Genomic DNA, 57,671 nt, shown 5'->3' with positions numbered 1-57,671 from the left:
AAACCATGTAGCATAATAAGGAGACATGATGTGACAATTCACACACGCTGCCGGATCATCGCCCAGATACGTATGTGCCCGAAGCATATACATAAATAAAGCTCCTCCGCCTACAATAATACCGCCAATGATAACGGCTACTATCCTTGATCTGTACGAAGGAAAAATTCGGTTTATAAATGGTAACTTCATCATAGTGAAAAAGTATTTTTCACAAAAGTAAAGCTTTGAAAACACAAAAGGTGTAATAACTATTACACCTTTTAAAGAAAATTATACGAACACTGATTAATAAGAGAAAAAAGATACTCCATCCCGCCCCCCGTTTTGCATGGCAGGCAGGCTCTTTCAGTTATTCATCGTGATGATGATCGTCCTCTTCGGCGGTAGTGCTCAGTACAATATTGCGCGCAATGTAGGTTTCGTTTCCTGCGGCATCCGTGCAATAAACCATCAGATGATAATCGCCCGGAGTAGCATTGGCCGGAATTATAATATCGTGATGATGGATGTGCGCCGTTTTCTTTCCGGAGATATCATAAGACCTGTTGAAACTGAAATCGACAGTGGCTTCGTCCGTAGCGGCAGCCCTGCTCTTTCCATGCGAATGGTGGTCGAAATTACTATGTATTTCAATCATATAAGACTTTAACATGACGTCGTCGGACAGATCCATTTCAAAATGTACTCCGTGCTCGTCGCCAATTTTCAGTTCTTGCCCTTCTTCCGGTTCGCTCAGTTCAATCACCGGTTTGGTGGTATCGCTATCCGAATCGTCACAAGAAATAAATGCAAATACAGACATCGCCAGAAGGCTAATTATCGGGAGGTAAAGTTTTGTTTTCATTACAGTAATTTTTTAAATGGGATTTTGATTAATAATTGGAAGTTTCGTCCCGGTTCCGGAATTTCTACTTTCCTGTAAAAACTAAGATGATTGTAATATCTGGTATTGAAGATATTACGGGCGGTCAGGGTGATTTCTATCTCGTTAGTCCTGCCAACCGGAATATTCAGCGAGCCACCCAAATGAAACAGGTTGACCCCCGGTGTACGGTCCTCATTACGGTCTACACGGTTCTGACGGGCAATCAGTTGCCACTCCGCATAAAGCATACAGTGTTTTCTTTGCCATGTCAACGTATTCCGCATACCGAACGGCGGAGAAAAACTTAACGGAATATGCTCGTCACAGTTGTAGGTGTAGACGTATTCTCCGGAGATACGGTAATTGAAATGACGCAGAAAGTTAATGTCTATCGTAGCTTCCGTTCCGGCAAACAGTGCTTCGGCTCCCGTGTAGCGGTAAATCTGTCCGGCATGCGGCAGAACCGACCATTCGCCCGTGGGACGCAGAAAGATGTAGTTACTGAACCAACTGACAAAAGGAGACACGGAAACGGAAAGTCCGTGATATCGCAGGTTGTAGGAAGCATCCATCTGCCATCCTTGCTCGGATTTCAGAGAAGCATCTCCCTGCTCGTGACGGAAAGTGCCGTGATGTACGCCGTTAGCAGCCAGTTCATTGGCTCCGGGGAGGCGGAAGCTACGTCCGATGTTCACTTTCACCATGTGCTGAACGGAGGGTGTCCATACCAGTCCCAAAGAAAAGGAATAGTCACCGAAATGCTTTCGGACGGCATGACTGTTCCATTTATAGGACTCTACTTGTTCATCATCATATCCTTGCCTCCGAAGGTAATCCGCCAGATAAACGTCCTCATGCGGAGAGATGCCAATATAACCATAATCATATCGCACGCCTCCACTGACAGAGAGAATGTTATTAGGCTTATACGTCGTAAGCCAAAGCAATCCGGTAGTAGAACGATGGTACTCCGGCAACAAGAATGAATAGCCGGAAATGTTGTTCTGCTGATGTTGCCCATCCCACCCTAACGTATGCTCCCATGAAGAAGAGCCAATAAAGCGGGCTTTTACCGAAGCACTGTATGTGTTCAGATCGAAAGCCAGTTCTTTGTCCGGGTCCTTCTCCGGCGCAGGCTGGAAGCCGTAATGAGTATGAAAAGCACTCCATTCCTCCCGATGGTTATTCTGAAATCCCAAATCACCGGACAGGATCAGTCTCTCCCAAGCATATTGCTGATGTGTGGTTACTTTCAGATGATTTACCTTGCTGTAAGGCAACTCGATATTCCGGCTGTCTCCGTCATCTTCTACGCGCGATGCGTCGGGGACACCGTGTGCGCCCGGAAAGAAGCCCGTCTTCTGATAGACATTACTGATGGAATAGTCTGCTTTATAGCCTTTTCGCTGATATTGGGTGAAAAGGCCGATATTGCGTTCCACTCCTGCCGTATTTTTCAGTTTACGCCCATAGACAGGCATTTTCTGAGTCAGGTAGACAATGGTATCCGTAGGGATGCGGTAATCACCGAAGTGCTGTTCGGAATAACGGATTTGCGCATACCAGGCATTCTTTTTAAGTCCCAGCATCAGCGAACCTGCCAGTGTTCCGTTGACGGATTTACCCAATAGGGTGACATCGCCGAAGAGCATATTCGCAGAAGGTATGGGAGGAGAGGCTATATCAATCACTCCACCCATGGCATCACTGCCGTAAAGCAGTGAGGAAGGACCTTTCAATACATTGACTGCCTCGATATTAAAGGCATCCAGTTCCAGTCCGTGGTCGGCTCCCCATTGCTGGCCTTCCTGTTTGATTCCGTTTTCCAGTACGGCTATCCGGTTGAATCCCATCCCCCGAATCATCGGTTTGGAGAAGCCGGAGCCTATATCCATAGCTTGTACTCCGGGAATGTTCTCCATTGCCTGCATGAAGTTTCCCGTAAAATGTTTGCGCAGAAAATCCTGTTCTATCACTTCAACCGTAAGTGCAGACTTCTTGGCTTGACGCTGTTGGTATGACTCGGTCACAACAACATCAGGTAAAAGCATACTCTTGATTGAATCGGACTTCTGTGCGTGGACGGATAAGGTTACAAACAACCCTATTACGCCCGAAATAATTCCGATACGCATCAATTACAATCTTTTATATAATGTGTAAAATGAATGTGAGGACAAGTTACAATGAACCTGTCTTCCTAGAAAATATGAATATGTAATTATGCGGCAGGAGGCGCGCGTAGGTGATGCGAATAAGTTCGTTTGCAGACAACCTTATCCTGATAAGTAATCGGCTCGTAAGGAACGAGCGTCAATATACAGTGAAATTCTACCGACTGAGGTTCTGTAAAGAGAGAAAGGGAGTATTTACATATCGCACAATCCTCGGCATGACTCCGGGAATGTTCGGCATGAGAGCATGACGTTTCATCTTCACTTCCATGATAGTGAAAGGTTTTCACTACAAAGAAGGGAATGAATGTCATGAATAACATCCATGCTATGTATGCTCTTATTTTTCTCTTGTGATACATTCTCCCCTATCGTTTAACAGAATAGTGAGGCAAAGATACTCGTATGAAACAGACGGCGCAAATTATCTGACTTAATATGTGTTATTAAAAGAATGGCAAATGCCAAATTTCGATAGCGAGGAACGACGGACGTTTGCCATTTAACTCTCAGGATATATCAACTTTCCCGAAAGCGTGGGGTTTGTTCTCTCAAACAGAGCACAGAGGGAAATTATGATTTCAAGATAAACAGAGTTTCGCATGTTAAATGGTTCAGAAAGAAAATGAACGAATTTAGAGAAGCTATCAGAATACCGAAGTCAAGGATGAACAGAGGTGTAAAACTATAGCTCAAAGAAAAAGCCGTAATTAATCTACCTATATTGATGGATTGTTTCTGCTTTTTGTAATTTTGCGAATGGACTGAGGAAACTTTATCCAAAGTAAATCAATAAACTTCACAACCCGCATTATGAAAAAGGAACAAACGACAGATAAAAACAGTTGGAATTTCCATTTGACAAGGTCAATTGCCGACCTATACGATGTCACTTTGGAAATTCATACAGAGTTTTGGCTCAGCACCCTCCAAATATGGTTTCGCGGCTATCAGACTCCCGAAGGGTATAAAGCAACAATCTGGGGCAAGAAGGTAGATTTGCATATCGCCATCGCCCCTTTGGGCACACCGAGCGAGACATTGCCTGTCATCAAAGAGAATACGACAAGAAGCAAGAATGCGCAACTCCCGTCAGAGCAGCAGATCTATGTCAACGAACTTCAAAAAAAAATAAAATCCCTCAAGAAACACCTGCCGCCCAAGGTGGACGAAGTGTTGGAGCAACGTCGTCTGGATGAGATGAACGCCGACAGAATCAAAACAATCATTCGAGAGTGCGACACGATATGGGGTGATAAAGGGTTGTCTGTCGAAGAAAAGATCAACAGGCTCGTTCCATATAAAATCGAAATATACAATCTTGTGAGTATGCTACAACTGCCAGACGAGTTGGTACGTGCCGACACGAACATCTCCATCCTGATGGCCACTATTCTATACTATGCGCAAAGTGTAGAAAAAAATGCGAGGAAATACAAAATAAGAATACCCAAGCTAGTACGTCAATTGGTGAAATTAGTCGATGGTATTATTACCCGCATGAATGAAACTCAGAACAAGCTAAACGGCGTTGAACGAGATATGACTAAGGAAGAATATAAAACCTATGACGCTTATCTGGATATAAAGATTGGAGCAAAGTCTGCCTTTTGCTCGTTTGAAAAACAATTGGAGTTATACGAGCAACTTTGGGAAATGCCCTCGCTTTCTACCGACACCAAAATAGAATGCTTGAATGAGGCTGTCAAACTCGTTAAGAAGCAATACGGTAAAAAAACGGAATCCCGCTGTCCGCACGCCCCCCTTGTCCGAAAACATCTGCGAGCCATTAGTGGCTATCTGAACGAATTGGAAAAAGAAGGTGAAGCAACTTGGCAATTACGTATGGCAGACGAATTGCTTCCAACAGCAAACGCATGGCGGGAGGACTGTGACTTTCCGGCACTATCCAAAGAGGGATTTGCCTCGCAAATCGAATTACAATCTGTTCATATAAAGACCAAAGAAAAGGAAGAAGGTTCTATCCATTACGAATTGGAACTCTTCTTCCAAGACACGGAAGATACGTTTGCCGGACATTTCCTATATGCCACCATCGAAGATGGCAAGGTGGAAGAAATCACATTGATGGGATAGACACAAGGCATCAGGGGCAATTACTGTCGGAAACATTTTCAATACGGCGAGGAGCTATTTGCTTGTTCGCCGTATTATTTGTTTCCTCCTGCAAGATTTTGTCCAAGGTCTTCAGTCCGTATTGAATGGCTTTTTGCGTCGCTCCTCTGATGGAAAGTTTCTTTGCCGATATATTGAGTATATAATGTTCTTTACCTTCCAATTCAAAATCTGTCCAAAGTTCGATAACCGAATTACCGCTTGCCCGCCTCCCTCCGATGATGGCGCTTTGCCCGAACCGTTCTCTCAATATCTCTTGCAACTTAAACAAGCAGGAATCCAGCTTGGGCAAATTAGTCTTCACTACGGTCTGCGGGGTGATGATGAAATTCTTTGCATCTCTCGCCTGCCCGTAAGAGTATGCCGCCACTAACAGCAGCAACAATACCATCTTGAATTTTCTGAAGATGAAACTCATAATCGCTTTTAGTTAAGATATTGCATCAAGGCATTGCATTGTTCCATGTTTTCTTGTAGCGTATCTGCCATTTGCGGCTTTTCGGGAAGTAACTCGCCGCATATCCGCTTGACATCGGATAGTTCCATCAATCCCGGGAATCTCTTTCGCATCAATTCTTTCTTGGAGGGATATTCGTCCGGAAGATTGACGTACAGCATTTGGTAGTAGCTAAGGGCTAATGCGATTTGCTGCATCTGCCTTGTCTCTCCTTCGGGGTATTGTTCCAGTTTGCCGATGGCTTCCGTAAACAAGGCTTGCTGCATTTCGATGACAGCCGGATAATCGCCCAACAATACAACCGTCTGCAACAGGTAAACACGGCAAGTGGCAAGTTCCTGTTCCGGCAACGGCAGTCCGCTCAGGCGTTCAAACCCCTCTTTGACCTCAAAGAGAGAGAGCAGGCATGACGGAGGCAATGTGCCCGGTTCCTGCGTCTTTAGCCATTGGTGGCAAGCGTAACCAACTACGCAACGTTGAAGCAAACGACTATTTTCATCTGCAATCAAGGAGGCATACCGGTCCGCTTCTTCAAAATTATGACGTTGAATATATTGATACATTACGTTTCTATGGAATGAATCAAGTTCGCCTTCTTGTATCCCTTCATCGTTTTTTCGTTCTTTTAACCATTTGCGATATGGCTGCTCCCAACCGACAAGGAAAGGCATTTCCTCTTCTTCATAATCGACATCCAGCTCATTGCCGTAAGATGCTGCCACTTCAAACGCTTCGGGAACATCCAGCAGCCGTAGCAACGCTTGGATTCTTTCCGGTTCGGGAGCATTAGCATCATCCCACCCCTCTATTGCGCAAAATAGCGGAAAGAACACATACCAATGTCCTAGCGTATCGGCTCCCCGTTTGTCACCTCCGGCAAGAGCCTTGGAAGCCAATGAAACAATCTGTTCAGCCAATTCCAAAGGATCGAGCAGACGGAGTTCCGCTTCGGGCGATGCCGGAATAACACTCATATCAAGGAGCTTTTTCCATAATACGCATCCTGCGGTGACACAGCATTTCCCGGAACGACGATCCACATAAATGCCACCACCTTTCAAGAAACCGCCCTCTGCGGCAAGCTCCATTGCCTCACTACGCTCCGGTTCGGGCAGTTGCTCTGGTGAGAGTAGGGAAAGATAACCGACCTTTTCCAATTCGTCGCGAACCCGCAAGACCGTGTACCCACAGTCTAATTGGTTCTGAAGATGATAAAGACTATGGCAAATACTTTGTGCCAAAGGCGGAACAGGCAAAGCAGTCGCTACGGTTATTACGGAATATTCCACCAAACTCTCTATTGCATGCATTGACATAACTACAATAATTTATTAAGGATTGTCTAATTCAATATGATTTTATATAATAATTCATGGCAATTCGAAAAGATACTGCTTGATTGCGCCTTGTTCTACCAGTGTTTTTACCAATACCAGGCTTTTCCGATAAACGGCATGAAACAAAAGACTGCAATTGTATTCGCTCTTATAAGACGGTTCCAGTATGTAGCCCGAACAAATCATAGACAAGGCTTTATCAATGTCGTTTTCATCTCGTACCAATCGAAAGAGTTCTTCCATTACTTTATTTTATCGTGAAGTGTAGTCCTTGAGGAATCTATACTTCCCAACACTTCCATCCTTTGTTTGCACAAATATATACCACATAAGTCCGTACATGATAGTTAGGGAATTTTCTTTTTGTATCTTCTCCGTATTTCTTGACCTGCACTATATGTTCCGCAAGCGGTTCAGTAAGTGTCAGCATTTTTTCAGCCTCTTTTGCACGATAATACTTAAACTCAACCACACGGTCGTCTGTGTAATAATCTGTACCGGGAATACCTGTCATTTCAAAATCCGAACGTCCTACCGAATTATTCTGCTCTATAGCAAATGTATAACAGCTGCTTAAGTAACGCGACACCAGTTCATAAAAAGAACAGCGAATAAAATTTTCATTCATCTTATCAAATACCTGTGCAGGGAATTGTCCCAAATATTGTTCAAAGTAGTTTTGTACTAGGGGTTCCAAACGGCGGTCGGCATCATAACGTTCATAAGTAGGCACATAGCGTTGTGCATTTCCTTCAATCCGGTTTAATTGGTTATAATAATCCATATAGACACTACGCATAGTCAGATTAGGTAGTACCATACGATAACTATTTTTCAACGTTGTCATTCCCAAATAGAACAAACTAATAGGATAAAATTCCTTATCAAAAAACTTCTTCTTATTGAACTTACTGGAAAGATCAGCTACATTATAAGACAATTCGTCATCAATAACCAATGCATCGAGCATTGCCTTCGCATTATCTAATGAAAGAGTAAGCCGACGAATCCAATTAATATCCGTTCGCAAATTTTCATCCACCAGTTCATCAGGAATACTACCCGCATTGGCTGCAAATTTCTTGAAAAAATAAGTAAGAATGGTAGCATTGAATAACCGGTCTCCATTAGGGCGGAAACGGTATCCGTCATAATTACTCACAATCAGTTGCCAAATTTCATTATAGCGGTCCTGTCCTGTAGAATACTTATCAAGCACGTAGCGCAAATAAACTTCTGTTTCTTCATACGTAAATCCGAGCATATTCATAAAACCCGGTTCCAAAGTAAGTATCTCTGCTATATTGTATCCGCTAGTCAAATCATCCATCGTAACAGGTAACACCCCCGTACAAAAACAAGTACGAATGCTGCCTTCACCGATACCAGCCTTTATTACTTTAAAGAAAGTACGCAAGAAACTATCATTGGTTGTCACTTCCTCATAAAGCGGGTCATTATATGCTGTAAGTAATTGGTTGGTAAAGTTATCGTATTCGTCAATCAATATATAAACTTTAGGAAAGCCATGGGAACGGGCATAATTGAGCACCTCTTCCAGCATTTTGGAAGCATCTCCACGAGTGGTAAACTGAAAATCACCGAATAAATCTCTGTTATGTTCGACCATAAGATCTACCGGACCGCAGTTTAAATCATTGAAGTTCTGCGCCAATCCCTCTATACTATTCGCCATCACCATTTTTGAAAAATCATAGCGAATAATCATATATTGATTATGTTCTTTCGTTGGATGACTACCAATCCAAGTACCTCCAAACAGTTCTTCAAACCGATGTGCTTTGGTACGATCATAATAGCAAGCTAAAGTAGAAACCAACAAACTCTTGCCAAAACGGCGGGGACGAAAAAACACAGGAGCCTTATATTCCTCTAATTTCGAAATATAGTCTGTCTTATCCACATAATAGAACCCACGTTCACGCATTTCTATGAAATCAGCTACTGCATAAGGTATTGTTATTTTTGCCATAATCTCACTATTTTATCTATATACACACAAAGATACAAAATTGTTAGCAAAAAGAAAGATGGTTTTCTGTTATAATATCATTCTTCCTGTTTCCACACATAAAAGACAGTTCTTCCTGCTCCCCTCTTGCGAAGAGTTCCCTCCTTGATGAAAGCATTCAAATCATCAATTGCTTTCAATCGGGGGAGTCCGGTCAGTCTGCTATATTCTATACGCGTGATTCCTCCGTTCTTCTTCAGAAATTCCTGCAACATTTGGAGACGGTCTTCAATGGATATTTTAGTATCGTGAGTTTTTACTTTGGAGTTCTCAACTCGTTCAAGTTCTATCTCCCGCTTTATTTTCTTTTTAAATTCTTTGGAAGTACGTAAATGAACATTGTCAAAACGGATAGACTCGGCACGAATTTCTTTCTTAGTCATCACTTTATGGGTACACTTCAACGAAATGCTGAAATGTCCAAGTTCGCCCAGTTCCACGATGTATCCATCCGCCAAGGCTTCGGCCAGTTCATCAACTACAGCGCCAAGTACTCCTTCAATTATATTGTGCGGGAAAGGTTGGTGACGGGATACGCGTTCTATAAAATCTTTTTTCGAATAAGTTCCACTCGGAACGATGCGGGCATGAAGGGGTTGTTTCTCTCCTGTATTCTGAACATCTGGCGTTTCGTATAAATCATAATATGTACTCATTACTAGCTTTGTTTTATCAGTTTATATATTTATTGCTTGCTTTCCTAATATTTGGCCCTGTATATACTATTCTTTAATGCTTAGCCTGCATATAATTATTCGTCTGACTATAGTTCTCTTTTCGTCTGACTATAGTTAGACGAAAGAGCAACTACAGTCAGACGCAAGTATCACTATAGTCAGACGAATAGTCTATCGCATACAAAGGTACAGTTTTATGTAATGCGAACTTTAATTCTTAGCAAGAAAAAGATAACCCATACTAAGAACTTAATCTCCCAACAGCAACTTACTAATGGAGCATTCCTACCAGTTTGCGTAGTCAATACCTTTGTACACATTTTCGCCTTATCCATATTACTCAATGGCAAAACGCGCCGTCATCTCATACCGCAATTTAATAACGCGATATTGCTCAGTGGCAGCTGTCCCCATACTGACATTACTCTGTGCCTGATAAAGAGAATAAGGACTTACATAGCTCGAAGCCGGTTCGACAATACGAATGACCTCACCCAGTTTTTGTCCCATAGCTTCCACAAGATAAGATGCCTTTTCACGTGCTGCTTTCAATGCTTCTATCTTACCTTGTTTCCGATAGTTCGGCAAATCCTTGTGCTTCAGCTCCCCGATACGCATGGACTCGATACCTTTCGTATCAATCTTCTTAATAACGGCATTTATCTTTTCGAAGTCAGTAAACCGGATGTCCAGTTGCTTACCTATCAGAAATTCTTTTCCTTTCTGACGCCAATAGTCTCCGATTTCCTGTACACGAATAGCCTCATCCGAAATTCCTGCTCTACTTAGCACCCGACGCAAATCTTTTTCAATCCATTCCAACGGAACTTTCGTTTTATAATCTTCCGGCTTGGACTTCGGCACAAATTCCTCTTTCCAATATTCCTTTATTTGAATCAAAAGATGAATCTCATCCGGAACAACTTCTATTTCAGAAGAACCGGTTACCTCAATATATCTTCCCTCACTCTCCTGAGCATCGGCAACGACACTCCATACACATAAAACAATAGCTAATAAGAACAATTTTCTCATATCTCTGAATTTATAATAGTACTTAGTTTCTGAATTCCCTGTTCCATATCAGACAAATGTAGTAATAAAAAATCAATCAATGCCTGTTTTTACCATAAAGCTATCCACAAAGTCCATCATAACAAGCAAATGTTCTTTATCTATCAACAGGATATCTCCGTCCTTTACTTTGTATTTCTGCGGCTCTTTACCGGAAAGAAGCGAAATCACTCCCTGTTCAAACAGACGCCTTAACTGAGTGCTGGAAAGAAGAAAATTCCTTCTTAATAAAGACGACAATTTCAAATTAAATTCAAACTCGCATTTGATTTGAATCTTTATGATTGCATCGGACATACGGATTATATCTTCTTTCGAGAAGTTATCCATAACCTCATATTCTACACTATCATAATCCGTTTTCAAATGATTCCTGCCGGCAAGTTCGGCAGAAAAAGCATATTTCCAGGCTGCTTTCCGATCGTTCATGGAAAAGCTATGAAACAGGACTTTATCTATCAAATCCGGTTTGGTACGTGACAGCAAAGTAATGTTGCAAGTATTATCGCATTTCACACACCGATATATCAGCCAGACATCGATGTTCTTTTTCTGCGCATTCATTCTAAACTTATCACTACAGTAAAACCGGTCACTATCGCAATGACTGCATTTCTTAATTAATAAAGGAGAATTCTTTGCTTTTATCTCCCATGTAAATGTTGTATCCATAAAGCAAAGTTGGATATAAGCCATTTATAAAATTCACAAGATGTCACAAGATGGCGTGAAATTTATCTGTCGAGTTCATCCATCATCTTCTGTATTTTATCCTTCAACTTATCAAGAAATTGTGTCCTGTTCTTCTTCCGATTCCTGATTTCCAAGAAGATACGATAAAAGTCTCCAATCTCGATATTGAAAAGTACCTCGCAACAAAAAGCGATGTCTTTCAGACTGGTATTTCCATTATTAAAGCATTTGCCCGCATAGATCGCATAGATGAATTCAACCAAGGCAACTTTACTATCTGTCCATTGCAGCAATTTACTGTCTACTATGGAGGTGAATTTAAGATGCAGTTTGTCTGACAGCGAATCGATCTCGTCTGATACATATTCTATCAAATGACTATTCGCCAGAATCATTGCAACGCTTGAATCGTGTAAGGTGGTAAAAGAAGGATCCCTGTCCAGCAAATGACAATGAACATCGGAAAGAATATCATAATTCTCACGGATAAAATAGTGGTTATCAAGTTCGGTCTGACCGGCACGATAATAATCATAGAAGCTATTATTCAAAAATGACTTCTGTATATTCTCCAGTTCCATCTTTAAATATTTGCATTGAGCCGACAGGGATTTGCCGACACGGTTCTTTTCAATCTGATATAAACGGATATAAAACATCAGCAAGCCGGAAATCTGCGGTTTCCAGACTTTAAAGAACTGAATTTCTTCTTCAGGGTTCTGAAATTGATATTCGGCAACTGCCCTTTTCAGCAAAGTAAGTGATGTCTGTATGACATCTATTATCTGCTTTATCCGCTCGAGAGGGGCAATCGGCTGTTGCTCAATCCTTTTAATTTCTTTTTCTATGTTCAGCTTACTATTTCTTACGAAATTTTCCATTCATTCTCAATGTACCCGCAGCTTTCGAATCATCATAAGGAGTCTGACTAAAAGCCTGAATACCAAATTGCACTCGTCTTTAAAAAACGATGCAGTGAATAATAAAATTGATAAAATGAAAAACCGGTTCAAGTAGAAGTACTCAAACGAAAGAAATTAGCCTGTGGTTTATGAGGCTAATATTAAGCTATAACAAATTTAAGAATGGTGCCCAAAATAGTTGCTTTTAGAATTCAGATGCAAATATAACCGATTTTTTATGATTATATGAAGTTTATATGAAAATTTGAAAACAGCCTGCGGGAAGCTACAGAAAAATACTATCTTTGCCTTCGGTTCTTCACAAACACAGTGATGAAACCATTCTTTTTAATCACATAAATAATAAAAGAACTATGATCAGATTAAATGTTTTTGTTCGTGTAAACGAAACAAACCGCGAAAAAGCGATTAAGGCAGCAAAAGAACTGACTGCCTGCTCTTTGAAAGAAGAAGGATGCATTGCTTATGATACTTTTGAAAGCAGTACCCGCCGTGATGTTTTCATGATTTGCGAAACATGGCAGAATGCTGAAGTATTGGCAGCACACGAGAAAACCGCTCATTTTGCACAATACGTAGGTATCATTCAGGAATTAGCTGAAATGAAACTGGAAAAGTTTGAATTCTAAATGAATGTCAGATAGACGAAAACCACGTCTTCCAGCCTAAACATAAAAGAGAAAAACAGTCCTTACTTTGGGAATGTCTTTCTCTTTTTTCGTACACAAATGTACCGTTACCTGTCAATTTTATAATCGCTCCAGATCAAGATTAGTCAAGCTTTTTATGAATAAAGGTACCTTCAATCCAGTAGGTTGCGTGATTGGCGGTGAACTTTAGCAATACATAGCCCGGATCTGTAGGACCACCGGGAAAGTGTTCGATAAACCAGTCCTGCCAAAGTTCCTGCTTCAGTTTCTCGTCTGTCACGACTTCCACTTCTCCCATCAATGCCACACTGTCCCCCTTCTCCTGAAAACATAATCCTGCTTTCGGATTCGATAAAAAATCAATAGTCTTTAATGAATCCGCTCCGGTGGACATCCAGATAGTGGAAATTTCTTCTGCTGCAATTTTACTCATTGGCACAGGACGGGGATAGCCTTCCTTGTTCACAGAAGCAAGGGTGACAACTTCGCATTTCTGCAATAACTCCGCCGCTTTCTCTTTCATAGTTTTTGTTGACATAATCTTATTGTATTTATTTTATTTCGCCACAAAGATAACGGCACAGATGTCCGTTCTATTGTAAAAAATCGACTTTTACTAATCCGGTTCTAAGGTTCGATATAAGTCAGCGTTATATCCTCCGGAACTGTGAGCGAAAGAAATGATGTAGGAGTATTGCCCGACAATGTTTTGATTTCTTTTGAGAAATGTGCCAGGTCATAATATCCTGCGTCGATGGCGGTAGTCAGCAGGTTGACAGAGGCCGTGTTTCTCAGTAATTCTACTGCATTCTTGAATTTAACAATGCGGCTATATTCTTTAGGAGTGAATCCGGTGTTATGTTTAAACTTCCGTTCAAAATGACGCTGGCACAGGCATACCTCATCCATCAGACTACGAACAGAACGCTTCCCACCGGACTGATTGATTATATTCACCGCTGCGGCAACTTGGGAATCAACAGGCTGATAGTTATGTGCAAGATACGCCAGGAGATATTCTTCAACGACCTGAATCCGTCCCCGGACATCATTCTGCTCACATACCCTCTCGATAAAGGTACTGTCAAAAACCGCCTGCATTTCATTCGTACTGATTCTGTAATTCGCAAACTCATGCAAAGGCAGCTTTGTAAATCCGGATAACCCACAAGGCAGAAAACGAACGCCGAACTGATGAACGAATTCGGCATAAGTGACAAGCTCCGAATATTTCGTCATCGGACCCACAAAGTAAGAACGATAAGGCTGCATGACCAGCGTTTCTTCTTTTACCTTACTCACTGCTTCTCCCAACGTAAAAATGAAATCGGTACAACCATCCGGCAAAATATGGATACGCATACCATATTCCGGAGTTCCCTTAAATTCCCAATAATTATCAATATAGGGAGCGAGTAGACGAGAGGGCTGATATTCTGTGTACATCGGTCTATTTTATACGCAAATATAAAGAGAATAAATGCCAATTCATGTATTTTGCAAAAAATATCATGTACATTTGTGTTTCAAAAAACAGCAAAACGCATGAAGGACTTTGCAGCTATCGACTTTGAAACAGCCAACGGAAAGCGCACCAGCGTATGCAGCGTAGGGGTTGTCATCGTGAGGAACGGAAAAATCGTTAAGAAAATCTATCGTCTGATCCGTCCTTGCCCCAACTATTATACGCAATGGACAACAGCAGTTCACGGACTGACTTACGCGGATACGGAAGAAGCGGAAGATTTTCCTGATGTATGGGCAGAAATAAAACCGCTTATAGACGGTCTTCCGCTTGTTGCTCACAACAGTCCTTTTGATGAGGGCTGTCTGAAAGCTGTTCACGAGCTATACGAAATGACTTATCCCAATTATAAGTTTTATTGTACTTGCCGCACTTCACGGAAAGTGTTTGGAAAAGAGTTGCCCAATCATCAGCTACATACGGTGGCAGCCCGATGCGGATATGATTTAACCAATCATCACCATGCTCTCGCCGATGCTGAGGCTTGTGCACAAATAGCCTTGCTCATCATCCCCGAGCCTAAAAAGCCAAAAGTTGATTTGCACACCGGAAGCTTATTTTAATACGAAAGCTCCGTAAATGAGCAATATAAAAGACACTACCACTATTATTACTGTCAATAATAGCCGTAGTGTCTTTAAAATAGATTGCTAATTATGAATTCTGCTTATAGAATAGACTTTGCAATACCCATTTCCAAACCGCGAAGTTCTGCCAATCCACGAAGACGGCCTAAGCAGGAATATCCTGGATTTGTTTTCTTCTTCAGATCATCAATCATCTGATGACCATGGTCCGGACGCATAGCGATAGAACATTTACGACGTTGTTGCAGAAGAATCAGGCTCTTCATTACGTTGTACATATCTACATTTCCCTCCAGGTGGTTAGCTTCATAGAAGTTTCCTTCTTCGTCACGCTGTGTACTACGCAAGTGTACAAAGTTGACACGATCGCCAAAACGCTCCATCATACCTGCAAGGTCATTGTCAGCACGTACACCGAAAGAACCTGTACACAAGCAAAGACCGTTTGATTCGTTAGGAACGGCTTCAATCAGTTTTTTAAAGTCTTCTTCCGTACTTAGAATACGCGGTAAACCTAAAATTGTATAAGGAGGGTCGTCCGGATGAATCACCAGCTTCACTCCCACCTCATCAGCCACAGGCGCAATTTCTTTCAGGAAGAAGATCAAGTTAGAACGAAGTTTCTCAGCATCGATATCATTATAACGATCCAATGCTTCCTGAAACTGTTCTACGGTGAAACTTTCTTCCGATCCCGGAAGTCCGGCAATCATATTACGAACCAACAATTTCTTATCGTCTTCACTCATTTGTTCGAAACGGGCTTTTGCTTTGGCTATTTCTTCCGGAGTATAGTCTTTCTCCGCATTCGGACGTTTCAGAATAAAGAGGTCGAAAGCAAGGAAGGCCGCCCTCTCAAAGCGAAGAGCTTTAGAGCCGTCAGGCATTGTATAAGCAAGGTCCGTACGTGTCCAGTCCAATACAGGCATGAAGTTATAGGTAACTACCATTACACCACATTTGGCCAGATTACGGATGCTTTCCTTATAGTTTTCAATATATTTCAAGAAATCACCGGTCTGCGTTTTGATATGTTCGTGCACAGGTACACTTTCCACAACAGACCAAGTCAGGCCCACTTCTTCAATCATTTGCTTACGCTTCATGATTTCTTCTACTGTCCACACTTCGCCGTTCGGAATGTGATGAAGTGCGTTTACTATACCGGTAGCGCCTGCCTGTTTAATATCCCACAAGCTTACTGGGTCATTCGGACCATACCAGCGCCAAGTTTGTTCACATAGATACATAATATGATAAGTATTAAGTAATAAGTAATAGGTATTAAATGGAGAATGCGTCAAAACCTCCGTCGATAACAGCTACTGTACCTGTTACGAAGTTAGAAGCATCACTGATCAGATAATGAATAGTTCCGTAAAGATCTTCCGGTTCACCGAAACGATTGAACGGAGTATGAGCAAGAATTGTCTTGGAACGGTCAGTCAGAGAACCATCAGGATTTGTCAACAGCGCACGGTTCTGGTCAGTCAGGAAGAATCCCGGAGCGATAGCATTGACACGCAGACCGTTACCGAATTTCAAAGCCAGTTCGCCAGCCATATATTTAGTGAAGTTAGCAATAGCAGCTTTTGCAGCTCCGTAACCAACCACACGTGTCAACGGACGAAGAGCCGATTCGGAACAGAAGTTTACGATAGAACCTTTCTTCTGTTCTACCATGATTTCAGCAAATACCATTGTAGGCAATACCGTACCAAACAGATTCAAATCCACCACTTTCTTAAAGGCGTCAATCTGCAAGTCAAAGAAAGTTTTGTCCGGAGCAATTGTTGCGCCCGCCATGTTACCTCCAGCAGCGTTCAGCAATACGTCAATACGGCCATAGGCTTTCATGATCTCCACTTTGTTACCTTCCAGCACTTCTTTGTCCATTACGTCCGTATACAGGAACATAGCTTCATTTCCTTCAGCTTTGATACTTTCTACCAATGCCTTACCTGCTTCTTCGCTTCTATCGAGTACAACAACTTTAGCTCCTTCTTTAGCTAAGTATGCAGCGATACCCTTACCTAAGATTCCGGCTCCACCGGTGATAACAACAACTTTGTCCTTTACGTTAAATAATTCATTCATGGTTCTTTTATTTATATGGTTTATAACTTATTGTTCAGATAATATTTCAGATTTTCTTTTAGAAGAATATCAATCGGCATCAGGTTCACCTTTTCGGGGTTCTGCTTGAACAGCAAATGATTGCACAATGATTTGATACCATCATATCCTTGTCGTTCGGGACGCTGTGCTACTAATGCAGTGATAACGCCATCGGAGAGCAGTTGAGTATTCCTTTCAATAAGATCGTAGCCAACCAATTTTACTTTTTGCATTCCTCTTGCTTTCAGGTAGTTTCCTAAGATGTAGCAAGTTGAATTAAAGATGATGCCTCCTTCTATAGTTGCATTCGCTTCAAAGATTTCGTCCAGCTTGATAAAATTGTAAACCGAATCATTGATTTTCAATTCTACTTCATGCAAATTTCCGGTAAATCCTGTTTCTTTCAGATAATGACAAAAGCCTTCTCTCCGGTTCTTTCCTTGATTTGAGTCGTTTTTTCCACTATGAATAATTCGTGCCATCAGAATATCCGAAGTCGAAGAAATCTTGTCTGTCAATAATCGCGCAGCAATCACTCCGGCATCATAAGACTCCGTTCCGAAATATGCCAACTGATGTTGCCCTTCAATATTGGAGTCAACATAAACATAGGGAATTTCATTCCTGTCAAGCTCTTGCGAAAGCCGTATAACAGAGTCGGTAAACAGTGTTGCAATCAATACCCCATCTACTTTTTCATCCAACAGGTTGCGGACAATATCATCAAATGTCTTGTTATTGTATTGATCGAAAAAGAGTTTAGTGATCGTTATATTATAAGATTCCATCTCTGAAGCCGCCTTATCGATACCCTCAGAAATAGCTTCCCAATATTCTCCGTGCGTAAAAGAAGGAGTAATTGCCACAAAATGATATTGTTTTTTAGATGCCAACGAACGAGCCATCAGATTCGGCTGATAATGAACCATCTCCAGAATAGTCTGGACTTTCTTCCTGTTCTCTTCAGATACCCGTCCACGATTATGAATCACCCGGTCTACCGTACCGACAGAGACTCCCGCCATCTTGGCGATGTCTACAATACGAATATTTGAGAATTCTTTGTCCATATACTGATAAGTATCTTGTTTTTCGACGACAAATGTAAAATGAATTATTGAATTAAGCAAAAGTGTGTGCGCACACACATTCTATTATAGAAATGCTATAAATATGATATTCAGATATTTAACAAAGAAAGACAAGTAATACGTATGTTGTTAAACATAAGAAAAAGAGTGGAAAAAGCCATCAAATATTCGTTTGGGAGGTAATAAACACCATGACAGAAAAGCTTTTTATCTGTGAAAAGAACAAAAAAAAGGGATGTAAAAGGTAAAATGTGTACGGACACACACTGATTATTCTATGCAAAAGCAGATATGAAGGATAGTGACAGTATCCGGTTAAGGTAGATTTTCAAGAAGGAAGCTATAAGTACAAAAGAAAAGTGATAACCAGTTATTTTAAACCTGATTACCACTTTCAAGGATGATTATTTCTCCCATTTTTCTTTTGCTTTTCCAACTGCTTTATCAGCCTCTTCAGCTACTTTATCTGCGACCTTAGCTCCTGTTTCAACAGCTTTTAAGCCAAGATTCATTGCTTTTCTTTCAGCTTCGGCTGCTGCTATTTCAGCATCACGACCGATACGGTGAATAGCGTTATAAATATCACTCTCCAACTGTCTGGCTTTTGCTGTACGTGAAAGACGATAAGCTACTGCACCAAGGATTGAACCAATTCCAAGTCCAATCCAGAAATTTCCATGTCTACATTCCATAATTAAGTTCTGTTTTTAGATTAAAAATAAATTATATAAAATCTTTATTTAGATTTCGAGAATAAAGAAGCAATCCATAATACCAGAATAGCTCCTACGGTAGAAGTTATCAAACTTCCAATCAATCCCGAAGCCGCAAGTCCGAAAAGGGCAAATACCCAACCGCCCAGCACTCCTCCGAGAATACCAAGTAACAAATTTATAATAAGGCCAAAACCTCCGCCACGCATTATCTTACCTGCAAGAAAGCCGGCTATAATACCAATAATAATATACCAAATAAAGCCCATTTTATCCTCCTTTTTTATTTAACAACATCAGGTACCACGAATAGTTCAGTAAGTCAAAAATGAATTAACGACAATTTACACTACAAACGCCATTATAAATTCACTAAAGAGATAATTTGGGCAACAGTCCGGCAAATGTTTTTCTTAGCAACTTCCGGCTTCATGGCTGTTTCCAAAGACATGGGCGAAGGAATGATAGAAAAGACACCTTGAAAACCTGCCTGATTCAGAATTTCCGTATCCTCTATACTGCCTGCCACAACAATGACCGGTATCCCTTGTCGTTTCGCCTCTTCTAATATTCCGGAGGGTACTTTTCCCATTAAAGATTGACGGTCTGTTCTCCCCTCACCGGTTATGATCAGATCAGCACCTTTTATTTTCTCACTAAATTTCAATGTTTGGAGCAGTAAATCAATGCCGGGCTTTAGTTCAGCATTCAGAAAAGCAAGAAAGGCACCTCCCAAGCCTCCGGCAGCTCCTGCTCCGGGAACGTGAGTAATTTCTCTTCCGGTAGTTGAATGGATCAACCGGGAAAAAGACTGCATACCCACATCTAATTTCTCTATCATTGTATCATCCGCCCCCTTCTGTCGGGCAAAAACATGCGCAGCACCTTCCGGGCCACAAAAGGGATTGCGCACATCACAGGCTATCGTGAAACGAGTATCTTTAAGTGCAGGATGAACGGAAGAAAAATCAATAGCGGCAATTCGATGCAGAATTTCGCCTCCTTTTCCCAAGACTGCTCCATCCTTATCGAGAAATCGGGCTCCTAATGCTTGTAACAGACCTACTCCGGCATCATTCGTAGCACTTCCTCCGATACCTATGACAAATTCCCGATATCCCTGTTCAATAGCGTGCAATATCAATTCACCGGTTCCATAAGTAGTGGTCAGCATCGGATTTCGTTCCGTTTCTGATAATAGCGGCAGACCATTCACGGTGGCCATCTCAATAAAAGCAATGCATTTGTCGCCCGAAACTCCATAAGTGGTTTCTATCGGACGCATCAAAGGATCATTCGCTATGATCTTCTGATAAGTGCCTCGTGTTGCTTCTACCAAGACAGTCAATATTCCCTCACCTCCGTCGGCTATCGGAAAACGAATGACTTCACAATCCGGACAAACCAGCTTTATGCCTTCTTCCGCCGCCTTTTCCGCCTCTGATGAGGAAAGACACCCTTTGAAAGAATCCATCGCTAATACTACTTTCTTCATTACTTATAGATTTAATTGTGACAAATATATTGAGAAACGGGAAGTTTACGTACCTTTGCAGTCATTTTTTCAGGAACATTTCAAAAGAATAGGTATTATGGTACAGAATCAGGAACAACCCGTAGGAAGAATTACATTTTCTATCCTCATCGCACTAAGCCTTTCGCATTGTCTCAATGATCTTTTGCAGTCCGTTATATCGGCAGCCTATCCATTATTCAAAGACGATTTGGGACTCAACTTTGGACAGATCGGCCTTATCACACTGGTTTATCAACTCTCGGCTTCGGTATTCCAGCCAATCACCGGAATCATCTTCGATAAACATCCCGTTGCCTGGTCACTACCTATCGGAATAAGCTTTACAATGATAGGAATGATCAATCTGGCATTCTCCAACAATCTTTACTGGATGCTGGTCTCTGTTTTTCTGATCGGAATCGGTTCTTCCGTCTTGCATCCGGAGGCATCACGTATCACTTTTCTTGCCTCGGGTGGAAAACGGGGACTGGCACAATCGTTATTTCAGGTAGGAGGCAATTTAGGAGGTTCACTAGGTCCTTTATTGGTGGCTTTGCTGGTGGCTCCTTATGGCAGAGAGCATCTAGCCGTTTTTACACTTTTTGCTTTGGCTGCTATCGGAGTCATGTCTCCGATCTGCAAATGGTACAAATCTTATCTCAACCGAATGAAAGAGCAAAAGGCTACAGTGAAAAAGGCTGTACATTTGCCTTTACCGATGGATAAGACTGCTTTATCTATCGGAATCCTACTGATATTAATCTTCTCAAAGTATATCTATATGGCAAGCCTTACCAGTTATTATACATTCTATTTGATTCATAAATTCAATGTAACTGTACAGGAATCTCAATTATACTTATTTATTTTTCTGGTAGCTACTGCTATCGGAACATTACTCGGTGGTCCTATCGGTGACCGTGTAGGACGTAAATATGTGATTTGGGCTTCTATTTTAGGGGCTGCACCTTTTAGTTTACTGATGCCGCATGCCACTTTAGCATGGACCATCATCTTAAGTTTTTGTGTAGGACTAATGCTTTCGTCTGCTTTTCCGGCTATCCTGCTTTATGCGCAAGAGCTACTCCCTACCAAGCTAGGATTGATTTCCGGTCTTTTCTTTGGTTTTGCCTTCGGAGTAGCAGGTATCGCTTCGGCTGTACTTGGCAATATGGCTGATAAATTTGGAATTGAGTCGGTTTATAACGTTTGCGCTTATATGCCGTTATTGGGATTAGTCACGTTCTTTTTACCCAATTTAAAGAAACAGAAGATACAGGTATAAAAAAACGACCGGTATGCATCGTCACGACGTATACCGGTCTACAAGTTAAGGTCAAAGTCAAAAAATTAAGAGAGCTATTTATTTATAAGTTAGGGTTTGCATTAATCTCTTTTTCAGGGATAGCATACAGATAATAAGAACTGTTTGCTGAGAACGCTTTACCATCCGGGAAATTAAGGAACCAATGTCCTAACGGATTTCTTTTCGCAAAACTGCCGCCTTCCTGCCAGCAATCCACTTCCGTTTTCTGCATATCCTCAGATAGAGCCATACGTTCTACCGCCTTCTGATTACGGAGTATATCCGTTATACCGAATCCTTCTCCCCACAGCTCGCGCCGGCGTTCCATCAGAATTTCGTCGATCACTTGCTCTTTCGTTTTCCCTGTCACATCGTAATTACCTGCGCCACGGGCAGTACGTAATGTATTCAATGGGGCAACAGCCTGATCCAGTGCTACTCCATCCCTGGCCTTAGCTTCCGCTTCTATCAGATACATTTCTGCCGAACGCATCAGTACCAGATCTGCAGTATCATCCGAACGCATATGGAATTTCTTATAACCCAGATATCCTTCACGCATCCATTGGAAAAGAGGCAGACGGATGTCATCTTTAGCAAAAGTATCCATCAAGTGCGGATCGACCATAAAGCTACTGTAAGCTCCGACATATGTTGCATCCAGATAGTAGAAATTATAACTTGCATCCGATTGCGAGAGTGTTTGAGGAGATCCCCAAATCCATTCTTTATTGGAAATATTATTAAAACCTTCGTATTCGGCAGTGGTAGTCATTAATGAATATCCTTTGCGTGCAGCTTCGGCAGCTTTGGCGGCTTCTCCCCATTGTCCTGTCAATAAGTAAGCACGTGCCAGAAGACCGTTGACAACATCCGTATTCGGTTTGAATTTCTGCCCGTCTCCCTTGCGGACGTAATTTATCAGATAATCCTGTGCAAGATTCAAATCATCAAAGATCTGCTGATAAACTTGCGCCACTGTCGATTTGCCTTTCGGCTCGGTACTGCTTGTAGTCGGTTCCGTATATATAGGCACACAAGGAGCATCTTTATCTTTCAAATATGTAAACTGATAATGCTGTACCAAATGTAGATAGCAAAAGGCACGCAAAGCCAATGCCTGTCCCTGTGCCTGCCGAAGTTCCTCGGAGTCACCTTTAATCGAAATGGCAGTGTTGCAATTATCAATTGTCTTATAGATCAGATACCAGGCAAACGAAGTTCTTCCATCGGAAGAAATCGCCACGTCATTGAACTGATAGGAAGAATTGAACCCATATTTCGGACGGGAGACAACATCGCTCGCCATCATATCATCCTGACATTGAAGTGCCCGATAACCAATATTGGCATACGTCGTTCCGTATTCAAACAGGTTATACCAAGCTCCGTTGAAGAGACGTTCTGCATTTCCAGCTACTGCTACCTGATCGGAGCTTACCGCATCCGTCGGTTCCGTATCCAGAAAGCTACTGCTACAACTCGTTGCCAGAAACAGTCCGGCAACAGCAGTAAGTATAGATTGAATTTTTATCTTTTTCATATATCGTGTAATTTTAGAAAGATAGATTGATACCTCCGGAAATAGTTCGCATAGCCGGATAACGGTAATAAGTGATACCCGTGATTCCCTGTTCAGGGTCAAGTCCCTGATTCCGGTGAATAGTAAACAGGTTATCTCCCTGCACAAACACCTGGACACTGCTCAATGCCAGTTTGCTGATCCACTGTTTCGGCAGATCGTAAGATAGCGTCAGGTTTTTCAGTCTCATATATGAATTGTTCTGCAAGAAACGGGTGGAAGCTGAGTTCCAGTTATTGGAAGTAGTGCTCAAAGCCGGCACGTCTGTATAACGGTTTTCCGGTGTCCATCTCTTCAATATTTCCGTAGACCAGTCACGGCCTTCCAAACTTCCGTTGTGCAAAATCATGGTAATATCACGATTGTAGATATATCCTCCGATACTATAAGCAAAGATGGCGGACAGATCGAACCCTTTCCATGAAAGCGATGTATTAAAACCGCCATAAACTTTCGGGAGGGAAGATTTATTGACGTAATAATAACTTGCCGAAGCATAATCGCTTGTTGTGACACGTTTTCCGGTCAAATTATCATTGGCATCTTTCTCATCCATATACCACAGTGGATTACCGTTGTCAGGGTCTACTCCCGCCCATTCTTTCATATAGAAGTCATAGACTGACCGCCCTACCTGCAATTTATTCACGCCACTTTGCGGCATATCCTTCAGCGGAAGTTCCGTTACCTTATTCTTATAATGTGTCAGGTTCATTCCGAGTTTCCATACCCATCCATTCTGATTGATAATGGTTCCGTTCAGCACCATCTCAATACCTGTATTCTTCAGTGCACCTACATTCTCATCAATAGACCCATATCCTAAGGAAGGAGCGATCGGACGGGAATAAAGTAAGTCTTTGGAACGACGCGTAAAGAAGTCGAACGAACCGGAAAAACGGTTGTTAAACAGTGAGAAATCAACGCCGACGTTAAAGTTTAGGTTCGTCTCCCATTTCAGGTTCGGAGTAGCCATACGGTCGGAAACCAAGGCATTCTCTCCGAGATTGGAAACAATGGCATAAAGTCCCTTGCTTGCATAATAAGTACCCAGATTATCATTTCCCTGTGCACCGTAGCTCATCTTTAATGTCAGAGCAGAAAGCCAGTTGGCAGTGGAAGCCATAAAACTTTCACGGTCGATACGCCATGAAGTTCCCAAAGACCAGAAGTTACCCCAGCGAGTCTCCGGTGCAAAACGGGAAGAACCGTCACGACGAAAGGAAGCGGAGAAAAAGTATTTATTCTGATAGTCATAAAGCGCCTGGGTTAGATATCCCACCAAAGCATAATCGATACGATAACCGGAACCGCCTGTCAACTGTGAGCCGACTACCAGTTCGGGCATATCAGGCTGTGCCATCTTCGTACGTGAAGCAGTCAGTTCATCATAGCGGTACGAATAGGCTTCCATTCCGGCAAGCACATTAAAGTGATGATCACCGATGGTTTTATCATACGACGCGATATTGTTCCATGTCCATGAAAAAGTACGTGAGTTCAAGCGGCTGGAACCACCTCCGTTTTCCAGAGCCGGACCGATTTTCGGGTTCGTATAATCCAGCGTATTATAGTTGATCAGGTCGAAGTTGAAACTTGTCTTGAATTTCAGCCCTTCGATGATCGTAGCTTCGAGATAAGTACGACCGGAAAATTCATCTTTCATCCGTTCCGATTTATCCAAAGGCAAGGTAGCCGGCAAGTTCCAGTTAGCCATAGAACCGGAAGGACGGTATGAACCGAAATCGTAGATACGATCCCCATTGTCATCCAGCTTGTAGCTGCCGTCCGTATTCATTTCATAAATAGGATAAAATCCGGGCATAGTACGTCCTGCAGTAATCACGTTGCTTGTTTTGGAATCCGAAGAAACCGGATAATTCTGCATGGAATGGGCGAAACTCAGGTTGATGCTTCCTTTCAGCCAGGAAGTCATTTCACTGGTCACGTTCGAACGAAGGTTGAAACGTTGGTAGCCGGATTCGAGTGCAATACCTTTATCGTTCAAGTAGCCGGCAGAAAAGAAGTATTGATTAGCCCTTCCACCACCGGAAACACTCAGATTCAGTTCGGTACGAAGCGCTTGCTGCTCCATCGCGTCACTCCAGTCGGAGTTCCATAACGGACGAGCACCTGCTGCCAGCTTTCCGTCTGTCCCCACAGGTTGCGGATATTGTGTACCGTAAGGATTCGGACCGCCTCCCATCAATTTTGTAACCAAGTCTTTGGAAGCCTGAGCAGCTGCGGTGGCAGGGGTATAATCGGAGCTCTTGGCATACTGGTTGCGAAGCGCTTCCCAGTAAAGTTCGAAATACTGATTGGTATTGACGCGGTCATAATCACGTACCGCACGACTGGAACCACCCAGTGTAGCTTTCACCTTGACAGTAGCTTTCGAGTCCTGCTGTCCCTGCTTTGTGGTAATGATAATCACACCGTTCGCACCACGCGAACCGTACAGAGCTGCAGATGCAGCATCTTTCAGCACAGTCATGGAAGCGATGTCATCAGGATTGATCGAGTTGACGCTGCCATCAAAAGGTACGCCATCTACCACATACAACGGGGCACTGGAAGCATTTATCGAACCGATACCACGAATACGGATTTCGGCATCCGTACCGGGCTGACCGCTGGAAGCACTGGCTTGCACACCGGATACCGTACCTTCAAGTACACGGGAGACGCTGGAAGTCTGTAACTTCTCAATCTCTCCCGCCTTCATTGTCGAGGCAGCTCCGGTAAAACTATATTTTTTGGCGGTAGCATAAGCTACAACCATCACTTCTTCCAGTTCTTTGCTCTCCGATTCCATGGTGACATTGATCACATTCCGGTTGTTCACCGCTTGTTCCACTGTCCGCAATCCTACAAAGCGGAAAACGATAGTCCCATTGGCAGGGGCTTCAATTGAATAGTTTCCATCGATATCGGTAATGGTGCCGGAGGAGGCCCCTTTCACTTGTACGGAAACACCGGGTAAAGGCTCTCCTTCAGAAGTCACAGTACCCGTTACGCGTTTCTCTTGTTGTGCTTCTGCATACACTACATTGCCGGCAGAAAGCAATAGAAACGCCACTAATAAACGTAAATAGATTCTCATAATTTTGTGGCTTAGGATTTATTTGCTTGTTCTAACTAACAGAATACATATCTCATTTGTTTAGGAAACGAAACATTTTTTTAGACGATTATTAGTATAAATCAACGAAAGGTAGTACATTCGTGAAACGAACAGCATCAATCATAGCAACGAAAAATCACAGGATGAAGCAAATTGTTCTATCTCTTTTTCTGTTTCTGTCACTCTCCTTACAGGCCCAAACTGAAAGGAGAGATACCCTTATGAGCGATAGTCTGCAAACTGATTCTGTGATACCGGCCAAACCAAGCGCTTTCAAGAGAGCGATCAGGAAGTTCATGAATTTCAGTGACTTCGACACCCTTTATATCAGTCACAACCGGTATAATTACGCATTGATGACCACCCATTTCAGCAACTTTGAATATTATTCCGTTACCAGCAATCTGCCCCAACCGCAGAAGCTGAGTTTCTCTCCCAATCCGCATAACAAGATAGGATTATACTTCGGCTGGCGATGGATCTTCCTGGGATGGTCTGTAGACGTGGACGACATTTACCGGAAGACCAACCGAAGGAACAAGGGAACCGAGTTCGATTTAAGTCTATACAGTTCCAAGCTGGGAGTGGACATCTTCTATCGTCGCACAGGTAACAACTATAAGATTCATAAGATCAACGGTTTCCCGGAAGATGTCCCCGCCAATTACTCCGAAAAGTTCAATGGGATAAAAGTAGATATCAAGGGACTGAACCTATACTATATCTTCAACAACCGCAAATTCTCCTACCCTGCCGCTTTCAGCCAGTCAACCAATCAGCGCAGGAATGCAGGTTCGTTTATCGCAGGCTTTTCTATTTCAAAACATAATCTTGAATTCGACTATGCGGAACTTCCGGATTTCATACTGGAAGCGATGAATCCTGCCATGAAAGTCAACAACATCAAATACACCAATGCCAATATCAGTTTCGGTTATGCCTATAACTGGGTATTTGCCCGCAACTGTCTGGCATGCCTGTCTCTCACTCCCGCCATAGCCTACAAAGCCTCCGATGTAGATGCAGAAACCCATGAAGGGAAGACATGGTACGGCAATTTTAACCTGGATTTTCTGATCCGTGCGGGAGTTGTCTACAATAACGGAAAATATTTCGTCGGCACTTCATTTGTCGGAAAGAACTATAATTACCACCGGAATAATTTTTCACTGGACAACGGGTTCGGAACACTTCAGATATACGTCGGATTCAATTTCAATTTACGCAAGGAATATAGAAGAAAGAATACAAGATAAAGGGTGTGTATAAACGATACAAGGTAAGAGTATATATTTGCAGTATATTATTGTATCGCTTGCTTATCCAAAGAATCTTTGTACATTTGCCCCGTTCTTAACTTCAAAAAACAAGAACCTGATGAAGAAACAGCGCCACATACAGACCACCCGTTCCCTTCTTTCCCGCTTCCGCTACTGGGGCAGGAAGAACTATGCCGCTTTTGCGAGTATGGGACGTGAATTTCAGATCGGTCATCTGCATACCAATGTGGTAGATGTGGCTCTTCGCAAGCAGAATGCAAAAGTTACTATCCCATATCATACATTTATGACACTTCAAGAAATCAAAGACCAAGTACTGGCAGGCTTCGACATATCGTCCGCCCAAGCCACTTGGCTGGCCAACATGGCCGACAGCGAGGCGCTTTATGCCGCCGCGCATGAGATTACCGTCACTTGTGCTTCGCACGAGTTCGATATGTGTTCCATCATCAACGCCAAGTCCGGCCGGTGTCCGGAGAACTGCAAATGGTGTGCACAATCCTCTCACTACAAGACTCAAGCCGAGATTTACGATCTCCTGCCCGCTGAAGAATGTCTCCGACAGGCAAAATACAACGAAAGTCAAGACGTCAACCGTTTCTCCCTTGTCACCAGCGGACGAAAACCTTCTCCCAAACAGATCAGTCAACTTTGCGATGCAGCCCGCCTTATGCGGAAACATTCGTCCATCCAACTTTGTGCATCCCTTGGATTACTCAATGAAGAAGAACTCCGCGCCCTGCACACAGCCGGAATCACCCGCTATCACTGCAACCTCGAAACAGCTCCTTCCTATTTCCCCACACTCTGCTCCACACATACACAAGAGCAGAAGCTGGCCACTCTCGACGCCGCCCGCCGGGTAGGAATGGATATCTGCTGCGGTGGCATCATCGGCATGGGAGAAACAATGGAACAACGTATTGAATTTGCTTTCACTTTGGCGGAATTGAATGTACAGTCCATCCCCATCAACCTGCTAAGTCCGATCCCCGGAACTCCACTGGAAAATGAAAAGGCTTTGAGCGAAGAAGAAATCCTGCGAACCATCGCCCTGTTCCGCTTCATCAATCCTACCGCTTTCCTGCGTTTCGCCGGAGGACGTTCGCAGCTCACTCCAGAAGCCATGCGCAAAGCCTTGTTTGTCGGCATCAATTCCGCCATCGTGGGCGATTTGCTGACCACACTCGGTTCCAAGGTTTCCGACGACAAGAAGATGATTCTGGAAGAAGGTTACCACTTCGCCGACTCTCAATTTGACCGCGAGCATTTGTGGCATCCTTATACTTCTACTACCGATCCATTGCCTGTCTACAAAGTAAAGCGGGCGGACGGAGCAACGATCACACTCGAAGACGGGCGGACACTCATCGAGGGAATGTCGTCCTGGTGGTGTGCTGTGCACGGATACAATCATCCGGTATTGAATCAGGCGGCAAAAGACCAGTTAGACAAGATGTCCCATGTCATGTTCGGAGGACTGACTCATGATCCGGCCATCGAGTTAGGCAAACTGCTGTTGCCCTTGGTTCCCCCATCCATGCAAAAGATATTTTATGCGGATTCCGGTTCGGTGGCGGTAGAAGTTGCCTTGAAGATGGCCGTGCAATATTGGTATGCAGCCGGAAAGCCCGACAAAAACAATTTCGTAACCATCCGTTCCGGTTATCACGGTGACACTTGGAATGCCATGTCCGTATGCGATCCCGTTACCGGGATGCACAGTCTTTTCGGTTCATCGCTTCCTGTCCGATATTTCGTTCCGGCCCCCTCTTCGCGATTTGACGGAGAATGGAATCCGGACGACATCATCCCCCTGCGGGAAACGATAGAGAAACACTCTAAAGAACTGGCGGCGCTCATCCTCGAACCCATTGTTCAGGGAGCAGGCGGTATGTGGTTTTATCACCCGCAGTATCTGCGTGAAGCGGAAAAACTCTGCAAAGAACACGATATCCTCCTGATCTTTGACGAAATAGCCACAGGATTCGGACGCACCGGCAAACTCTTTGCCTGGGAACACGCCGGAGTGGAACCGGACATCATGTGCATCGGAAAGGCGCTGACCGGAGGATACATGACACTGTCTGCCGTATTGGCAAGCAATCAGATAGCAGATACCATCTCCAATCATGCCCCAAAGGCTTTTATGCACGGTCCTACCTTTATGGGGAATCCGCTCGCGTGTGCGGTGGCGTGTGCTTCTGTCCGGTTACTGCTCGACTCCGGCTGGGCAGAGAATGTGAAACGAATCGAAGCTCAGTTAAAAGAAGAACTGGCTCCCGCCCGCAAGTTTCCGCAAGTAGCGGATGTACGGATATTAGGAGCCATAGGAGTCATCCAGACAGAACGTTCGGTGAGCATGGCATATATGCAACGCCGCTTCGTAGAAGAAGGTATCTGGGTACGTCCGTTCGGAAAACTGGTCTACCTGATGCCCCCGTTCATCATCTCTCCGGAGCAATTAAGCAAACTGACTTCCGGAGTACTTAAAATAGTCAGAGAGATGTAACTCAACGATCTTCTCAAAAGGTTAGGCACGGATTACACGGATAACACGGTTGCTTTGCGCAATCACAATGCCTAATCCGTGTCATCCGTGCCTAAATTTATTGTATAAATGAATAGATTATGATTTTAGACTCTATCAATCAAGAACTTCTGACTTTAAAAGAGAAGAAGAATTACCGTTCCCTCCCACAGTTGATTCATGATGGAAGAGACGTGACAGTAGACGGACGACGGATGCTGAACTTATCATCCAATGATTATCTGGGGTTAGCCAATGAAGTCTCTTTAAGAGAAGCGTTCTTAAAGACCATCACTCCGGAAACCTTTCTGCCCACTTCCTCTTCCTCCCGCCTGCTGACAGGCAACTTCACTGCCTATCAGGAACTGGAACAGCAACTGGCCACTATGTTCGGAGCAGAAAGTGCCCTTCTGTTCAATAGCGGATACCACGCCAACACCGGGATACTTCCTGCCGTCAGTGATACCCGTACATTGATCCTTGCGGACAAACTCGTACATGCCAGCCTGATAGACGGAATCAGATTATCATCTGCCAAATGTATCCGGTACCGGCACAATGACTTAGCCCAGCTCCGGCGTCTTCTTGAAGAAAACCACGGTATGTATGAGAAGATGATCATCGTTACCGAGAGTATCTTCAGCATGGACGGAGACGAAGCTGACCTGCAAGCGCTGGTACGATTGAAACACGATTACTCCAATCTTCTTCTCTATGTAGACGAAGCCCACGCTTTCGGAGCACGGGGCGAGAAAGGCTTAGGATGTGCCGAAGAACAAAACTGCATCAACGACATCGACTTTCTGGTAGGAACATTCGGGAAGGCGGCAGCATCCGCCGGCGCATATATCGTCTGCCGGCAGACCATCCGGGAATATCTGATCAATAAGATGCGTACCTTTATCTTCACGACAGCCCTTCCTCCTGTCAATATCCAGTGGACCGCATGGGTACTGAAACACTTCGTCGATTTCCGGAGCAAAAGGGAGCATCTGCTGCAAATCAGCCGGAAACTGAAAGAAGCACTAACCGAGAAGGGATACAACTGTCCTTCCGTCAGCCACATCGTGCCGATGGTGGTCGGAGCAAGCGAAGATACCATCAGGAAGGCAGAAGAATTGCAACGCAAGGGATTCTATGCCCTGCCGGTACGCCCGCCTACAGTACCCGAAGGGACTTCCCGTATCCGCTTCTCATTGACAGCGGACATCACAGAAAAAGAAATCGATACACTTATAGAAATCATTAACGGATGAAACAGACTTTTATTATCAGGAACAATGAAAAGCACCTTCTACTATTCTTCGCAGGATGGGGAATGGACGAAACGCCTTTCCGACATATCCATCCGGCGGAATGTGACTGGATGATTTGTTACGATTATCGTTCGTTGGAATTCGATACGACTTTGATACAGGCATATTCCAAGATTACGCTGATCGCATGGTCGATGGGAGTCTGGGCGGCTTCGCAGGTAATGAAGCAATATCCCTCCCTGCCTGTTTCCCAAAGTACCGCCATCAACGGAACACTTTATCCGATACACGAAACGGAAGGAATCACGCCATCCGTTTTTGAAGGCACCCTGCAAGGACTGAACGAACAAACCCTACTGAAATTTCAGCGAAGAATGTGTGGTTCCGCTGCTGATTACAAGGTTTTTCAGACAATGGCTCCCAAACGTCCGGTTGAAGAACTGAAAGAAGAGCTTGCCGCCATCCGGCAGCAATACCTGTCATCCCTCCCTTCGGAGTTTGTCTGGCAGACAGCCATCATCGGAGATAACGACCGGATTTTCCTTCCGGACCATCAAGAGCAGGCATGGAGAAATAAGGCAGACTCCCTCCTGCACGTCGAAGCTGCCCATTATCAGCAGGAGCTTTTTAATGAGGTAATCATGAACATTAAATAATCATTGATCAATGAATAAGACAATTATTGCAGAACGTTTCTCAAAAGCCATCTCCACCTATCCCCGTGAGGCAAATGTACAACGGCAGATAGCAGATAAAATGATCCGCCTGCTTCAGAAGCATATTCCCTCTCCCTGCCCGAAAGTGATCGAGTTCGGATGCGGGACGGGCATTTACTCCCGAATGTTGCTCCGCACCCTTCGTCCGGAAGAGTTGCTTCTGAATGACTTATGTCCGGAGATGAGGTATTGCTGCGAAGATTTATTAAGAGAGAAACAAGTCTCTTTTCTTTCCGGAGATGCGGAGACGATTCCTTTTCCGGATAAAAGTACGTTGATTACTTCCTGTTCCGCTTTGCAATGGTTCGAGTCGCCGGAGGAGTTCTTCAAAAGGTGTAATACATTGCTCCACAGTCAGGGATACTTTGCTTTCAGTACTTTTGGGAAAAAGAATATGAAGGAGATACGTGAGCTTACCGGAAAGGGACTGCCCTATCGTTCAAAGGAAGAGCTTGAAGCAGCTCTGTCTTTTCACTTTGATATACTGTACTCAGAAGAAGAGCTGATCCCCCTTTCTTTCGAAGATCCGATGAAAGTGCTGTATCATCTGAAGCAGACGGGGGTGAATGGTTTGTCAGCGCAATCATCCCTCTATCCGAAACACGAGAAACAGACTTGGACCCGTCGTGATTTGCAGCATTTTTGCGAACGTTACACACAAGAATTTACACAGGGCACTTCAGTGTCCCTGACATATCACCCTATTTATATCATAGCAAAAAAGAAAAAAGTATGAAACAGAATGTATATTTTGTAAGCGGTATCGATACCGATGCCGGCAAAAGTTATGCGACCGGCTACCTGGCACGCGAATGGAATAAAAACGGCAAAAGAACCATTACGCAGAAGTTTATCCAGACAGGAAATGTGGGGCATTCCGAAGATATAGACCTGCATCGGCGCATTATGGAAATCCCTTTCACCTGGGAAGATCAGGAAGGACTGACCATGCCGGAGATCTTTTCTTATCCCGCCTCCCCCCATCTGGCTTCCCGACTGGATCATCGTCCCATCGATTTCGACAAGATCAAGCATGCCACCGAAGTATTAAGCGAACGGTATGACTGTGTTCTGCTTGAAGGCGCGGGCGGTCTGATGGTTCCTCTGACTACGGAGCTCCTGACAATTGACTATATCGCACAGGAGAAATATCCGCTTATCTTCGTGACTTCCGGAAAGCTGGGCAGCATCAATCATACTCTCCTGAGTCTTGAAGCCATACAGAAACGGGGCATTGTTCTGGCTACAGTATTCTATAATCTTTATCCGACAGTAGAGGATAAAACGATTCAGGATGATACGATGGAGTTTATACGGACTTGGCTCGAAAAGTACTTTCCGGAAACAAAGTTCTTATTAGTTCCCGAGATAGGAAAGTGAGTATAATATAATCACTTGTAGTTGCTACCCCGAACACTTCCCCAACGCCTCTTCCAATGCTGCTTTTGAAACCGGCTTCGTGACAAAGTCATTACAGCCGGCTTCCAAAGCCTGCTCCTTGTCCGCTTCGAAAGCATAGGCAGTCAAGGCTATGACAGGAATCTCCTTCGAATAGGAACGAATAATGCGGGTAGCCTCCAGTCCACCCATACGAGGCATCTTGATGTCCATCAGAATCAAATCCGGCTGGAACTGTTTATACATTTCCACCGCCTCAAAGCCATCTTTCGCCCATAGCAGGGTGTAATCTTTGCCGATCATATTCTTGATCAGTACAAAGTTGCTGTCCACATCTTCAGCTACCAGAATTTTCTTGATCTTCTGCACCCTCTTGATGGTGTGGCTGATGTATTTCGTTTCCGAAACCTCGGAAAATGCAATACGGTCATCCGAGTGTTCTTTATAAGGTATCGTAAAGAAGAAAGTCGATCCTTTGCCTACTTCCGAAGTGGCTCCGATCTCCCCTCCTATCTTCTCTATGATCATCCGGCAGATGGCAAGTCCGAGACCTGTCCCCTGCGCAAACGAGTTCAACTTGACAAAACGGTCGAAAATATGTCCCACCTTGTCGGGAGCTATTCCGATGCCTGTATCCTTCACATAAAAACGGATACATTGATTATCGACTTTAAAGCCAAAGCGGATTTCACCGGAAAGCGTGAATTTACCAGCATTGGTGAGGAAGTTGGTGATAACCTGCGCAATGCGGTTCCGGTCTTCTTCAATAATCAGGTCATCGTCTTCATTGTCCAAAATAAGGGTCACTCCTTCCTGCACACGATCCTTATGAATCTGATAGATATTCCGGCATACTTCACCCAGATTCATCGGCTGTCTGACGTATTCCAATGTACCGGCTTCTATCTTCGACAAGTCCAAGATGTCATTAATCAGCTGCAACAGGATCTCTGAGTTCTGATTGATAATGCTCGAATAGAGTTTTTCTTCTTCAAGGGTTTCGGCAGAAGGCAACAGATTGGAGAAACCGACAATCGCATTCAGCGGTGTCCGGATTTCATGGCTCATATTGGCAAGGAAGGCGGTTTTTAATCTGTCGGATTGCTCTGCCTTGATGCGTGCCTTAATCAGTTCCTGTTCGATATTCTGAAAGTTAGTGATATCCCAGGAGATGCCGATCAGAAGCGGTTCGCGCCCTTCCATCGGGACAAGCGCTTTCAGTGTCTGCACAATACGGGTCTCACCGGTGGCCGCCACGTAAGTCTCCTGCATATCAATCCGTTCATGCGTCCGGATCAATTCCAGATCATCCCTGCGAAACCTTTCGGCATCCGCACGCTCCGGAAAGATCTCAAAGTCCGTGCGGCCGATTGCCCGGGAGGCGGGAATCTTGGAATGTTCGGCAAATGCCTTGTTCCAATACAGATATCTGAAATCGTCTTCGGGATCTTTCACATACAGATAGACGGGGACATTATTCAGAATGCCGTCCAGCAGGAGGTTCAATTCACGAAGTTCATCCCGCTTCTTGATCACATCGGTAATGTCCTGCGTAAAAAACCAGATAAGCTCCGTATCATCTTCCTGTGTAAGGTAGGTAGAGACTTGGTGTACTCTGTTTTTCTCCTCGCCTTTGCGCACATACGCTGCACGGTATGAAAAGCTTCCGCCATTATCTCGTATATCTTTCAGTTTGGCTTCCCATAACTCCGGTGTGCGCATAGAGACGGGCAGGTCGTATATTTTCTGGGTACCCATCTGTTGGGTGACACCGTACTCTTCCATAAATTGCTTGTTGGCATATACCAGCGTTCCGTCACTGGAAACGGCAAGAATGCTGTCACTGACTTTGTCGAGTACGCTTTTGAATATCTCCAGCTGTTGCTGGGTGGCCACTCTTTCCGTGATGTCACGACACATGATCAGAACGTATTCTTCATCCAACGGAAAAATCCGGTTCTCGTAGTAATGGTGGGAGCCGTTGAAATCCATGTCGTGATGCGCCGCCGAGACAGTCCGCGTGGCGATCACTTTCTGCATATTGGCGTGGATGTTCTGATAGGCTTCGGGAGGCACCATCTGGCACATGTGCATTCCTTCAAAATCTTTGTTGGATATCCCGACATGATTGGTTTCTTCATTGGATACGACTTCAATCCCCACTTCGTTGTGGTTGAACACCGTCAGCATGTCCGGTAAGGAATTTAAGATTTTAACGGCATACCTTTCCTGAAAGCTGGTGGAGCTTTCTTCAGGTTGTTTATTCTGTTCCAGAGATCGAAGTTGTCGCTTCAGTTGCTCATTTTCTTTTCTAAGCAACTCCAATTCCTCTTTCAGTGCTTCTTTTGTTTGTTCGTTGTTCATAAGACATCCGGATATAAATACGTACTTATCTGCCAAAAGTAAAGAAAACTTTTGAGATAAGTACGTAAAACACCTTTATTTTTTCAAGAATCATTCAATCACCATAATCCGGTCGTTCAAACCGACCTTCATACCGTCTTCGACAAAGACTTCTTTCACTACTCCGTCGGTAACAGAACGAATCTCGTTTTCCATTTTCATGGCCACCAATACGCAAAGCGGGTCTCCACGCTTGACTTCGTCTCCCTTCTTCACGTATATTTTCAGGATCACCCCCGGCATCGGCGCCTGTACTACCTGACGCCCTACGGCTTCCGTACCAGCACGGGCATTGTGTATCTTTTCCATCTCTCCCTGTAGCTCTATCTGATAAAGCTCACCCTTATTCATGATGGTATAAGAATTATTGGAAGAAGGGGAAATCTGCACTCCATGCGAGTGATGATCGATGATGATCGAATGAATGGAGTCGCCTCCCATATTGTAATCGACCTCATATATTTTACCGTTGACCGCTATCTTCTTGATCGGTCCGTCTTCCAGAATCTCTACCTTATATTCACTGTCCGGCATATCCAGAAGCTTGGCATAATAAGTCGCTAACGATGTACCCATATCTTTCTAATTTTAATAAATAACCAACTCAATTTTCAACTCTCAACTTATTCAATAATTATTGGCAGTCATCTGCAACTTGCCATAATACTTCCAGAGAGATTCGCCCACTACAGGGAGCGTGGTGGCACGGGATGCAGCTTCTTTTTCCCTCTCGTAATGCCTGACGGCGGCAGCGATCACGGCAACAGTCGGGTCGGTATTCTGCCGACGCTTCAAGTCTTCCTTGTCAAAACGGGTGTCGATGAAAGTCGTATCATATTTTCCTTCGAGGAAAGCGGCATTCTTCAACACACGCTGATGGAAAGGAATCGTCGTCTTGATGCCCAGAATCTTATACTCACGCAAGGCACGTGCCATGTTGGAGATGGCGGATTCGCGGGTACGCCCCCAGCAGCAGAGCTTGGCAATCATCGGGTCATAGTGCAGGGAAACTTCGAATCCGGCATAGGCGGCACTGTCCAGACGGAGATTACGGCCTTCGGGAGCCTCACGAACGGCTATCACTCCGGGAGATGGCATAAAGTTATTCTCCGGATCTTCGGCATAGATACGGCATTCGATGGCAGCTCCGCTGAATTTTATATCTTCCTGCTTATACGGCAACGGATTGCCCGCAGCCACCGTGATCATGTCACGCACCAGATCGACGCCGGTACATTCCTCCGTCACCGGATGTTCTACCTGCAAACGGGTATTCATTTCAAGGAAATAGAAGTTCTGGTCTTTATCCATCATGAACTCCAGCGTGCCGGCACTGTAATAACCGATCCGCTTGCAAGCCTCTACGGCTACTTTCAGCATCTTCTTACGGGTTTCGTCTTTCACAAACGGTGACGGAGACTCCTCGATCACCTTCTGATTACGTCGCTGAATGGAACATTCACGCTCGCCCAGATGAACCACATTGCCATATTTATCTCCCATAATCTGCACCTCGATATGGTGCGGATTCTCGATATATTTCTCTATATAGACCGCATCATTTCCGAAAGAAGTACCCGCCTCGGACTGAGACAGACGAAGAGCCGTCTCCGCTTCTTCTTCGGAACGGACCAGACGCATCCCCTTACCGCCTCCTCCGGCAAGCGCTTTCAACATAATAGGATAACCTACTTCCTTAGCAACCTTCTTCACTTCTTCGATCCCCTGCACGGGAGTTTCCGTTCCGGGAACGATGGGCAGCCCCGCTTCACGCATGATTTTGCGTGCCTCAGTCTTGATCCCCATCTTAGCAATAATATCGGCACCGGGCCCGATAAAGATCACTCCTTCTTCTTCGCAGCGACGGGCAAAGTCGGCATTCTCCGACAAGAACCCATATCCCGGATGAATGGCGGCTCCGGTCTTTTTGGCAATGGCCAGTATCAACTCCGGCTTCAAATAAGAAGTATCCTCCGGCGAACTGGAGATGCAATAAGCCTCCTCCGCATAGCGAACATGCAAAGCTCCCCTGTCTACATGCGTGTAAACAGCCACCGTCGAAATATTCATCACCCGGCAAGTACGGAAGATGCGCATGGCTATCTCTCCACGATTAGCAACTAATATTTTCTTTATCATAATCTGTTTCTTTTAATTGATCACTCTCCATTTTCAACTTTCAACTTTCCATTTATTAAAGTGGAATGTTCGAGTGTTTCTTAGGCGGATTGGACTGACGTTTGTTGGCCAGCATTTCGAAACTGCGTATCAGGCGCAGACGGGTAACGGCCGGATCGATCACTTCATCCACATAGCCCAATTCCGCTGCGCGGTAAGGATTGGCAAACTTTTCACGATAATCGCTCTGAAGTTCCTTTCGCCTTTCTCCGGGAGTCTGTGACTTTTCGATCTCTTTCTTGAACAGGATATTTACTGCCCCGTCCGGTCCCATCACAGCGATTTCGGCAGTGGGGAAAGCCAGATTGACATCGCCACGGATATGCTTGGAACTCATCACATCATAAGCGCCTCCATAAGCCTTACGGGTGATAACGGTCACTTTCGGCACAGTAGCTTCGCAGTAAGCATAAAGCAGCTTCGCGCCGTTACGGATGATTCCGCCATATTCCTGATCTACTCCCGGAAGGAATCCCGGAACATCGACCAGAGTCAGCAAAGGTATATTGAAAGCATCGCAGAAGCGAACGAAACGGGCAGCCTTTATAGAGGCATTGATGTCCAGTGTTCCTGCCAGCACCAGCGGCTGATTGGCTACCACCCCTATCGTCTTTCCGTTCAGACGGATATATCCGGTAACGATGTTCGCGGCAAATTCTGCCTGAAGTTCAAAGAAGTTATTATCGTCGGCCACCGCTTCTATCATCTCCTTTATATTATAGGGCTGATTCGGATTGGTAGGCACCAAGTCGGACAGTTCGGGTGTCAGGCGGGTCGGCGAGTCGTTGGTGACAACGAAAGGAGGCTCTTCCATATTGTTGCCCGGCAGATAAGAAATAAGTTCGCGGATATAATTGATACATTCAATATCATTTTCGGCCGATAGATGCGCCACGCCGGACTTTGTCATGTGGATGCCCACTCCACCCAGATCTTCCTTGCTTACTTCTTCCTGTGTCACACTCTTGACTACGTCCGGTCCGGTGATAAACATATAGCCGGAGTTCTTGACCATCAGAATAAAATCGGTCAGTGCAGGAGAATAAACGGCACCACCGGCACACGGACCCATGATAGCACTGATCTGCGGAATGACTCCCGAAGCCATGGAATTGCGAAGGAAAATCTCCGCATATCCTGCCAAAGAACGGACACCTTCCTGAATGCGCGCACCACCGGAATCATTGAGTCCGATAATAGGCGCTCCCATCTGCATCGCCATGTCCATCACTTTGCAAATCTTCTTGGCGTGTGTCTCCGAAAGAGCCCCTCCGAATACGGTGAAGTCCTGTGCAAAAACATAGACCAGCCGTTTGCCAATCATTCCGTAACCAGTCACTACCCCGTCACCGGAGAATTTCTGTTTTTCCATACCAAAGTCAGTACACCGGTGGGTCACCAGTTTATCAAGTTCGATAAACGACCCTTTTTCCAGAAGTAAGTCAATGCGTTCACGGGCGGTCAGCTTGCCCACAGAGTGCTGTTTCTCAATACGGGCATCCCCGCCACCTTTTTCTGCTTTCCTGTTCAGTTCTTCCAGATTCTTGATAAGCTCTTTCATAGGCTGTTTGTATTAATGTTATGTGTAAAAATAGTCAGTAATAAATTAATTAGTTGTCATATTGATTACACAAAGGTATTTTTATATAGTAAACGTATCATTTGCCGAATTTGTTAGCATTTATGCCCTTAAACATCTTTATGACGGATACGGGCAAGGAATCTTTTCTACGGGTTTACACAACAAAGTCACACAATCATGTGTTTATCGCATATCATTTTAATAAAACCTAGACCCTAACAAAAATGAGAACAATTAAACTTTTATTAGCAGCCGGTTTCCTGCTCGTATTGGGTACAAGTGCGTATGCGCAAGTACAACGGAATGAAACTTATTTACCCAAATTCGCCATCAAGACCAATGCCCTCTACTGGGCTACGAGCACTCCCAACCTGGGATTCGAAGTCGGACTGGCAAAGAAAATCACCCTCGATGTATCCGGCAACTACAATCCGTGGAAGTTTGGCAACGACTGCCAGATCAAGCACTGGCTCGTACAACCGGAATTGCGCTACTGGCTCTGCGAACGTTTCAACGGAAGTTTCTTCGGCCTGCACGGACACTACGGAGAAATGAATGTCAGCAACCTGAATATATTCGGAATGGGGCACGACCGCTATGACGGCAGTCTGTACGGAGCCGGCATCTCTTACGGATACCAGTGGATTATCAGCAAACGCTGGAGCATGGAAGCAACCGTCGGAGTCGGTTACGCCCGTCTGAAATATGATAAATATGCCCGCGGTGACGGAGGTGAAAAACTCGGGCACAACACTCGCAACTATTTCGGTCCGACCAAAATCGGCCTCAGCTTCATTTATGTCATCAAATAATCGAACTTTCTAAAACTTACAATGATGAAAAGAAAACTTATCTATCTATTTATAGCTCTTGCAGCCACCATACTTCCGGCTCATGCACAGAAATTTCTGAATGATGCGCTCACGCTTTCGAATGTATCCTTATGGCAACAAGGAAACTCGCTTTATGTCGGCATGACGGTCGACATGGCAAACCTAACCATCGGCTCGGCACGTAGTCTCAGCCTGATCCCCCTGCTGACGGACGGACAACATAATATCCCGCTACAGGAGATTATCGTCAACGGCAAAAGACGCGAGAAAGCCTATCTACGTGGACTGGCGATCAGCAAACAGGAACCCACGGCTATCATCGTACCTTATAATAAAAGAGAAACGTTTAATTATACGCAGGTCATTCCTTATCAGCCATGGATGGCAAACGCATCCCTGCAACTGGTAGAGAACCTATGCGGATGCGGCAACTATCAGGAAATGAACGCGCAGGAACTGATAACGAACGACGTATCTACCGAAGCCAAACGACTGAGTGCCATGTCTCCTATCGTAGCCTACATCCAGCCTACGGTGGAAGTGGTGAAAAACCGCAGTGAGCAATACGAAGCTCATCTGGACTTCCCCGTCAACAAGTCTGTCATCCTTACCGACTTCATGAACAATCACTCCGAACTGGTGAATATTCATTCTATGTTTGATAAAATTCAGAATGACAAGAATCTGACCGTACAAAGCATCAGCATCGAAGGATTCGCTTCTCCCGAAGGGCCGCTGGCTTTCAACGAGCAACTCTCTAAAAAACGTGCGGAAGCTCTAAAAGATTATCTGGTCAAGAACGAAAAGGCATCTGCCAAACTGTATAAAGTGACTTTCGGCGGAGAGAACTGGGACGGACTGGTGAAAGCTCTCGAATCCTCTTCGATGAAGGATAAGGAAACCTTCCTGAATATCATCAAAAATACAACGAATGACGTGAAACGTAAACAGGAAATCATGAAAGTCGGCGGCGGCGCTCCTTATCGCACTATGCTGAAAGAGATTTATCCGGGACTGCGTAAAGTGAACTGCAAGATCGACTACACAGTGGTCAACTTCGATGTGGAACAAGGACGTATCATCATCCGTGAGAATCCGAAATATCTGAGTCTGAACGAGATGTATCAGGTAGCCAATAGTTATCCGAAAGGCAGCAAGGACTTTGTAGATGTATTTGATATTGCCGTACGTATGTATCCAACGGATGCTGTAGCCAATCTGAATGCAGCGGCTGTCGCCCTGTCACAGAAGGATATCAATACCGCACTGAAATATATGGAAAAAGCGGATCATACCACTGCCGAATTTCTGAATAATACAGGCGTGTATAACTTCTTAAACGGAGATATTCAACGTGCTACAGCAGCCTTTGAACAAGCTGCCAAATTAGGAAATGAAGCTGCTCAGGCAAACTTGAAACAGTTGCAACAGATCATGAATATGAAAATGAGCAAGTAATAGCAGAAGGGACGGAAGTCACTTAAAACGATTTTTCAGGCACGGATTACACGGATTTCACGGTTTGGGGTTACCTAACTCTTAAAACCGTGTTAATCTGTGAAATCCGTGCCTGAATATATTTTTGACACATTCACAAAAAGAAGTTGGATAAAATTAGAGTCACATATCCATCAAAACTACCTTTTGTTTTGTTATATTAAGTATTCACCAAAAGTTGACTATTTAAAATTTAGAATTATGACACTAATCCTTGCTATTATTCCGGTATTGCTATTAATTGTATTGATGGCGTTCTTCAAGATGTCCGGCGACAAGAGCAGTATTATCTCGTTGATTGTAACCATGCTGATCGCTCTTTTCGGTTTCGCCTTTTCTGTAGACAATCTGTTTTATTCCTTTTTATATGGAGCGCTGAAAGCGGTCTCTCCTATTTTAATCATCATTCTGATGGCTATTTTCAGTTATAACGTATTACTGAAAACGGAAAAGATGGAGATTATCAAACAACAGTTCGCTTCCATCTCTACGGATAAAAGTATTCAGGTATTGCTGCTGACTTGGGGATTCGGAGGATTACTGGAAGCGATGGCAGGATTCGGAACGGCGGTTGCTATTCCGGCGGCGATTCTTATCAGTCTGGGATTCAAGCCGATATTTTCAGCGACTGTCAGTCTGATAGCCAACAGTGTCGCTACGGCTTTCGGTGCTATCGGAACTCCGGTATTGGTGTTGGCAAAGGAAACGAATCTGGATGTGCTACAACTCAGTACGAACGTTGTATTGCAATTATCGGTACTCATGTTTCTGATTCCGCTGGTCTTGCTTTTCCTCACCAATCCTAAACTGAAAGCACTCCCGAAGAATATATTTCTGGCCCTACTGGTCGGAGGTGTTTCTTTGGTCGGACAATATCTGGCTGCCAGATATATGGGGGCAGAATCGCCTGCCATTATCGGAAGTATTCTTTCTATCATTGTCATCGTTCTCTATGGAAAACTGACCGCATCGAAAGAAGAAAAGGCTCGGAAAAGTACGCTGAAAACCAAAGATATACTGAATGCGTGGAGCATCTATTTACTGATTTTGTTCCTGATCATCCTCACCAGTCCGCTTTTCCCGAGTTTGAGAAGTACATTGGAGAATAACTGGGTTACAAGAATCAGTCTGCCTGTCAATGCTACTACCGTAAACTATACAATCTCGTGGTTGACCCATGCAGGTGTACTACTCTTCCTCGGTACTTTTATCGGTGGGTTGATACAGGGTGCCAAAGTCAAAGAGCTGTTTATCGTTCTTTGGAATACGGTGAAGCAATTAAAGAAAACCTTTATTACCGTGATCTGTCTCGTGGGATTATCCACCATTATGGATACTTCGGGAATGATTGCTGTCATCGCTACGGCACTGGCTACTGCTACCGGAAGCTTGTATCCGCTGTTTGCTCCGGTCATCGGCTGCCTGGGGACATTTATTACAGGAAGTGATACCTCCTCCAACATCCTTTTCGGAAAGTTACAGGCAAGTGTGGCAGGACAGATTCATGTCAGTCCGGACTGGCTGTCAGCAGCAAATACGGTAGGTGCGACAGGCGGTAAGATTATTTCTCCGCAAAGTATCGCCATTGCGACTTCTGCCGGAAACCAGCAGGGAAAGGAAGGGGAAATACTGAAAGCTGCTATCCCGTATGCACTGGCATATGTGGTGATTACAGGAATTATCGTTTATATTTTCAGTTAACCACCCGAAAAAATAATAACAGGATAATGACACTATCGCCTTGATATAGTGACATTATCCTGCATACATAAAGGCGAACTAAAAAATCGGTAGTAACCTCAAACTCTCCTCCTTCGGGAAGGAGGAGTCCCCGCAGGGGGAGGTGGTAGGTAAGCATATAACTTTGATTATCATCAATCTATGCATCCACCTACCACCCCGGCTTTCAGCCACCCTTCCTTCCCGAAGGGAGGGGAATGGGAGATAGAACCGACTTTTTAGTCACTTTATATATTTTTTATTACTCACAGCTAAATCAGCGGTTCCCGAATCACCTTCACGGGATTCCCCCGTTGAAGATGATTATGATTACTCCAGTTTTCCTGCGCCTGAATCATCGCCTGTTCCATCGTCCATGACGAAAGTTTCACCAACAGGCGTTCCGTTGCCAGCTTCTTGTTCTGCCATTGTGAACGTTGGTCGGAAGCTACCACACTCATTCCGGACGGGATGTGAACGGCACGGACCGCGGACTCTGTCTTGTTGACATGCTGCCCGCCCGGACCGGAAGCCCGTAAGGTTTCATAGCGGAAATCTCTTTCTGTAGCCTCCTGACTCTCCGACAACACAAACGAATGCACACCGACAAACCAGTTTTTCCGCTTGTGATAAATGCGATACGGGCTTTGGGCAATCCATTGCACCGTTCCCTCCCATTCATCCGCCAGTTCTCCGCTCGCTGCGCCTTGAAGAGCAATGGTAGCCGAAAGCAGTGTCCGGTTGACCGGTCCCACTTCACGTTCTATCATTTCCACTTTCAGTCCGCTTGCCTGCGCCTGTCTTACTATTCTTTCGAGTACCAATGCCACCACCCGGCAACATTCCGCAGGTCCCCTGCCGGAAGTTATCTGTAAATAGACTTTCTCCTTCATCGCCTTATTCTTTATTCATTCGTACGATGCGAGGCATAAATCTACCCTGCACTTCCACTAAAGTCTCCTGTGTGTACATCACGCGGTCGATGTCTTTATATGCCAGAGGTATTTCCTCGATACTTCCGCCTATCAATGTCACGTCTGCCTGCGACAGCATCTTTTTCAAAGCCGACTGAGTGAAACTCTCCTTTGCTTTTTGCCGGGACATCGCTCTTCCAGCTCCATGAGAAGCAGAGCACAAGGATTCTTCCACCCCTTTGCCACAAACCAGATAACCTGCCGTAGCCATACTTCCGGGAATCAGACCCGCCTGTCCCTTTTGTGCAGGAGTTGCCCCTTTGCGATGCACAATCGCCATACGTCCCGGAGCTATCTCCTCTTTCCACGCAAAGTTGTGATGGTTGTTGACATTCGCAACAGGTTTCAGTCCCAATGCTTTAGACAGATTCAAGTGAATACGCTCGTGACAGGCACGGGCATAGTCTCCTGCCAGATTCATACTCATCCAATACTCCTGCCCTTCTTCGGAGTCCAGACTCAGCCACGCAAAATGCTGCGCCTCCCGAGGAAGTTTGCAGACTTCACGGGCCAACAGACTGTAATGTTTGGCAATAGCAGCACCCAAGCCACGTGAACCGGAATGAGACAGCAAAGCAACATAACTCCCCTCCGGAAGATTCAGCACATTATCCGCCTGCAAAGCAATTTCGCCGAACTCCACAAAGTGATTCCCACCTCCGGAGCTTCCGAGTTGCCGCACGGCCTTTCCTTGCAAATCCTTTAATAAAGGAGTCAACCGAAATTCTTCCCGATCCAGCACTTCATGCTCCTGTTCAAAGCCCAGGCCGCCATCCATTCCGAAATGTGTAAAGTCTTTCAAAGCCTCCTTTATCTGATAAGAATATCGTTTCAGGAAGTCTGCTTTCGCATCAAATACCGTCAGACTCATCCGGCAACCGATATCAACCCCGACAGCATACGGTATCACGGCATTATCAGTAGCCAGTACCCCACCGATAGGCAATCCATAACCGGCGTGCGCATCGGGCATCAACGCTCCACCGACCGTTACAGGCAGGCGCATAGCCAAATTCATCTGTTGTTTGGCAAGAGTCTCGATAAACTTACCTCCATAGGTTTTATACATCAACGGATCTTCCCGTAAGTCGTAAGCTACGAACTCTTTCGCAAGAACAGTAGGCGACAGGCGTTCCGCCAGCTTACTCCATATTTCATTGTTTTTATAAGATTCGGGATGTTCGAGTATATTGCTCAAAGTCATTGCAATCTGTTCCTTCGTGTCATGTTTGCAATATTTGCCTACAATGTCTACTACCAGACTACGGGCTACATTATCCCGATATCCCAGTTTACTTAAATCTTTTAATCGTATTCCCATACTTTTTTTCTGTTCGCATACCACACCCCGTCCGCCTCAACAGCGGAAAGTAAGGTTATACACGGTATGCCAATGCTTCGGATACGGATACAAAACATCCATCCACAGCATTGAAGTGAATAATTTGAAAAATAAAAACGTGATTGCAGGACTAATCAACTATTACCGCCAGCAGCAGAGTTGCGGTAAACGTAAAAAACAAAATGTCGCAAAGCCCCGTCTTCCCGACGAGACAACTTAGTCCTAATTTGAAAATATTATAGCTCCAACATAATTAATACCCTTTCCATCATTTTAAAGGGTGAATACTCATTTTATCGCGACAAAAGTAGTGCATATTTTTATTACTTCCAAAGATAAAAAGACATTTTTTAGCGTTAAAGGAGCAGTGATGGGAAATTTTGCCAAGTGTTCCAGTCAAATCGCTATTTCACGGGAAGCTATTTCGCCTTACCTTTGCAACATAGAAAACAAATAAACCGAAAAGATTTATGAAACTGATTAAAAGCATTATGAGCGCTTTCGCTATCGTACTGGCCACCACAGCTTGTGCGGGAAATGGCGGAGAAAATAAAAAGAGTAATGAACCAACAAAGGAGGACAATAAAATGGAAGTAGTATCATTAAATAAAGCAGAGTTTTTAAAGAAAGTATATGATTTTGAAGCCAATCCGAATGATTGGAAATTTGAAGGCAAACGTCCGGCAATCGTCGATTTCTATGCAACATGGTGCGGACCGTGTAAAGCGCTGCATCCTGTTCTGGAAGAACTGAGCAAAGAATACAGTGGTAAGGTAGACATCTATCAGATTGATGTGGACCAAGAAAAGGAACTGGCTGCCGCCTTCGGTATCCGCAGTATCCCCACCCTGTTACTGATTCCGATGAAAGAAGAACCGAGAATCACGCAAGGGGCTTTGCCCAAAGACCAGTTGAAGAAAGCAATCGACGAATTTCTTTTGAAACAGAATAACGAAGCTAAATAAACTAATTTCGATTTTTTCTTGATATGCAACTACCCTCTATCAGCATTCTAATGACTGACAGAGGGCAGATTCTTTTATAAACTTTCCTTTATCTACCAATATTGCATCAGATTAAAGACTAACGGATATATATGACATAAAAAACATCGCAAGACCTGTCACCATCTTTGTTGTTTCATCACGAATCCTTCAAAGAAGTCATCCCGATAACTATTCCCGATAGCAATCTCATACGACTTGATAAATATATCATTATTGTCGAACGAATCGATATGGGCTGTATTGACTATATACGATTTATTGACCCGTAAAAAAGAGTCCTTCGGCAACAAGTCAAAGACCGCTTTCAGACTCATACGGGTGATGATGCGTTGTTCGCCCAACTGTAGAATTACATAATCTTTCAAGCCTTCTACAAAAAGGATATCAGAGAAGTTGACCTTGAAGTATCTGCGTTCCGCCTTTACAAAGAAATACTCGGCAGCCACAATCGTCTCAATGGCTTCCTTTTCTTCCCGTAATAATAAAGAATGATAAGACTGCGCCTTCTCAACCGCCTTCTGAAAGCGCTCCGCCTCCACCGGCTTTATCAGATAATCAATTGCGTCCACTTCGTAGCTATCCAGTGCATACTCCGTATAGGCAGTGGTAAAGATTACCAATGTCCGTTTGGAAATGGTACGGGCAAACTCAATTCCCGTAATGCCGGGCATTTGAATATCCAGAAAGACAAGGTCTACTACGTGCTGCTCCATAAAGTCGGAAGCCGTGGCGGCACTGTTAAAACTTCCCACCAACTGAAGACATTCCGCCTCCTCTATCAGCAATTTCATAGCCTCCCGTGCCAATGGTTCATCGTCTACAATAATACAATTCATAACGTTATACATAAAGTTACCATATACCGATTTTCATTCTCTATCTGCTTCAATTCATAACGGTCGGGATATAGCAATCCTAATCTACGCTGAATATTCGCAAGCCCGATCCCTCCTACCTTGTTGCTGACTGCAACCGCCGGCATCGTATTTTCACAACGGAACTCCAACCGATTCTCTTCTACCTTAAAAGAAAAATGTACAGACGAAGGATGCTCGCTATCAAAACTATGCTTTACCGCATTCTCCACAAACGGGATAAACAATAACGGCTGAATCCAGATGGAGTCAATATCCCCTTCCTGATCCATTGTAAACTGAAAATGATCCCGGCGTATCTTTTCCAGATTCAAATAGTCGTTCAGAAAACGGATATCTGAGGCTAAAGCAACCCTTTCGCGCGAACTGTCATTTATCTGGTACCGCAGCAAATCTTCCAGTTTGAAAAGAACTTTAGAAGCCTCTTCCGGATTCCGCTTTATCAGTACATTGGCGTTGTTCAGCATATTGAACAGAAAGTGCGGATTAATCTGGCTCTTAAGGAACTTCAATTCCGATTGCAAAGTGGTAGATTCCAGCTGATCAATGCGCAGATTATGACGCAGCCAATGAGTGAACAATGAAATAGCCGCCGAACCTGCGGTGACAAAACCCATAGTAAGTATCCCCGAAAAGGTGTTGATGAAAGTGGCAAATCCATCGGGATTCCTGACAGGCAAAATAACTTCAAAAAGCATTCCCTGCGTAACTGAAAGGAAAAGGATGACCACTAAGTTGGTAACTATCGCAGCTAGAACATAACCACCCAAACGGTTCTTTAACAGAAAAGAAGGAACCAGAATATACAGATTAGTATATATCACCGCATTCATAGACAAGAAATAGACCAGACAGCCTCCAAAGCGTTTCAAGAGAGAGACCACCTGCAAAGGCTCGTACCAAAAAACATTGATTGTAATCAGCAGAACAGCCACCTGCAAGAGGATATGTCTGTATATCCTGCAATGAGGACTCAGCAGAAAAGCGGTGACACTGCTGCTGTTCATGGTTCCGTCACCGGGATTCCTGTCGAGCGTATTTTTATCGTTTGTACTTATTCTCATTATTCCCCTCCATTCAGTTCCAGTCTTATACATTCCATGGTAAAAGATAGTCCGTAGCGGTCGCCATACAATAAGTCCAGCCTTTGTCTGATCCGTTCCAGTCCCCTGTTTACGGAGAGATTAAGTTGCGGACACATACAAGTGAATACAATCGTACCCTTCTCCGCTTTCAGATGGATGTCCAAAGAGACAGGAATCGATATCTGCTGTTCGTGCGTCAACTCCACGATATACTGCACAAAAGGAATGAAGAGCAGAGGAGGAACCAGCTCCCTGTTTACCTCCCCTTCCGAAGTAAACTGATAGCGGAATTGCGGAAGGGAGCTTTGCTCCAATGTCAGATAGTTGGTAAGGAAGACGATTTCACTGCTGAGCAATACTTTTTGCCGGCTGCAATCATATAACTGATAGCGCAGCAACTGGCTCAGCTTCATCAACATCTTCGAAGCCTTTTCCGGCTCGGTCAATGTCAGTTCACCCGAATGATGCAACGTTTTGAAAAGAAGTTCGGGGCTGACCTGCTCTTTGAGCTGTTCCACTTCGGACAGTACGTGCGCCTTTTCCATCTGTGAAACACGCTGATTCTCAATCATCCATTCTTTCAGAAGCAAAGTCATCGTTCCTCCTATCATGCAAAGCGTTGACAGCATAAAAGAAGAAATGTAGTCCATCAGCATGGGAACCGAGAAATACGATCCCCGCGCATGAAGCTGCGGCCAATGGGAGTAAGCAAGGTATTCTATGACCATCTGTATCAGCAGTGCAATGACCATTGCCACAGACAGCACCGACAGATAGGTCATATAATGCCTTTTCAACAAATATTTCGGGAATAACCAGAAAAGGTTCAGACAAATAACGCCAACGTATGTGAGCATATATATAAACGTGAACACATAAATCCATACGCCCAGTATATCCCGATAGTCCATAAAAATGATGAATACCTGATTGAAGGAGATAGTACCCAACACCATGACAAGTATCAGATACCGCATCCATCGGAATGCCGGACTTACGAGCAATCTATATAAAAAGGCCGATTCGTTGCCTGCTGCAGTTGTTTCAGTTGCCATATGCTTCATTGGGTACGAAGATAAAACATTTTCCGTTAAGGTCTCTATACCGGATATCTAAAATTCAAGCTTATAACTCACATTAGTCAGAACGGTAGAGCCGTCGGTTGCGTCTATCTTTCCGGTTTTCACGTTATACTCATGTCCGTAGTGCTCTTTCGTGCCCATAAAGTTCAGGCCCTTCACAGCAAATTCATGAGATACTTTTTTCTTGTTGATGCGGTAGCTGACGGTATAATTGCCGATAAACATGGGCGAATACTGTTTGGAGAATGCCTTCCTTTCGTCATACTGCACTTCCTTGTCCGGATGCTTCATGGTTGCTTCCATGTCAATCGGAGAATAGCGGTCGCCGCCCTGCAAGGTCAGTTTCAGGTTGATGCTAAGAATATTCTGTTTGTTGCGTCCCAGCATCCATTCTTTGCCGATCAGTCCGTTGATGACATAGTTGCGGTTGAACTTCGTGTTGTACCATACACCGTCTCCGCCACGGTAACGGGAGTCGAACAACGAACCGGAGATCATGTAATAAAGTCCTTTTTCCAGGAAGCGTTCGAGGGTTATGTCAATCCCGATATTCCGGCCTCTTCCTTTGTTGACAAGCGCATCTTCTACATAAAAGTCGGAGCGGTTGAGTACGGAATAGGAACTGTCCGCCATTACCGGTACATCGTGCAGGAACTGTACATATGGTTCTATTTTCAGATTCATGCGGTCCGAAATCTTGTAGCCGAAAGACAACATGATGTGCTGCGCCTTGGTGAAGTTGAGGTTCTTGTTGACGGATTGATTTCCCGTGCTCTTCGTTTTCACAAAGTAGACGTCCATTTTCTCCATCCGGCTGTATATGCCGTAAGCTAAAGCAAAGGTCGCTTTTGGGGTAGCCTGCCATTTCAGTCCGGCACGGGGTTCGACAGACCATTTATTATTCAGCGTCAGGTATTGTCCGTAGATACCGGCATTGAGAGTCCAACGGTCACTCAGTCCGACAGAAGAACTATTGTAAGCAGAAATCAGACTCGTATTGCCATCTCCCTTCGATACCGTTTCCAGCAGCTGAGCTTCGTATGGAGCTATGGCAAGGTTCATGTCATAAAACATGGCAGTATAAGTGAATCCTGTCTTATTGGTAAAGCGGTTACTGAATTTACGGTTGAAGGTGCTGGTCAGTATCAGGTTGGTATGCCTTGATTCAAGGTCCATATAAGGAGTCGATTCCAACGCATGATTGAACATGGAAGCGCCTCCGTCCAACTGCGAGTAGGTAGCGGCAACGGTTGTTTTCAGCGATGCGTCACTATTGAAAAAGTAACGGTGACTGATACCTCCGGCAGCCATATACTGCTTGTCACGTGATTCGCTGCGGTCGCCCAGATATTCCCATTTCTCAGGGTTCCTCTCCATGTCACTCTTAAATTTGTCAATCAGGCTGGTTCCCCATACCGAGAAAGTCCCGGCCATCTTTGTGGGAAAGTTCAGTTTGAAGTTCAGGTCCTGATAGTCCATCGTTCCACCGTCAAGATTCAGTAATCCTGTGGTAGAATAACGATAATTAAAGATATACGAGGCTTTATGCTTCTTGCTCAAAGGACCTTCGGAAGCAACGTCAATTCCCATGATTCCCACTTGGATCGTGTTTTCGTTCTTTTGATTGTTACCGTTGCGCAGCTTCATGTCGAACACGCCGGACACTGCATTTCCATATTCAGCCGGAAAAGCTCCGGTGAAGAAATCGGAATTTCCAAGTACCTGTGAGCTAAGGGAAGAAAGGATTCCTCCACCCAAGGTGGCAATATCCGCAAAGTGATTCGGATTCGGGATTTCTACATCCTCCAGCCTCCATTGCAACAGATGAGGTGCATTGCCATGAATCGAAATTCCATTCGAAGAGACGCTGGGCGCCACTCCGGCAAAAGCGGAAACCAGACGTGCAGGATCGTCGAATCCGCCTGCATAACGGCTCGCTTCCTCCACGCTCAGCATACGTGCTCCGGTAGTTGCCATCTTATTCATCGCTTCTTCTTTGTTCGTCCGCGCACGGACCACTACTTCACTTAGTTCGTTGACGCTTTCTTTCAAAGGTATTTCCAAATAGACTTCTTTGGCGGAAGTCACCAGTATTTCTCTGAAAATGCCGGGTTCATATCCCATGAACGCTGCCTCTACCGTATGTCTCCCGACGGGAACCTGCGGAATGGTGAAACGTCCCAGACTGTCGGTTGTCGTCCCCATCCCCTCTTTATCTGACAATCTAACTGTCGCATACGGTATAGGATATTTGGAATCTCCGTCAACAACCATCCCACGAATGGTCTGGACCGGACGCCCTTTCCGATCCGATATTTGCCCGAAAGCAAAGGCTGATATAAACAAACCGATCAACAGCAATATCCATCCTCCATAACGGTACAGTTTCCGTGTGAGTTCTTCGCAAAGGACTCTTTCAAAAGTTTTAAGTACTACTCCGCATTCATCTGCCGGAATCCCCGAACGGTTTGCTACTTCCCCTAACAACATAGTTTTATTCATCTTCATGACTTATTCTGTTTTTTATTTCGACACGAAGATAAGGGATACTACATTGCTGGTTTTTCAAATGAGACGAACACGCCTCATTTGTAGACAAGATGTGGAATTGATAAGATAAATGTCCTTTCAGTCTAAATGTTCCAAATTTAATATTATGCCAATAGGAATTTGCTCAAAAAGTCATGAACGACAGCATATCCTGCATAAATTAGTGCAATAATATGCAGGAATACGAGTTCATCCTGCATAATACTGTATGAAATATGCATCTTTTTTTAGTCATTCAGTACTCTTTGGTTTTAAAGGAACGGGGTGTTCCTTTAAAACCAACGCTCCGTCCCTTACTAATGAACTTGTTTTTCATCAGTGAGGAAGTTATAAAAAGGCTGTTTTTGCTCGTTTTTTCTCTAGTTCATCATAAATACCGATAAAATAGAAAATGACAGAACGGAGTACCTTCCTTAATTAATCCATCTAAATGATAAGTATTAATAGGAAATGGTTACCATTTTACTCTAAGAACACTTCCAATTACATAAAGATAGAATTTCGTATTTACAAATGACGGAGATATTCTATTCTCCTTGATAAGTGATATGTAATTACGGTCTTTAGTGCCTGTGTAAATATCCTCTTTTTAAGAAAAGGTCATTTTTTCAGTGAATGGCTAATATATACATATTATCACAATGTCTGTCATGTAAATAAAATAAAATGGACGCTAGATTGTTTTTCATTAATAGTTTCATAACTTTGTCAGTAGCATATATCGAATTAGAAAATAGAATTCAGTAACCTCGCCTTATAGTATCGGTTACTGAAATAACCTCTACTCGTCGAGTGTGATTATTTATTCATTAGTAACAACATTGTTATGAGAAAAGAAGTTGAACAATTAGCTTTAATGGGTGCAATGCCCGATGAAGCAGATGAACGAATAACGGCTGCATTAGTTGATGAATATGCAGACTTATTAGGCAAGATAGTTAAACCTGTCACTTTGGATGAAGCACATATTTTAATCAAGCTCTTTCCACCGACTGCTTTATATGGGATAGAATGGACATTACTACATTTAATAGAGTCTGTGTATTCAGAAATAAAATCTCTTGAATATAGAGAACTTATAAATGAATGTAATAGTACAGAGTTCAAGAAGATGTTAGTTCAACGTCTTAATAATTCACAACAGAAAAAAATTACTAACGAAGCAGGATAACGCTTACAGCGTTCCCCGCTTAGCCATTATCAGTGATCCAAAACAAACAAATGTATGGAAAAGTATGATATAAATAAGGTATACACCCCATAATAATAAATGCTCATCAATCGGGAATGATGAGTGTCTCCAATAAGGTATATATCCTGACTCTTGGAAAACCTGCATTAAAAAAAGATATCGCAACGATATTTGATTATGCAGAGATTCAAGAATTTCCGAATACTCGTGAGCAAGAAGAATTCTCTCAAAAATGGCTCAATTCTTTTTTAAACAGAGAGACTTACTAAATACGTCGAGTAAGTTGTAATATGTAATTCCTATTAATCAATTAAATGAAAAAAGGTACGAATAAAACAGATAATTATTTCGAACGCGTAAAACAAAGATTACATCCTCCCAAATACAGATATTATTTCTTCGATTATCTGTATTTTAAGGGTGAACAATGGAGCAAGAAAGCCTTCAGATGCTCCGGTGCATTCATTTTACTGGAGTATTGGATAATGATCGTAGCTTTTCCGGCATTTGGATTCACGAGTGTAACCCATCACTTTGGAGACAACGCGGTCATATTTTATCAAGTACTGATTCTTTTATTGCCTTACATTTTCATATTTTTTCGTTACCGTAAAGACAGAAAAAAAGCTATTATCAATCATTACCGACACTCGAAAAGTAGTGGAGTGACTATGACCTTCATCATTATCCTCCCATTTATCTTGTTCTTTTTTGAATTATGGCTATTCGATAAACTGGAATGGATAGATTGCAAATTATGGTAATCAGCAATAAACAAAAGGAATATAGTTAGGACAAAATCAAGGAAACTTATGGACGACTTTGCTAAACTCTAGTATTGAAATTACATAAAAGTATTCGTCTGACAACTGTTGAACTTTCGTCTGACAGTTGTTAGACGAAAAAGAAACATCTGTCAGACGAAAGTTCAACAACTGTCAGACGAATAATCTTTCGCATATTGCGGGACAAAGGATTGTGAAACGATCCTTAAATTTCAGTAAGTAGCGAGCTAGTTCATCCGTAAAACACTAAGGCAGAAAACCGGTCTTGTCTTCATCGGTTATTTCCCGAATAACTTTACAGGGAACACCTGCGGCAATTACATTCTCCGGAATGCTCTTTGTCACCACACTGCCCGCACCGATTACTGAATTTCTCCCGACAGTGACACCACCCATTATATGAACGCCGGCACCTACCCATACATTATCTTCAATGACAATCGGATGGGCATAGCACCCGCCCATAAGACGTTCCTGCGGATCGAGCGCATGATTGGCCGTATATAAACCGACACGGGGCCCTAATAATACATTGTCGCCTATCGTAATGAGATTTCCGTCCAACATGATGCAATCAAAATTGGCGAAGAAATTATTGCCAATACTGATATTGAATCCAAACTCACACCGGAAATTCGGTTCAAAATGAACACTACTGCCAATACACCTCAATAGTTTACGTAACAATGCCTCCCGAACTTCTTTAGGCTTTCCATAAGTGGAATTATAATCATTGGTCAGGAAAACAGCCTGTTCTCTTCTTTGAACCAGTTCTACAGACAAGTCATTATACATTTTTCCCGAAAGCATTCTTTCACGCAATTCTTTATTCTCCATATATATATTATGATGTTATTTAATAAGCAGGACATACTTGCAAATATACAGAATTAGTCAGATAAAACAGGCAACCTATTGGTTTTCAAAAATACTTTTATAACTTTGGCAATATTAAATATAAACAATACAATAAACGTATGAATCTAGTTTCACTCAGAGACTCACCTCAGTATCTGGAAAGAGCTATCGCCTATTTCCAAAGCAAGTGGGGTAACGAAAACACGAAAATGGTGTATGACAATTGTTTCAGACATTCTCTGAATGCCGAAAATCCCATTCCTCAATGGTACCTTTTAATGAATGGTGATGAAATAATAGGATGTGCGGGACTTACCAGCAACGATTTTAACTCTCGCGCGGATTTATATCCTTGGTTAGTTGCCTTATTCATTGAAGAAAAGTATAGGGGAAATCATTACGCCAATCTTTTAATAGAACAAGCCAAGAAGGATACACTGAAATTCGGATTCTCGAAATTATATTTAAGCACCAGTCATACTTCGTATTATGAACGCTTGGGCTTCACATATATCGGAGATTGCTGGCATCCTTGGGGAGAAAGCTCCCGTGTATATGAGATTATTTTAAAATTCTGACTTGTACATTCCCGATAAGTATTTGTCTGGGCAAATGACGATATTGCCGCAACAGAAAGTAACAGAATTAATAAGATTGTCCTCATAATATTCATTCTGGTTTTATGTCCCTCAAATATACGAAAAAAAGGGCATAAAAAAAGGCTATCTATCCCAGACAGCCAATCTTTTTGTTAACCTTAAATCTAATACTATGAAAAACACACTACAAAGATACGGACTTTCTGCATATCTCCAAATTTCCGGAGCAAAGCGGAGCATCTTATAACATGGTTTAATAGAAGTAGCAGACTCGTTAACATTTAACATAATTCCTCCGGATATTAACGAATACCCGAAGGAGTGATCTAAAAACTATTCATATCTTAACGAACGAGCAGGTTTGCTCATTATTATTTTCATTGTCTGAAAGGCCACCGTCACGAATGAAATGAACAACATCAACAATACGGGCACAATAAAGAACCAGGCTTCTAAATCCGTCCGGAAAGCATAATGACTCAACCAGGCGTTCATACTGAACCAGGCTACCGGAAGAGCAATCACAACCGCTATCAGAATCAGCAGGAAAAATCCTTTGACCAACTGATAGAAAAGATTCCAGCGGGAAGCTCCCAAGACTTTACGTATACCCATCTCTTTCGTACGGGTGGAACAGGAAAACATCACCAATACCCAAAGTCCCAGACAGGATATGAATATCGCTAATCCGGTGAAAGAACCTATCATCACCCCGAATACTTCATCCTGACGATACTGATGGTCGAAGAACTGATCGAGGAAAAAATAATCGAAACTGGAATCAGCAAAGTACCGATTCCATATTTCCTGTACCTGCGATACCAGTTCGCGGGGATTGCCGGAAGTCATTACGATAGAAATATAGCGTTGTGGCAACCAGTCTATCTTATCTTTATGAATCAGCATAATAGGAGTATAATTCTTACTCAACGCCTGCTGATGATAATCTTTGACCACTCCGATAATCTGCATCGGAGCATCGGTACATTCTACTGTTACCAACTCTCCTATCGCCTCATCATTGGAAGCAAAGCCCAGATTGCGTACGGCCGTCTCATTAATCACCAGTTTATCTACATCGTCTCCGTACTCTTCTGAAAAGCCCCGTCCGGCTATCACTTGCAAACCATATGCCTCTATATAATCCGGATCGCAGGCCAGCATCTCATAAAGCCGGTTCTGCTTCAAAGCGTCATTGGTACGGCGATTGGAAAGGAAAGTAGCCACCTCCTCGCCCGGCACAGCACCGGAAGCTGCGACACTATGCACCAGTGGCAACCGCATTATCGCTTTCTTCATCGCTTCCAGCTTCACATTCAGCCCGTCTGTACGTCCGGGAAATTTAAT

The 57,671-nt window shown here is 43.8% G+C and carries 51 protein-coding genes (2 of these 51 cut by a window edge); 17 read left to right on the top strand and 34 right to left on the bottom strand.

The features are described 5' to 3' along the window. From nrfH to KTR07_RS09120, 4 genes are all read right to left on the bottom strand, one after another. On the bottom strand, nucleotides 1-195 hold the start of the coding sequence (gene nrfH, locus KTR07_RS09135) for a cytochrome c nitrite reductase small subunit (RefSeq protein WP_008764874.1). It extends 402 nt beyond the left edge of the window; the window shows 195 of its 597 coding nt (coding positions 1-195); it begins with the start codon at nucleotides 193-195; the stop codon falls past the left edge of the window. Nucleotides 196-352: 157 nt separating this feature from the next. Continuing rightward, nucleotides 353-847, bottom strand: coding sequence for a DUF4625 domain-containing protein (locus KTR07_RS09130; RefSeq protein WP_008764873.1), 495 nt, complete (start codon nucleotides 845-847; stop codon nucleotides 353-355). Then, on the bottom strand, nucleotides 847-3,003 hold the full coding sequence (locus KTR07_RS09125) for a TonB-dependent receptor (protein ID WP_117981467.1): 2,157 nt from the start codon (nucleotides 3,001-3,003) through the stop codon (nucleotides 847-849). The genes KTR07_RS09130 and KTR07_RS09125 overlap by 1 nt, the downstream gene beginning before the upstream one ends. A gap of 86 nt (nucleotides 3,004-3,089) precedes the next feature. Further along, complete coding sequence (locus tag KTR07_RS09120; RefSeq protein WP_008762355.1) at nucleotides 3,090-3,404, bottom strand: hypothetical protein; 315 nt, start codon at nucleotides 3,402-3,404, stop codon at nucleotides 3,090-3,092. A gap of 451 nt (nucleotides 3,405-3,855) precedes the next feature. Between KTR07_RS09120 and KTR07_RS09115 the strand changes: the two genes are divergently transcribed. Next, entirely contained in the window at nucleotides 3,856-5,139 is a 1,284-nt protein-coding gene (locus tag KTR07_RS09115) for a DUF2262 domain-containing protein (protein WP_117981468.1), read from the top strand. A gap of 10 nt (nucleotides 5,140-5,149) precedes the next feature. Here the strand turns inward: KTR07_RS09115 and KTR07_RS09110 are convergent, their stop codons facing one another. From KTR07_RS09110 to KTR07_RS09075, 8 genes are all read right to left on the bottom strand, one after another. Continuing rightward, nucleotides 5,150-5,596 (bottom strand): glycoside hydrolase family 20 zincin-like fold domain-containing protein, encoded by a 447-nt coding sequence (locus KTR07_RS09110; protein WP_008764870.1) that lies wholly within the window; start codon nucleotides 5,594-5,596, stop codon nucleotides 5,150-5,152. 8 nt (nucleotides 5,597-5,604) lie between these two features. Further along, nucleotides 5,605-6,951 (bottom strand): hypothetical protein, encoded by a 1,347-nt coding sequence (locus KTR07_RS09105; protein WP_008764869.1) that lies wholly within the window; start codon nucleotides 6,949-6,951, stop codon nucleotides 5,605-5,607. 54 nt (nucleotides 6,952-7,005) lie between these two features. After that, entirely contained in the window at nucleotides 7,006-7,215 is a 210-nt protein-coding gene (locus KTR07_RS09100; RefSeq protein ID WP_008764868.1) for a hypothetical protein, read from the bottom strand. A 37-nt stretch (nucleotides 7,216-7,252) separates the two neighbouring features. Further along, entirely contained in the window at nucleotides 7,253-8,965 is a 1,713-nt protein-coding gene (locus KTR07_RS09095; RefSeq protein ID WP_008764867.1) for an ATP-binding protein, read from the bottom strand. A gap of 77 nt (nucleotides 8,966-9,042) precedes the next feature. Beyond that, the gene (locus KTR07_RS09090) at nucleotides 9,043-9,660 is read right to left on the bottom strand and encodes an HU family DNA-binding protein (protein ID WP_008764866.1); all 618 of its coding nucleotides are present in this window, start codon (nucleotides 9,658-9,660) and stop codon (nucleotides 9,043-9,045) included. A 357-nt stretch (nucleotides 9,661-10,017) separates the two neighbouring features. Further along, nucleotides 10,018-10,716: an SIMPL domain-containing protein gene (locus KTR07_RS09085; RefSeq protein WP_008764865.1), complete on the bottom strand. Its 699-nt coding sequence runs from the start codon at nucleotides 10,714-10,716 to the stop codon at nucleotides 10,018-10,020. Between the two features lie 72 nt (nucleotides 10,717-10,788). Next, nucleotides 10,789-11,427, bottom strand: coding sequence for a DUF1062 domain-containing protein (locus tag KTR07_RS09080; RefSeq protein ID WP_008764864.1), 639 nt, complete (start codon nucleotides 11,425-11,427; stop codon nucleotides 10,789-10,791). 62 nt (nucleotides 11,428-11,489) lie between these two features. Then, the gene (locus KTR07_RS09075) at nucleotides 11,490-12,329 is read right to left on the bottom strand and encodes an RteC domain-containing protein (protein WP_008764863.1); all 840 of its coding nucleotides are present in this window, start codon (nucleotides 12,327-12,329) and stop codon (nucleotides 11,490-11,492) included. 395 nt (nucleotides 12,330-12,724) lie between these two features. Between KTR07_RS09075 and KTR07_RS09070 the strand changes: the two genes are divergently transcribed. Beyond that, complete coding sequence (locus KTR07_RS09070; protein WP_062695920.1) at nucleotides 12,725-13,000, top strand: putative quinol monooxygenase; 276 nt, start codon at nucleotides 12,725-12,727, stop codon at nucleotides 12,998-13,000. A 142-nt stretch (nucleotides 13,001-13,142) separates the two neighbouring features. Here the strand turns inward: KTR07_RS09070 and KTR07_RS09065 are convergent, their stop codons facing one another. Beyond that, the gene (locus KTR07_RS09065) at nucleotides 13,143-13,559 is read right to left on the bottom strand and encodes a pyridoxamine 5'-phosphate oxidase family protein (RefSeq protein WP_062694845.1); all 417 of its coding nucleotides are present in this window, start codon (nucleotides 13,557-13,559) and stop codon (nucleotides 13,143-13,145) included. Between the two features lie 89 nt (nucleotides 13,560-13,648). Next, nucleotides 13,649-14,467: a DUF6597 domain-containing transcriptional factor gene (locus tag KTR07_RS09060; RefSeq protein WP_062694842.1), complete on the bottom strand. Its 819-nt coding sequence runs from the start codon at nucleotides 14,465-14,467 to the stop codon at nucleotides 13,649-13,651. A gap of 99 nt (nucleotides 14,468-14,566) precedes the next feature. Between KTR07_RS09060 and KTR07_RS09055 the strand changes: the two genes are divergently transcribed. Further along, on the top strand, nucleotides 14,567-15,109 hold the full coding sequence (locus KTR07_RS09055; protein WP_008762345.1) for a 3'-5' exonuclease: 543 nt from the start codon (nucleotides 14,567-14,569) through the stop codon (nucleotides 15,107-15,109). A 104-nt stretch (nucleotides 15,110-15,213) separates the two neighbouring features. On the opposite strand, the gene uxuA is transcribed toward KTR07_RS09055, so the two are convergent. From uxuA to KTR07_RS09025, 6 genes are all read right to left on the bottom strand, one after another. Then, nucleotides 15,214-16,383: a mannonate dehydratase gene (gene uxuA / locus KTR07_RS09050; protein WP_055221034.1), complete on the bottom strand. Its 1,170-nt coding sequence runs from the start codon at nucleotides 16,381-16,383 to the stop codon at nucleotides 15,214-15,216. A 34-nt stretch (nucleotides 16,384-16,417) separates the two neighbouring features. Further along, complete coding sequence (locus KTR07_RS09045; RefSeq protein ID WP_008762343.1) at nucleotides 16,418-17,230, bottom strand: SDR family oxidoreductase; 813 nt, start codon at nucleotides 17,228-17,230, stop codon at nucleotides 16,418-16,420. Nucleotides 17,231-17,250: 20 nt separating this feature from the next. Further along, on the bottom strand, nucleotides 17,251-18,321 hold the full coding sequence (locus KTR07_RS09040; RefSeq protein ID WP_008762342.1) for a substrate-binding domain-containing protein: 1,071 nt from the start codon (nucleotides 18,319-18,321) through the stop codon (nucleotides 17,251-17,253). A 425-nt stretch (nucleotides 18,322-18,746) separates the two neighbouring features. Next, nucleotides 18,747-19,034 carry a YtxH domain-containing protein gene (locus KTR07_RS09035; protein ID WP_008762341.1) on the bottom strand — a complete coding sequence of 96 codons (288 nt, stop codon included), beginning with the start codon at nucleotides 19,032-19,034 and terminating at the stop codon, nucleotides 18,747-18,749. Nucleotides 19,035-19,078: 44 nt separating this feature from the next. Beyond that, the gene (locus tag KTR07_RS09030; RefSeq protein ID WP_008764857.1) at nucleotides 19,079-19,324 is read right to left on the bottom strand and encodes a GlsB/YeaQ/YmgE family stress response membrane protein; all 246 of its coding nucleotides are present in this window, start codon (nucleotides 19,322-19,324) and stop codon (nucleotides 19,079-19,081) included. A 92-nt stretch (nucleotides 19,325-19,416) separates the two neighbouring features. Further along, a complete protein-coding gene (locus KTR07_RS09025) occupies nucleotides 19,417-20,550 on the bottom strand; it encodes a glycerate kinase (RefSeq protein ID WP_055221038.1) in 1,134 nt (377 codons plus the stop codon). Between the two features lie 97 nt (nucleotides 20,551-20,647). Here KTR07_RS09025 and KTR07_RS09020 point away from each other — a divergent pair, with 97 nt between their 5' ends. Next, a complete protein-coding gene (locus KTR07_RS09020) occupies nucleotides 20,648-21,856 on the top strand; it encodes an MFS transporter (RefSeq protein WP_217315355.1) in 1,209 nt (402 codons plus the stop codon). A gap of 82 nt (nucleotides 21,857-21,938) precedes the next feature. Here KTR07_RS09020 and KTR07_RS09015 read toward each other — a convergent pair whose 3' ends face one another. Both KTR07_RS09015 and KTR07_RS09010 read right to left on the bottom strand, forming a co-directional pair. Next, nucleotides 21,939-23,420: a RagB/SusD family nutrient uptake outer membrane protein gene (locus KTR07_RS09015; RefSeq protein WP_062694840.1), complete on the bottom strand. Its 1,482-nt coding sequence runs from the start codon at nucleotides 23,418-23,420 to the stop codon at nucleotides 21,939-21,941. Nucleotides 23,421-23,433: 13 nt separating this feature from the next. Then, entirely contained in the window at nucleotides 23,434-26,562 is a 3,129-nt protein-coding gene (locus KTR07_RS09010; RefSeq protein WP_062694838.1) for a TonB-dependent receptor, read from the bottom strand. Nucleotides 26,563-26,726: 164 nt separating this feature from the next. Between KTR07_RS09010 and KTR07_RS09005 the strand changes: the two genes are divergently transcribed. The 6 genes from KTR07_RS09005 to bioD all read left to right on the top strand — a co-directional run bounded on the left by KTR07_RS09005 (nucleotide 26,727) and on the right by bioD (nucleotide 33,745). Continuing rightward, the gene (locus KTR07_RS09005) at nucleotides 26,727-27,839 is read left to right on the top strand and encodes a DUF4421 domain-containing protein (protein ID WP_062694836.1); all 1,113 of its coding nucleotides are present in this window, start codon (nucleotides 26,727-26,729) and stop codon (nucleotides 27,837-27,839) included. Nucleotides 27,840-27,960: 121 nt separating this feature from the next. Further along, nucleotides 27,961-30,375 (top strand): adenosylmethionine--8-amino-7-oxononanoate transaminase, encoded by a 2,415-nt coding sequence (bioA, locus tag KTR07_RS09000; protein WP_008764851.1) that lies wholly within the window; start codon nucleotides 27,961-27,963, stop codon nucleotides 30,373-30,375. A gap of 119 nt (nucleotides 30,376-30,494) precedes the next feature. After that, nucleotides 30,495-31,649, top strand: a complete 1,155-nt coding sequence (locus tag KTR07_RS08995; protein WP_008764850.1) for an 8-amino-7-oxononanoate synthase — start codon at nucleotides 30,495-30,497, stop codon at nucleotides 31,647-31,649. Continuing rightward, nucleotides 31,646-32,305 carry a DUF452 family protein gene (locus tag KTR07_RS08990; protein ID WP_008764849.1) on the top strand — a complete coding sequence of 220 codons (660 nt, stop codon included), beginning with the start codon at nucleotides 31,646-31,648 and terminating at the stop codon, nucleotides 32,303-32,305. Before KTR07_RS08995 ends, KTR07_RS08990 begins: the two co-directional genes overlap by 4 nt. A gap of 10 nt (nucleotides 32,306-32,315) precedes the next feature. Then, nucleotides 32,316-33,101: a malonyl-ACP O-methyltransferase BioC gene (bioC, locus tag KTR07_RS08985; protein WP_008764848.1), complete on the top strand. Its 786-nt coding sequence runs from the start codon at nucleotides 32,316-32,318 to the stop codon at nucleotides 33,099-33,101. After that, nucleotides 33,098-33,745 (top strand): dethiobiotin synthase, encoded by a 648-nt coding sequence (gene bioD / locus KTR07_RS08980; RefSeq protein WP_217315353.1) that lies wholly within the window; start codon nucleotides 33,098-33,100, stop codon nucleotides 33,743-33,745. Before bioC ends, bioD begins: the two co-directional genes overlap by 4 nt. A gap of 24 nt (nucleotides 33,746-33,769) precedes the next feature. Here bioD and KTR07_RS08975 read toward each other — a convergent pair whose 3' ends face one another. From KTR07_RS08975 to KTR07_RS08960, 4 genes are all read right to left on the bottom strand, one after another. Continuing rightward, the gene (locus KTR07_RS08975) at nucleotides 33,770-36,127 is read right to left on the bottom strand and encodes a PAS domain-containing protein (RefSeq protein WP_062695918.1); all 2,358 of its coding nucleotides are present in this window, start codon (nucleotides 36,125-36,127) and stop codon (nucleotides 33,770-33,772) included. 90 nt (nucleotides 36,128-36,217) lie between these two features. Further along, nucleotides 36,218-36,742, bottom strand: a complete 525-nt coding sequence (locus tag KTR07_RS08970; protein ID WP_008762328.1) for a biotin/lipoyl-containing protein — start codon at nucleotides 36,740-36,742, stop codon at nucleotides 36,218-36,220. 51 nt (nucleotides 36,743-36,793) lie between these two features. Beyond that, the gene (gene accC, locus KTR07_RS08965) at nucleotides 36,794-38,305 is read right to left on the bottom strand and encodes an acetyl-CoA carboxylase biotin carboxylase subunit (protein WP_062694834.1); all 1,512 of its coding nucleotides are present in this window, start codon (nucleotides 38,303-38,305) and stop codon (nucleotides 36,794-36,796) included. Nucleotides 38,306-38,360: 55 nt separating this feature from the next. Beyond that, nucleotides 38,361-39,905 (bottom strand): acyl-CoA carboxylase subunit beta, encoded by a 1,545-nt coding sequence (locus KTR07_RS08960; protein WP_217315351.1) that lies wholly within the window; start codon nucleotides 39,903-39,905, stop codon nucleotides 38,361-38,363. A 245-nt stretch (nucleotides 39,906-40,150) separates the two neighbouring features. Here KTR07_RS08960 and KTR07_RS08955 point away from each other — a divergent pair, with 245 nt between their 5' ends. The 3 genes from KTR07_RS08955 (at nucleotide 40,151) to KTR07_RS08945 (ending at nucleotide 43,957) form a co-directional block, all read left to right on the top strand. Continuing rightward, nucleotides 40,151-40,738 carry a DUF3575 domain-containing protein gene (locus tag KTR07_RS08955; RefSeq protein ID WP_062694832.1) on the top strand — a complete coding sequence of 196 codons (588 nt, stop codon included), beginning with the start codon at nucleotides 40,151-40,153 and terminating at the stop codon, nucleotides 40,736-40,738. A gap of 24 nt (nucleotides 40,739-40,762) precedes the next feature. Then, on the top strand, nucleotides 40,763-42,217 hold the full coding sequence (locus tag KTR07_RS08950; RefSeq protein ID WP_055299495.1) for a DUF3868 domain-containing protein: 1,455 nt from the start codon (nucleotides 40,763-40,765) through the stop codon (nucleotides 42,215-42,217). Nucleotides 42,218-42,457: 240 nt separating this feature from the next. Next, a complete protein-coding gene (locus tag KTR07_RS08945) occupies nucleotides 42,458-43,957 on the top strand; it encodes an L-lactate permease (RefSeq protein WP_011107792.1) in 1,500 nt (499 codons plus the stop codon). A gap of 290 nt (nucleotides 43,958-44,247) precedes the next feature. On the opposite strand, the gene prfH is transcribed toward KTR07_RS08945, so the two are convergent. Beyond that, on the bottom strand, nucleotides 44,248-44,868 hold the full coding sequence (gene prfH / locus KTR07_RS08940; protein WP_008764839.1) for a peptide chain release factor H: 621 nt from the start codon (nucleotides 44,866-44,868) through the stop codon (nucleotides 44,248-44,250). A 4-nt stretch (nucleotides 44,869-44,872) separates the two neighbouring features. After that, a complete protein-coding gene (locus tag KTR07_RS08935) occupies nucleotides 44,873-46,270 on the bottom strand; it encodes an RtcB family protein (protein WP_011107794.1) in 1,398 nt (465 codons plus the stop codon). 491 nt (nucleotides 46,271-46,761) lie between these two features. Between KTR07_RS08935 and trxA the strand changes: the two genes are divergently transcribed. Then, entirely contained in the window at nucleotides 46,762-47,256 is a 495-nt protein-coding gene (trxA, locus tag KTR07_RS08930; protein WP_008762320.1) for a thioredoxin, read from the top strand. Between the two features lie 158 nt (nucleotides 47,257-47,414). On the opposite strand, the gene KTR07_RS08925 is transcribed toward trxA, so the two are convergent. The 4 genes from KTR07_RS08925 to KTR07_RS08910 are packed head-to-tail and all read right to left on the bottom strand — an operon-like array spanning nucleotide 47,415 to nucleotide 52,848. Next, nucleotides 47,415-48,134 (bottom strand): LytTR family DNA-binding domain-containing protein, encoded by a 720-nt coding sequence (locus KTR07_RS08925; protein ID WP_217315349.1) that lies wholly within the window; start codon nucleotides 48,132-48,134, stop codon nucleotides 47,415-47,417. Beyond that, nucleotides 48,131-49,237, bottom strand: coding sequence for a sensor histidine kinase (locus KTR07_RS08920; protein WP_062694829.1), 1,107 nt, complete (start codon nucleotides 49,235-49,237; stop codon nucleotides 48,131-48,133). The genes KTR07_RS08925 and KTR07_RS08920 overlap by 4 nt, the downstream gene beginning before the upstream one ends. After that, nucleotides 49,237-50,313, bottom strand: a complete 1,077-nt coding sequence (locus KTR07_RS08915) for a sensor histidine kinase (RefSeq protein WP_217315347.1) — start codon at nucleotides 50,311-50,313, stop codon at nucleotides 49,237-49,239. Before KTR07_RS08915 ends, KTR07_RS08920 begins: the two co-directional genes overlap by 1 nt. 57 nt (nucleotides 50,314-50,370) lie before the next feature. Continuing rightward, nucleotides 50,371-52,848, bottom strand: coding sequence for a carboxypeptidase regulatory-like domain-containing protein (locus KTR07_RS08910; RefSeq protein WP_217315344.1), 2,478 nt, complete (start codon nucleotides 52,846-52,848; stop codon nucleotides 50,371-50,373). An 868-nt stretch (nucleotides 52,849-53,716) separates the two neighbouring features. Between KTR07_RS08910 and KTR07_RS08905 the strand changes: the two genes are divergently transcribed. Continuing rightward, complete coding sequence (locus tag KTR07_RS08905; RefSeq protein WP_011107800.1) at nucleotides 53,717-54,061, top strand: hypothetical protein; 345 nt, start codon at nucleotides 53,717-53,719, stop codon at nucleotides 54,059-54,061. A gap of 335 nt (nucleotides 54,062-54,396) precedes the next feature. After that, on the top strand, nucleotides 54,397-54,846 hold the full coding sequence (locus KTR07_RS08900) for a hypothetical protein (protein ID WP_008762313.1): 450 nt from the start codon (nucleotides 54,397-54,399) through the stop codon (nucleotides 54,844-54,846). A 267-nt stretch (nucleotides 54,847-55,113) separates the two neighbouring features. Here KTR07_RS08900 and KTR07_RS08895 read toward each other — a convergent pair whose 3' ends face one another. Then, a complete protein-coding gene (locus tag KTR07_RS08895) occupies nucleotides 55,114-55,704 on the bottom strand; it encodes a sugar O-acetyltransferase (protein ID WP_008762312.1) in 591 nt (196 codons plus the stop codon). A 140-nt stretch (nucleotides 55,705-55,844) separates the two neighbouring features. On the opposite strand from KTR07_RS08895, the gene KTR07_RS08890 reads away from it, so the two are divergent. Continuing rightward, on the top strand, nucleotides 55,845-56,303 hold the full coding sequence (locus tag KTR07_RS08890; RefSeq protein ID WP_008762311.1) for a GNAT family N-acetyltransferase: 459 nt from the start codon (nucleotides 55,845-55,847) through the stop codon (nucleotides 56,301-56,303). Between the two features lie 354 nt (nucleotides 56,304-56,657). Here the strand turns inward: KTR07_RS08890 and KTR07_RS08885 are convergent, their stop codons facing one another. Then, nucleotides 56,658-57,671, bottom strand: the 3' portion of a protein-coding gene (locus KTR07_RS08885; RefSeq protein ID WP_022470066.1) for an ABC transporter permease. It continues 1,407 nt past the right edge of the window; the window shows 1,014 of its 2,421 coding nt (coding positions 1,408-2,421); its start codon lies beyond the right edge, outside the window; the stop codon is at nucleotides 56,658-56,660.

The organism is Bacteroides sp. MSK.20.82 (assembly GCF_019052485.1).
GTDB classification, from domain to species: Bacteria; Bacteroidota; Bacteroidia; order Bacteroidales; family Bacteroidaceae; genus Bacteroides; species Bacteroides thetaiotaomicron.
Note: the sequence above shows the minus strand (reverse complement) of the source record. Positions and strands in the feature narration are given on the sequence as shown.

Excerpts from the sequence above, each read along its gene's own strand:
- KTR07_RS09130 (WP_008764873.1), bottom strand. The coding sequence starts at position 847 with ATGAAAACAAAACTTTACCTCCCGATAATTAGCCTTCTGGCGATGTCT.
- KTR07_RS09125 (WP_117981467.1), bottom strand. The coding sequence starts at position 3,003 with ATGCGTATCGGAATTATTTCGGGCGTAATAGGGTTGTTTGTAACCTTA.
- KTR07_RS09120 (WP_008762355.1), bottom strand. The coding sequence starts at position 3,404 with ATGTATCACAAGAGAAAAATAAGAGCATACATAGCATGGATGTTATTC.
- KTR07_RS09115 (WP_117981468.1), top strand. The coding sequence starts at position 3,856 with ATGAAAAAGGAACAAACGACAGATAAAAACAGTTGGAATTTCCATTTG.
- KTR07_RS09110 (WP_008764870.1), bottom strand. The coding sequence starts at position 5,596 with ATGAGTTTCATCTTCAGAAAATTCAAGATGGTATTGTTGCTGCTGTTA.
- KTR07_RS09105 (WP_008764869.1), bottom strand. The coding sequence starts at position 6,951 with ATGTCAATGCATGCAATAGAGAGTTTGGTGGAATATTCCGTAATAACC.
- KTR07_RS09100 (WP_008764868.1), bottom strand. The coding sequence starts at position 7,215 with ATGGAAGAACTCTTTCGATTGGTACGAGATGAAAACGACATTGATAAA.
- KTR07_RS09095 (WP_008764867.1), bottom strand. The coding sequence starts at position 8,965 with ATGGCAAAAATAACAATACCTTATGCAGTAGCTGATTTCATAGAAATG.
- KTR07_RS09090 (WP_008764866.1), bottom strand. The coding sequence starts at position 9,660 with ATGAGTACATATTATGATTTATACGAAACGCCAGATGTTCAGAATACA.
- KTR07_RS09085 (WP_008764865.1), bottom strand. The coding sequence starts at position 10,716 with ATGAGAAAATTGTTCTTATTAGCTATTGTTTTATGTGTATGGAGTGTC.
- KTR07_RS09080 (WP_008764864.1), bottom strand. The coding sequence starts at position 11,427 with ATGGATACAACATTTACATGGGAGATAAAAGCAAAGAATTCTCCTTTA.
- KTR07_RS09075 (WP_008764863.1), bottom strand. The coding sequence starts at position 12,329 with ATGGAAAATTTCGTAAGAAATAGTAAGCTGAACATAGAAAAAGAAATT.
- KTR07_RS09070 (WP_062695920.1), top strand. The coding sequence starts at position 12,725 with ATGATCAGATTAAATGTTTTTGTTCGTGTAAACGAAACAAACCGCGAA.
- KTR07_RS09065 (WP_062694845.1), bottom strand. The coding sequence starts at position 13,559 with ATGTCAACAAAAACTATGAAAGAGAAAGCGGCGGAGTTATTGCAGAAA.
- KTR07_RS09060 (WP_062694842.1), bottom strand. The coding sequence starts at position 14,467 with ATGTACACAGAATATCAGCCCTCTCGTCTACTCGCTCCCTATATTGAT.
- KTR07_RS09055 (WP_008762345.1), top strand. The coding sequence starts at position 14,567 with ATGAAGGACTTTGCAGCTATCGACTTTGAAACAGCCAACGGAAAGCGC.
- uxuA (WP_055221034.1), bottom strand. The coding sequence starts at position 16,383 with ATGTATCTATGTGAACAAACTTGGCGCTGGTATGGTCCGAATGACCCA.
- KTR07_RS09045 (WP_008762343.1), bottom strand. The coding sequence starts at position 17,230 with ATGAATGAATTATTTAACGTAAAGGACAAAGTTGTTGTTATCACCGGT.
- KTR07_RS09040 (WP_008762342.1), bottom strand. The coding sequence starts at position 18,321 with ATGGACAAAGAATTCTCAAATATTCGTATTGTAGACATCGCCAAGATG.
- KTR07_RS09035 (WP_008762341.1), bottom strand. The coding sequence starts at position 19,034 with ATGGAATGTAGACATGGAAATTTCTGGATTGGACTTGGAATTGGTTCA.
- KTR07_RS09030 (WP_008764857.1), bottom strand. The coding sequence starts at position 19,324 with ATGGGCTTTATTTGGTATATTATTATTGGTATTATAGCCGGCTTTCTT.
- KTR07_RS09025 (WP_055221038.1), bottom strand. The coding sequence starts at position 20,550 with ATGAAGAAAGTAGTATTAGCGATGGATTCTTTCAAAGGGTGTCTTTCC.
- KTR07_RS09020 (WP_217315355.1), top strand. The coding sequence starts at position 20,648 with ATGGTACAGAATCAGGAACAACCCGTAGGAAGAATTACATTTTCTATC.
- KTR07_RS09015 (WP_062694840.1), bottom strand. The coding sequence starts at position 23,420 with ATGAAAAAGATAAAAATTCAATCTATACTTACTGCTGTTGCCGGACTG.
- KTR07_RS09010 (WP_062694838.1), bottom strand. The coding sequence starts at position 26,562 with ATGAGAATCTATTTACGTTTATTAGTGGCGTTTCTATTGCTTTCTGCC.
- KTR07_RS09005 (WP_062694836.1), top strand. The coding sequence starts at position 26,727 with ATGAAGCAAATTGTTCTATCTCTTTTTCTGTTTCTGTCACTCTCCTTA.
- bioA (WP_008764851.1), top strand. The coding sequence starts at position 27,961 with ATGAAGAAACAGCGCCACATACAGACCACCCGTTCCCTTCTTTCCCGC.
- KTR07_RS08995 (WP_008764850.1), top strand. The coding sequence starts at position 30,495 with ATGATTTTAGACTCTATCAATCAAGAACTTCTGACTTTAAAAGAGAAG.
- KTR07_RS08990 (WP_008764849.1), top strand. The coding sequence starts at position 31,646 with ATGAAACAGACTTTTATTATCAGGAACAATGAAAAGCACCTTCTACTA.
- bioC (WP_008764848.1), top strand. The coding sequence starts at position 32,316 with ATGAATAAGACAATTATTGCAGAACGTTTCTCAAAAGCCATCTCCACC.
- bioD (WP_217315353.1), top strand. The coding sequence starts at position 33,098 with ATGAAACAGAATGTATATTTTGTAAGCGGTATCGATACCGATGCCGGC.
- KTR07_RS08975 (WP_062695918.1), bottom strand. The coding sequence starts at position 36,127 with ATGAACAACGAACAAACAAAAGAAGCACTGAAAGAGGAATTGGAGTTG.
- KTR07_RS08970 (WP_008762328.1), bottom strand. The coding sequence starts at position 36,742 with ATGGGTACATCGTTAGCGACTTATTATGCCAAGCTTCTGGATATGCCG.
- accC (WP_062694834.1), bottom strand. The coding sequence starts at position 38,305 with ATGATAAAGAAAATATTAGTTGCTAATCGTGGAGAGATAGCCATGCGC.
- KTR07_RS08960 (WP_217315351.1), bottom strand. The coding sequence starts at position 39,905 with ATGAAAGAGCTTATCAAGAATCTGGAAGAACTGAACAGGAAAGCAGAA.
- KTR07_RS08955 (WP_062694832.1), top strand. The coding sequence starts at position 40,151 with ATGAGAACAATTAAACTTTTATTAGCAGCCGGTTTCCTGCTCGTATTG.
- KTR07_RS08950 (WP_055299495.1), top strand. The coding sequence starts at position 40,763 with ATGAAAAGAAAACTTATCTATCTATTTATAGCTCTTGCAGCCACCATA.
- KTR07_RS08945 (WP_011107792.1), top strand. The coding sequence starts at position 42,458 with ATGACACTAATCCTTGCTATTATTCCGGTATTGCTATTAATTGTATTG.
- prfH (WP_008764839.1), bottom strand. The coding sequence starts at position 44,868 with ATGAAGGAGAAAGTCTATTTACAGATAACTTCCGGCAGGGGACCTGCG.
- KTR07_RS08935 (WP_011107794.1), bottom strand. The coding sequence starts at position 46,270 with ATGGGAATACGATTAAAAGATTTAAGTAAACTGGGATATCGGGATAAT.
- trxA (WP_008762320.1), top strand. The coding sequence starts at position 46,762 with ATGAAACTGATTAAAAGCATTATGAGCGCTTTCGCTATCGTACTGGCC.
- KTR07_RS08925 (WP_217315349.1), bottom strand. The coding sequence starts at position 48,134 with ATGAATTGTATTATTGTAGACGATGAACCATTGGCACGGGAGGCTATG.
- KTR07_RS08920 (WP_062694829.1), bottom strand. The coding sequence starts at position 49,237 with ATGAGAATAAGTACAAACGATAAAAATACGCTCGACAGGAATCCCGGT.
- KTR07_RS08915 (WP_217315347.1), bottom strand. The coding sequence starts at position 50,313 with ATGGCAACTGAAACAACTGCAGCAGGCAACGAATCGGCCTTTTTATAT.
- KTR07_RS08910 (WP_217315344.1), bottom strand. The coding sequence starts at position 52,848 with ATGAAGATGAATAAAACTATGTTGTTAGGGGAAGTAGCAAACCGTTCG.
- KTR07_RS08905 (WP_011107800.1), top strand. The coding sequence starts at position 53,717 with ATGAGAAAAGAAGTTGAACAATTAGCTTTAATGGGTGCAATGCCCGAT.
- KTR07_RS08900 (WP_008762313.1), top strand. The coding sequence starts at position 54,397 with ATGAAAAAAGGTACGAATAAAACAGATAATTATTTCGAACGCGTAAAA.
- KTR07_RS08895 (WP_008762312.1), bottom strand. The coding sequence starts at position 55,704 with ATGGAGAATAAAGAATTGCGTGAAAGAATGCTTTCGGGAAAAATGTAT.
- KTR07_RS08890 (WP_008762311.1), top strand. The coding sequence starts at position 55,845 with ATGAATCTAGTTTCACTCAGAGACTCACCTCAGTATCTGGAAAGAGCT.